At 62.1% G+C, this 52,441-nt stretch carries 70 protein-coding genes and 1 pseudogene (2 of these 71 cut by a window edge); 29 read left to right on the plus strand and 42 right to left on the minus strand.

The genetic code is table 11. From position 1 onward, the window contains the following. The 3 genes from eda to bchJ form a co-directional block, all read left to right on the plus strand. Window positions 1-72 carry the end of a bifunctional 4-hydroxy-2-oxoglutarate aldolase/2-dehydro-3-deoxy-phosphogluconate aldolase gene (gene eda / locus RA29_RS01160; protein WP_039682107.1) on the plus strand. The gene continues 573 nt to the left of window position 1, outside the view, so 72 of the gene's 645 nt are visible here — the last part of the coding sequence; its start codon lies off the left edge, out of view; its stop codon occupies window positions 70-72. A gap of 97 nt (window positions 73-169) precedes the next feature. Continuing rightward, on the plus strand, window positions 170-1,822 hold the full coding sequence (gene bchE, locus RA29_RS01165) for a magnesium-protoporphyrin IX monomethyl ester anaerobic oxidative cyclase (RefSeq protein WP_039682109.1): 1,653 nt from the start codon (window positions 170-172) through the stop codon (window positions 1,820-1,822). After that, window positions 1,815-2,423 (plus strand): bacteriochlorophyll 4-vinyl reductase, encoded by a 609-nt coding sequence (gene bchJ, locus RA29_RS01170; RefSeq protein ID WP_039682111.1) that lies wholly within the window; start codon window positions 1,815-1,817, stop codon window positions 2,421-2,423. Before bchE ends, bchJ begins: the two co-directional genes overlap by 8 nt. Before the next feature lie 329 nt (window positions 2,424-2,752). On the opposite strand, the gene RA29_RS01175 is transcribed toward bchJ, so the two are convergent. Together RA29_RS01175 and RA29_RS22240 are read right to left on the minus strand one after the other, a co-directional pair. Then, the gene (locus RA29_RS01175; RefSeq protein ID WP_152612885.1) at window positions 2,753-3,019 is read right to left on the minus strand and encodes a hypothetical protein; all 267 of its coding nucleotides are present in this window, start codon (window positions 3,017-3,019) and stop codon (window positions 2,753-2,755) included. A 110-nt stretch (window positions 3,020-3,129) separates the two neighbouring features. Then, window positions 3,130-3,725: pseudogene (locus RA29_RS22240) on the minus strand (transposase). Window positions 3,726-4,343: 618 nt separating this feature from the next. Between RA29_RS22240 and RA29_RS01180 the strand changes: the two are divergent. Further along, entirely contained in the window at window positions 4,344-5,246 is a 903-nt protein-coding gene (locus tag RA29_RS01180; RefSeq protein ID WP_039682114.1) for a hypothetical protein, read from the plus strand. A 324-nt stretch (window positions 5,247-5,570) separates the two neighbouring features. Here the strand turns inward: RA29_RS01180 and rpmE are convergent, their stop codons facing one another. The 18 genes from rpmE to RA29_RS01265 form a co-directional block, all read right to left on the minus strand. Then, entirely contained in the window at window positions 5,571-5,792 is a 222-nt protein-coding gene (gene rpmE / locus RA29_RS01185) for a 50S ribosomal protein L31 (RefSeq protein ID WP_039682115.1), read from the minus strand. After that, complete coding sequence (gene rplS, locus RA29_RS01190; protein ID WP_039682117.1) at window positions 5,789-6,178, minus strand: 50S ribosomal protein L19; 390 nt, start codon at window positions 6,176-6,178, stop codon at window positions 5,789-5,791. Before rplS ends, rpmE begins: the two co-directional genes overlap by 4 nt. A 254-nt stretch (window positions 6,179-6,432) precedes the next feature. Further along, entirely contained in the window at window positions 6,433-7,227 is a 795-nt protein-coding gene (trmD, locus tag RA29_RS01195) for a tRNA (guanosine(37)-N1)-methyltransferase TrmD (RefSeq protein ID WP_039682120.1), read from the minus strand. Window positions 7,228-7,231: 4 nt separating this feature from the next. Next, window positions 7,232-7,738, minus strand: coding sequence for a ribosome maturation factor RimM (gene rimM, locus RA29_RS01200; protein ID WP_039682122.1), 507 nt, complete (start codon window positions 7,736-7,738; stop codon window positions 7,232-7,234). Beyond that, window positions 7,731-7,868 carry a hypothetical protein gene (locus RA29_RS23105; protein ID WP_193743435.1) on the minus strand — a complete coding sequence of 46 codons (138 nt, stop codon included), beginning with the start codon at window positions 7,866-7,868 and terminating at the stop codon, window positions 7,731-7,733. The genes rimM and RA29_RS23105 overlap by 8 nt, the downstream gene beginning before the upstream one ends. 102 nt (window positions 7,869-7,970) lie before the next feature. Next, on the minus strand, window positions 7,971-8,597 hold the full coding sequence (gene bluB / locus RA29_RS01205) for a 5,6-dimethylbenzimidazole synthase (protein WP_039682124.1): 627 nt from the start codon (window positions 8,595-8,597) through the stop codon (window positions 7,971-7,973). 15 nt (window positions 8,598-8,612) lie between these two features. Then, window positions 8,613-9,002 (minus strand): 30S ribosomal protein S16, encoded by a 390-nt coding sequence (gene rpsP / locus RA29_RS01210; RefSeq protein ID WP_039682126.1) that lies wholly within the window; start codon window positions 9,000-9,002, stop codon window positions 8,613-8,615. Window positions 9,003-9,043: 41 nt separating this feature from the next. Continuing rightward, entirely contained in the window at window positions 9,044-9,340 is a 297-nt protein-coding gene (locus tag RA29_RS01215) for a chorismate mutase (RefSeq protein ID WP_039682127.1), read from the minus strand. A 108-nt stretch (window positions 9,341-9,448) separates the two neighbouring features. After that, window positions 9,449-10,051, minus strand: coding sequence for a GNAT family N-acetyltransferase (locus RA29_RS01220; protein WP_039682129.1), 603 nt, complete (start codon window positions 10,049-10,051; stop codon window positions 9,449-9,451). Next, window positions 10,051-10,614, minus strand: coding sequence for a GNAT family N-acetyltransferase (locus RA29_RS01225; RefSeq protein ID WP_039682131.1), 564 nt, complete (start codon window positions 10,612-10,614; stop codon window positions 10,051-10,053). The genes RA29_RS01220 and RA29_RS01225 overlap by 1 nt, the downstream gene beginning before the upstream one ends. A 139-nt stretch (window positions 10,615-10,753) precedes the next feature. Beyond that, complete coding sequence (locus tag RA29_RS01230; protein ID WP_039682133.1) at window positions 10,754-11,281, minus strand: GNAT family N-acetyltransferase; 528 nt, start codon at window positions 11,279-11,281, stop codon at window positions 10,754-10,756. After that, on the minus strand, window positions 11,278-11,799 hold the full coding sequence (locus tag RA29_RS01235) for a GNAT family N-acetyltransferase (protein ID WP_039682135.1): 522 nt from the start codon (window positions 11,797-11,799) through the stop codon (window positions 11,278-11,280). The genes RA29_RS01230 and RA29_RS01235 overlap by 4 nt, the downstream gene beginning before the upstream one ends. After that, complete coding sequence (locus RA29_RS01240) at window positions 11,796-12,308, minus strand: GNAT family N-acetyltransferase (RefSeq protein ID WP_039682137.1); 513 nt, start codon at window positions 12,306-12,308, stop codon at window positions 11,796-11,798. Before RA29_RS01240 ends, RA29_RS01235 begins: the two co-directional genes overlap by 4 nt. Continuing rightward, entirely contained in the window at window positions 12,305-12,637 is a 333-nt protein-coding gene (locus RA29_RS01245) for an NIPSNAP family protein (RefSeq protein WP_039682138.1), read from the minus strand. Before RA29_RS01245 ends, RA29_RS01240 begins: the two co-directional genes overlap by 4 nt. After that, a complete protein-coding gene (gene ffh, locus RA29_RS01250; protein ID WP_039682140.1) occupies window positions 12,634-14,130 on the minus strand; it encodes a signal recognition particle protein in 1,497 nt (498 codons plus the stop codon). Before ffh ends, RA29_RS01245 begins: the two co-directional genes overlap by 4 nt. Window positions 14,131-14,410: 280 nt before the next feature. Next, a complete protein-coding gene (locus RA29_RS01255) occupies window positions 14,411-15,538 on the minus strand; it encodes an aminodeoxychorismate synthase component I (RefSeq protein WP_039682142.1) in 1,128 nt (375 codons plus the stop codon). A gap of 2 nt (window positions 15,539-15,540) precedes the next feature. After that, window positions 15,541-15,834: a Dabb family protein gene (locus RA29_RS01260; RefSeq protein ID WP_039682144.1), complete on the minus strand. Its 294-nt coding sequence runs from the start codon at window positions 15,832-15,834 to the stop codon at window positions 15,541-15,543. A gap of 165 nt (window positions 15,835-15,999) precedes the next feature. Next, entirely contained in the window at window positions 16,000-16,359 is a 360-nt protein-coding gene (locus RA29_RS01265; RefSeq protein ID WP_152612892.1) for a cytochrome c, read from the minus strand. A gap of 154 nt (window positions 16,360-16,513) precedes the next feature. Between RA29_RS01265 and RA29_RS01270 the strand changes: the two genes are divergently transcribed. After that, a complete protein-coding gene (locus RA29_RS01270) occupies window positions 16,514-17,074 on the plus strand; it encodes a DinB family protein (protein ID WP_241462525.1) in 561 nt (186 codons plus the stop codon). On the opposite strand, the gene RA29_RS01275 is transcribed toward RA29_RS01270, so the two are convergent. Then, window positions 17,071-17,532, minus strand: a complete 462-nt coding sequence (locus RA29_RS01275) for a hypothetical protein (protein ID WP_039682150.1) — start codon at window positions 17,530-17,532, stop codon at window positions 17,071-17,073. The genes RA29_RS01270 and RA29_RS01275 overlap by 4 nt on opposite strands. Window positions 17,533-17,894: 362 nt before the next feature. Further along, a complete protein-coding gene (locus RA29_RS01280; RefSeq protein ID WP_039682152.1) occupies window positions 17,895-18,467 on the minus strand; it encodes an NAD(P)H-dependent oxidoreductase in 573 nt (190 codons plus the stop codon). Between the two features lie 120 nt (window positions 18,468-18,587). Between RA29_RS01280 and RA29_RS01285 the strand changes: the two genes are divergently transcribed. Then, window positions 18,588-19,469 carry a LysR family transcriptional regulator gene (locus tag RA29_RS01285; RefSeq protein ID WP_039682154.1) on the plus strand — a complete coding sequence of 294 codons (882 nt, stop codon included), beginning with the start codon at window positions 18,588-18,590 and terminating at the stop codon, window positions 19,467-19,469. Continuing rightward, window positions 19,466-20,356, plus strand: a complete 891-nt coding sequence (locus RA29_RS01290; protein ID WP_152612886.1) for a DMT family transporter — start codon at window positions 19,466-19,468, stop codon at window positions 20,354-20,356. The genes RA29_RS01285 and RA29_RS01290 overlap by 4 nt, the downstream gene beginning before the upstream one ends. Here the strand turns inward: RA29_RS01290 and RA29_RS01295 are convergent. After that, window positions 20,353-20,679 carry a metalloregulator ArsR/SmtB family transcription factor gene (locus tag RA29_RS01295; RefSeq protein ID WP_039682156.1) on the minus strand — a complete coding sequence of 109 codons (327 nt, stop codon included), beginning with the start codon at window positions 20,677-20,679 and terminating at the stop codon, window positions 20,353-20,355. The genes RA29_RS01290 and RA29_RS01295 overlap by 4 nt on opposite strands. Window positions 20,680-20,717: 38 nt before the next feature. Next, a complete protein-coding gene (locus RA29_RS01300; RefSeq protein ID WP_039682158.1) occupies window positions 20,718-20,927 on the minus strand; it encodes a hypothetical protein in 210 nt (69 codons plus the stop codon). Between the two features lie 107 nt (window positions 20,928-21,034). Between RA29_RS01300 and RA29_RS01305 the strand changes: the two genes are divergently transcribed. The 7 genes from RA29_RS01305 to RA29_RS01335 all read left to right on the plus strand — a co-directional run bounded on the left by RA29_RS01305 (window position 21,035) and on the right by RA29_RS01335 (window position 25,720). After that, window positions 21,035-21,937 (plus strand): LysR family transcriptional regulator, encoded by a 903-nt coding sequence (locus tag RA29_RS01305; protein WP_039682160.1) that lies wholly within the window; start codon window positions 21,035-21,037, stop codon window positions 21,935-21,937. A 186-nt stretch (window positions 21,938-22,123) separates the two neighbouring features. Then, the gene (locus RA29_RS01310; RefSeq protein WP_039682161.1) at window positions 22,124-22,459 is read left to right on the plus strand and encodes an AtpZ/AtpI family protein; all 336 of its coding nucleotides are present in this window, start codon (window positions 22,124-22,126) and stop codon (window positions 22,457-22,459) included. A gap of 15 nt (window positions 22,460-22,474) precedes the next feature. Continuing rightward, window positions 22,475-23,224, plus strand: coding sequence for a F0F1 ATP synthase subunit A (locus RA29_RS01315; RefSeq protein WP_039682163.1), 750 nt, complete (start codon window positions 22,475-22,477; stop codon window positions 23,222-23,224). A 58-nt stretch (window positions 23,225-23,282) separates the two neighbouring features. Beyond that, on the plus strand, window positions 23,283-23,507 hold the full coding sequence (locus RA29_RS01320) for a F0F1 ATP synthase subunit C (RefSeq protein ID WP_039682165.1): 225 nt from the start codon (window positions 23,283-23,285) through the stop codon (window positions 23,505-23,507). 112 nt (window positions 23,508-23,619) lie between these two features. Next, a complete protein-coding gene (locus RA29_RS01325) occupies window positions 23,620-24,156 on the plus strand; it encodes a F0F1 ATP synthase subunit B' (protein WP_039682167.1) in 537 nt (178 codons plus the stop codon). Between the two features lie 3 nt (window positions 24,157-24,159). Beyond that, entirely contained in the window at window positions 24,160-24,735 is a 576-nt protein-coding gene (locus RA29_RS01330; protein ID WP_039682169.1) for a F0F1 ATP synthase subunit B, read from the plus strand. A gap of 169 nt (window positions 24,736-24,904) precedes the next feature. Then, entirely contained in the window at window positions 24,905-25,720 is an 816-nt protein-coding gene (locus tag RA29_RS01335; RefSeq protein ID WP_152612887.1) for a phosphate ABC transporter ATP-binding protein, read from the plus strand. Here RA29_RS01335 and RA29_RS01340 read toward each other — a convergent pair whose 3' ends face one another. Next, window positions 25,721-26,488 carry an FCD domain-containing protein gene (locus RA29_RS01340; protein ID WP_039682171.1) on the minus strand — a complete coding sequence of 256 codons (768 nt, stop codon included), beginning with the start codon at window positions 26,486-26,488 and terminating at the stop codon, window positions 25,721-25,723. Window positions 26,489-26,740: 252 nt separating this feature from the next. On the opposite strand from RA29_RS01340, the gene RA29_RS01345 reads away from it, so the two are divergent. From RA29_RS01345 to RA29_RS01355, 3 genes are all read left to right on the plus strand, one after another. Continuing rightward, window positions 26,741-27,145 carry a hypothetical protein gene (locus RA29_RS01345; protein ID WP_082029394.1) on the plus strand — a complete coding sequence of 135 codons (405 nt, stop codon included), beginning with the start codon at window positions 26,741-26,743 and terminating at the stop codon, window positions 27,143-27,145. A 125-nt stretch (window positions 27,146-27,270) separates the two neighbouring features. Beyond that, a complete protein-coding gene (gene smc / locus RA29_RS01350; RefSeq protein ID WP_039682173.1) occupies window positions 27,271-30,726 on the plus strand; it encodes a chromosome segregation protein SMC in 3,456 nt (1,151 codons plus the stop codon). A gap of 55 nt (window positions 30,727-30,781) precedes the next feature. Beyond that, window positions 30,782-31,132, plus strand: a complete 351-nt coding sequence (locus tag RA29_RS01355) for a hypothetical protein (RefSeq protein WP_039682175.1) — start codon at window positions 30,782-30,784, stop codon at window positions 31,130-31,132. Window positions 31,133-31,430: 298 nt separating this feature from the next. Here the strand turns inward: RA29_RS01355 and RA29_RS01360 are convergent, their stop codons facing one another. The 3 genes from RA29_RS01360 to RA29_RS01370 are packed head-to-tail and all read right to left on the minus strand — an operon-like array spanning window position 31,431 to window position 34,479. Continuing rightward, a complete protein-coding gene (locus RA29_RS01360; RefSeq protein ID WP_052249399.1) occupies window positions 31,431-32,567 on the minus strand; it encodes a lytic murein transglycosylase in 1,137 nt (378 codons plus the stop codon). Window positions 32,568-32,590: 23 nt separating this feature from the next. Continuing rightward, entirely contained in the window at window positions 32,591-33,511 is a 921-nt protein-coding gene (gene cbiB, locus RA29_RS01365) for an adenosylcobinamide-phosphate synthase CbiB (protein ID WP_039682179.1), read from the minus strand. Then, the gene (locus tag RA29_RS01370) at window positions 33,508-34,479 is read right to left on the minus strand and encodes a threonine-phosphate decarboxylase (RefSeq protein ID WP_052249400.1); all 972 of its coding nucleotides are present in this window, start codon (window positions 34,477-34,479) and stop codon (window positions 33,508-33,510) included. Before RA29_RS01370 ends, cbiB begins: the two co-directional genes overlap by 4 nt. A 151-nt stretch (window positions 34,480-34,630) precedes the next feature. On the opposite strand from RA29_RS01370, the gene RA29_RS01375 reads away from it, so the two are divergent. Beyond that, complete coding sequence (locus RA29_RS01375) at window positions 34,631-34,990, plus strand: response regulator (RefSeq protein WP_039682181.1); 360 nt, start codon at window positions 34,631-34,633, stop codon at window positions 34,988-34,990. Here RA29_RS01375 and RA29_RS01380 read toward each other — a convergent pair. Beyond that, on the minus strand, window positions 34,987-35,970 hold the full coding sequence (locus RA29_RS01380; RefSeq protein WP_039682380.1) for a glutathione S-transferase family protein: 984 nt from the start codon (window positions 35,968-35,970) through the stop codon (window positions 34,987-34,989). The genes RA29_RS01375 and RA29_RS01380 overlap by 4 nt on opposite strands. A gap of 221 nt (window positions 35,971-36,191) precedes the next feature. Between RA29_RS01380 and RA29_RS01385 the strand changes: the two genes are divergently transcribed. After that, on the plus strand, window positions 36,192-36,548 hold the full coding sequence (locus RA29_RS01385) for a hypothetical protein (RefSeq protein ID WP_039682183.1): 357 nt from the start codon (window positions 36,192-36,194) through the stop codon (window positions 36,546-36,548). A gap of 273 nt (window positions 36,549-36,821) precedes the next feature. Here the strand turns inward: RA29_RS01385 and RA29_RS01390 are convergent, their stop codons facing one another. From RA29_RS01390 to RA29_RS01400, 3 genes are read right to left on the minus strand one after another with little or no spacing between them, the layout of a single operon-like run. Then, window positions 36,822-37,619, minus strand: coding sequence for a metal ABC transporter permease (locus tag RA29_RS01390; protein WP_039682185.1), 798 nt, complete (start codon window positions 37,617-37,619; stop codon window positions 36,822-36,824). A gap of 1 nt (window position 37,620) precedes the next feature. Beyond that, window positions 37,621-38,352 (minus strand): metal ABC transporter ATP-binding protein, encoded by a 732-nt coding sequence (locus RA29_RS01395; protein ID WP_039682187.1) that lies wholly within the window; start codon window positions 38,350-38,352, stop codon window positions 37,621-37,623. After that, complete coding sequence (locus tag RA29_RS01400) at window positions 38,349-38,867, minus strand: transcriptional repressor (protein ID WP_039682382.1); 519 nt, start codon at window positions 38,865-38,867, stop codon at window positions 38,349-38,351. The genes RA29_RS01395 and RA29_RS01400 overlap by 4 nt, the downstream gene beginning before the upstream one ends. Before the next feature lie 56 nt (window positions 38,868-38,923). Between RA29_RS01400 and RA29_RS01405 the strand changes: the two genes are divergently transcribed. The 4 genes from RA29_RS01405 to RA29_RS01420 all read left to right on the plus strand — a co-directional run bounded on the left by RA29_RS01405 (window position 38,924) and on the right by RA29_RS01420 (window position 42,472). Continuing rightward, window positions 38,924-40,114 carry a zinc ABC transporter substrate-binding protein gene (locus tag RA29_RS01405; RefSeq protein WP_039682189.1) on the plus strand — a complete coding sequence of 397 codons (1,191 nt, stop codon included), beginning with the start codon at window positions 38,924-38,926 and terminating at the stop codon, window positions 40,112-40,114. Window positions 40,115-40,359: 245 nt separating this feature from the next. Continuing rightward, window positions 40,360-41,574, plus strand: coding sequence for a GTP-binding protein (locus tag RA29_RS01410; protein ID WP_039682191.1), 1,215 nt, complete (start codon window positions 40,360-40,362; stop codon window positions 41,572-41,574). Next, on the plus strand, window positions 41,571-42,218 hold the full coding sequence (locus RA29_RS01415; RefSeq protein ID WP_342666370.1) for a DUF1826 domain-containing protein: 648 nt from the start codon (window positions 41,571-41,573) through the stop codon (window positions 42,216-42,218). The genes RA29_RS01410 and RA29_RS01415 overlap by 4 nt, the downstream gene beginning before the upstream one ends. Continuing rightward, entirely contained in the window at window positions 42,215-42,472 is a 258-nt protein-coding gene (locus tag RA29_RS01420) for a DUF6525 family protein (protein WP_039682193.1), read from the plus strand. The genes RA29_RS01415 and RA29_RS01420 overlap by 4 nt, the downstream gene beginning before the upstream one ends. 16 nt (window positions 42,473-42,488) lie before the next feature. On the opposite strand, the gene RA29_RS01425 is transcribed toward RA29_RS01420, so the two are convergent. Then, window positions 42,489-42,950: a phosphoribosyl-AMP cyclohydrolase gene (locus RA29_RS01425; protein ID WP_152612888.1), complete on the minus strand. Its 462-nt coding sequence runs from the start codon at window positions 42,948-42,950 to the stop codon at window positions 42,489-42,491. 179 nt (window positions 42,951-43,129) lie between these two features. On the opposite strand from RA29_RS01425, the gene RA29_RS01430 reads away from it, so the two are divergent. Beyond that, window positions 43,130-44,554 (plus strand): amidase, encoded by a 1,425-nt coding sequence (locus RA29_RS01430; RefSeq protein ID WP_039682195.1) that lies wholly within the window; start codon window positions 43,130-43,132, stop codon window positions 44,552-44,554. Window positions 44,555-44,607: 53 nt separating this feature from the next. On the opposite strand, the gene RA29_RS01435 is transcribed toward RA29_RS01430, so the two are convergent. Together RA29_RS01435 and RA29_RS01440 are read right to left on the minus strand one after the other, a co-directional pair. Continuing rightward, window positions 44,608-45,090: a hypothetical protein gene (locus tag RA29_RS01435; protein WP_193743436.1), complete on the minus strand. Its 483-nt coding sequence runs from the start codon at window positions 45,088-45,090 to the stop codon at window positions 44,608-44,610. Between the two features lie 256 nt (window positions 45,091-45,346). Beyond that, the gene (locus tag RA29_RS01440) at window positions 45,347-46,516 is read right to left on the minus strand and encodes a MalY/PatB family protein (protein WP_039682199.1); all 1,170 of its coding nucleotides are present in this window, start codon (window positions 46,514-46,516) and stop codon (window positions 45,347-45,349) included. Between the two features lie 96 nt (window positions 46,517-46,612). Here RA29_RS01440 and def (RA29_RS01445) point away from each other — a divergent pair, with 96 nt between their 5' ends. The 5 genes from def (RA29_RS01445) to RA29_RS01465 are packed head-to-tail and all read left to right on the plus strand — an operon-like array spanning window position 46,613 to window position 49,273. Beyond that, window positions 46,613-47,131, plus strand: coding sequence for a peptide deformylase (def, locus tag RA29_RS01445; RefSeq protein ID WP_039682388.1), 519 nt, complete (start codon window positions 46,613-46,615; stop codon window positions 47,129-47,131). Further along, entirely contained in the window at window positions 47,128-47,628 is a 501-nt protein-coding gene (def, locus tag RA29_RS01450; protein WP_039682201.1) for a peptide deformylase, read from the plus strand. Before def (RA29_RS01445) ends, def (RA29_RS01450) begins: the two co-directional genes overlap by 4 nt. Then, a complete protein-coding gene (gene def / locus RA29_RS01455) occupies window positions 47,625-48,119 on the plus strand; it encodes a peptide deformylase (protein WP_039682204.1) in 495 nt (164 codons plus the stop codon). Before def (RA29_RS01450) ends, def (RA29_RS01455) begins: the two co-directional genes overlap by 4 nt. Before the next feature lies 1 nt (window position 48,120). Then, window positions 48,121-49,026: a methionyl-tRNA formyltransferase gene (fmt, locus tag RA29_RS01460; protein WP_039682206.1), complete on the plus strand. Its 906-nt coding sequence runs from the start codon at window positions 48,121-48,123 to the stop codon at window positions 49,024-49,026. A gap of 10 nt (window positions 49,027-49,036) precedes the next feature. After that, window positions 49,037-49,273 (plus strand): hypothetical protein, encoded by a 237-nt coding sequence (locus RA29_RS01465; RefSeq protein WP_039682209.1) that lies wholly within the window; start codon window positions 49,037-49,039, stop codon window positions 49,271-49,273. 5 nt (window positions 49,274-49,278) lie between these two features. On the opposite strand, the gene RA29_RS01470 is transcribed toward RA29_RS01465, so the two are convergent. From RA29_RS01470 to RA29_RS01500, 7 genes are all read right to left on the minus strand, one after another. Next, window positions 49,279-49,536, minus strand: coding sequence for a hypothetical protein (locus tag RA29_RS01470; RefSeq protein WP_039682211.1), 258 nt, complete (start codon window positions 49,534-49,536; stop codon window positions 49,279-49,281). 71 nt (window positions 49,537-49,607) lie between these two features. Beyond that, window positions 49,608-49,961, minus strand: coding sequence for a hypothetical protein (locus RA29_RS01475; protein WP_039682213.1), 354 nt, complete (start codon window positions 49,959-49,961; stop codon window positions 49,608-49,610). A 233-nt stretch (window positions 49,962-50,194) separates the two neighbouring features. Then, window positions 50,195-50,650: a ribonuclease HI gene (gene rnhA, locus RA29_RS01480; RefSeq protein WP_039682215.1), complete on the minus strand. Its 456-nt coding sequence runs from the start codon at window positions 50,648-50,650 to the stop codon at window positions 50,195-50,197. After that, window positions 50,643-51,236, minus strand: a complete 594-nt coding sequence (locus tag RA29_RS01485; protein ID WP_039682217.1) for a class I SAM-dependent methyltransferase — start codon at window positions 51,234-51,236, stop codon at window positions 50,643-50,645. Before RA29_RS01485 ends, rnhA begins: the two co-directional genes overlap by 8 nt. Beyond that, window positions 51,236-51,685 carry a DUF3429 domain-containing protein gene (locus RA29_RS01490; RefSeq protein WP_039682219.1) on the minus strand — a complete coding sequence of 150 codons (450 nt, stop codon included), beginning with the start codon at window positions 51,683-51,685 and terminating at the stop codon, window positions 51,236-51,238. Before RA29_RS01490 ends, RA29_RS01485 begins: the two co-directional genes overlap by 1 nt. Further along, window positions 51,682-52,134: a YdeI/OmpD-associated family protein gene (locus RA29_RS01495; RefSeq protein WP_039682221.1), complete on the minus strand. Its 453-nt coding sequence runs from the start codon at window positions 52,132-52,134 to the stop codon at window positions 51,682-51,684. The genes RA29_RS01490 and RA29_RS01495 overlap by 4 nt, the downstream gene beginning before the upstream one ends. Further along, a protein-coding gene (locus tag RA29_RS01500; protein ID WP_039682223.1) for a LysE family translocator crosses the window boundary here: on the minus strand, window positions 52,131-52,441 show its 3' portion. The gene runs 304 nt beyond the window's last position; the window shows 311 of its 615 coding nt (coding positions 305-615); its start codon lies off the right edge, out of view — the gene reads right to left on this strand; its stop codon occupies window positions 52,131-52,133. The genes RA29_RS01495 and RA29_RS01500 overlap by 4 nt, the downstream gene beginning before the upstream one ends.

Genomic DNA, 52,441 nt, shown 5'->3' on the forward strand with positions numbered 1-52,441 from the left:
GACAAAGTTCTGGCAGGCGATTGGGCCGGGATTGAGGCTCTGGCGCGAGAAGCGGCGGCGCTGCCTCGGTAACAGCGCGTCGCGGAAACGCGCTGCATTCAGCCCATTTGATCCATGTCAATGAAGTTGGCGGCTTGACTGTCAACTTTAGTTTACATGGAGGGCTGACATGCGCATTCTGTTTGTACATCCGAATTATCGCTCCGGCGGGGCTGAGATTGCGGGCACATGGCCGCCTGCGTGGGTCGCTTATCTGACGGGGCATCTGCGACAAGCGGGCTTTGACGACATCCATTTCATTGACGCGATGACGGATGAGTTGACCGATGCTGATCTGGCGCAGCGGATGGAGGCCATCAAGCCCGACGTGGTTGGCGTCACGGCGATCACGCCGTCGATCTACCGGGCCGAGGATGTGCTGAAAATCGCGCAGGACGTGGTGCCCGACGCCGTGCGCGTCATGGGCGGGGTGCACGCGACCTTTATGTACAAGCAGGTGCTGTCCGAAGCCCCCTGGATCGACGTGATCGTACGGGGCGAGGGAGAGGAGATCTGCACCGAACTGATGCTGGCCATCGAAGATGGTCGCTTTCCCGCTGAACGGAAGAAGATACGCGGCCTCGCCTTTATGGATGGGGATAAGATTGTTGCCACCCAAGCCGCCAGTACAGTCAAGGATCTGAGCAAGATCAAGCCGGATTGGTCGGTTCTGGATTGGGCCAAATACATCTATATCCCGCTGAACACGCGCGTCGCCATTCCGAACCTTGCGCGTGGCTGTCCGTTCACCTGTTCTTTCTGCAGCCAGTGGAAGTTCTGGCGCGACTACCGGGTGCGTGATCCCAAGGACGTGGTGGACGAGATCGAAGATCTGGTTGAAAATCATGGCGTTGGGTTCTTTATCCTCGCCGACGAAGAACCCACGATCAACAAAAAGAAGTTTGTCGCTTTCTGTCAGGAACTGATCGACCGGGGCCTGCCGGACCGTGTGAAATGGGGCATCAACACGCGCGTCACCGACATTTACCGCGACAAGGATTTACTGAAATTCTACCGCAAGGCTGGCCTCGTCCACGTGTCGCTTGGCACCGAAGCGGCTGCGCAGATGAAACTGGACGTGTTCAACAAGGAGACCAAGGTCGAAGAGAACAAGACCGCCATCAAGCTATTGCGCGAGGCGGATATTCTGGTCGAGGCACAGTTTATCGTGGGGCTGGACAACGAGACGCCGGAGACGCTGGAAGAAACCTACAAGATGGCGTGGGACTGGCAGCCGGATTTGGCGAACTGGTCGATGTATACGCCCTGGCCGTTCACCCCGCTGTTTCAGGAGCTGAAGGATCAGGTCGAGATTTACGACTTCTCAAAATACAACTTCGTCACCCCGATCATGAAACCCGCCGCGATGGAGCGGGGCGAGCTGCTGGACGGGGTGATGAACAATTATCGCCGGTTTTACAGCCGCAAGGCGCTGTTTCATTACCCCTGGCGCGGCACCGGGTTCCGGCGGCGGTATCTGCTGGGCTGCCTCTATGCCTTCCTCAAGGCCGGGTTCCAGCGCACGTTCTATGATCTGGGCAAGGCTGGCTATTGGGGGCCGCAGACCAAGAAGACTGTGGATTTCCATTTCGATGAGACTCGGCAAGTGGCCGAAGCGCAGTTGGAGGATTGGGAGGCCAGCGCCGACCGGGCCGCACGGGCCAAGGAGCGGCGTGAGGCGGTGAAGGCGCAGACGATTGCGCGCAAGCAGGATCTGAAGATGCCGAACGGGGCGCAGGTCAAAGCCTGCGGTGGCGGCGATCAGCAGATGGAGGATGTCTGAGGATGCCCAGCGTCCTGCGGGGCTGATCGGGCCGAACGCGATCCTACAATTGTTGCCGTTGTTGGACCGGATCGGTGGGCCTGAGCGGCGCGCGCAGATGCTGGCGGCGGCAGGTATTTTTGATGTGCCGGATGGCAGTTGCATGATCCCCGAAGGCGACGCCGCGCGCCTGCACCAGCAATTGCGCAAAGAAGAGCCGGATCTGGCCCCCTGCCTGTCGTCCGCCGCGGGGTATGAGACTGCGAATTACATTCTGAGCCACCGCATTCCCCGCCCTGCGCAATGGGTGCTGCACACGCTGCCTCCGGCACCGTCGGCGCGGCTGTTGTCGCGCGCCATCGAAAAGCATGCCTGGACGTTTGTAGGGTCGGGGCGGCTGCGTGTGCCCAATGCGTGGACCTTCGAGATCAAGGACAATCCGCTGATTCGGGGAGAGAGCAGCGAGACCTGTTTGTGTCATTGGCATGCGGCGGTCTTTGCGCGGCTCTATCAGGCGCTGGTGTCGCCGCGTTGTACCTGTGAGGAGTGCCAGTGCTGCGCCCAAGGCGGGGGCGGGCCGTGCCGGTTTGAAGTGCGCTGTGCGGTATCGGGCGTTGGGTGATTGTGACGTGCAGCGTGTGACATGACCTGATGTCTTGCTTTCGCTTGAGTGGCGAGGGTCTTTTTTCAATTCATGCGCTTGGGTGACGCGCGTTTGGGCGGATTGATTGGAATTGTGATCGTTCCTCAAGTTTGCGGATGTCTTCGCTGTCGGGTGGACGCCAAGCGGGGCATTGCTGACAGTGCGGCGCTGATTTGGCGTCTCTTTACGCAACAAGTGTTGAAGCCATACGTATGACAGATGCCGGATTAATGGGCTGCATTCGAAACTGATCCGCAGGGTCAAAACGCGCGCTGGCTTTTCGGTGGAAACCTCTCGACCCAGGCGGCTTACCGCTCTGAAAACAGCCGATCCACGTCGATGCCCCACGTGCCGAGTGTCGTTCCCATCTTCTCGTCCAGATCTGAGACGGCATTCAAGTAGGCCAATTCGCTTTGCAGCAGGCTGTTTTCAGCCTGAAAGAGAGCATCGTTTATCAAGCCCAAGGCCAGCCCCAAAGCCTGTTCATGACGAATGTTCACCCAACCGGGGAACGGTTCCTCTTCCGCGAAGACGTTCGCATTGGTTTCGATATCAAGAAGCTGCAGCAGGGGCACATGCGCTTCCTTCAAGGTGAGCTGCGCTTGTTCAAATGAGAGGCGTTGTATAAAATCTGAATCTCCCCCTGTTTCAAGTCGAATTCAGATATTCGACCTAGTGTCAGGCCTCATAGCCACGAGATGACGAGTCCCGGCAGGGCGCTTGCTGATAGGAACACCTTGGGACATCTGTCGTATCGTGTTGCCACGCGCCGCCAGCCCTTCAGTCTGCCGAACATGATCTCAATGCGGTGCGTCGCCTGTAGCGACGCTTGTCGTACCGCACGACTGTCTTCCGTCGCTTTCGGCCAGGGATGCAGGCGCGTATCCCTTTGTCTTTCAACACTTCCCGGAACCAATCAGCGTCGTATCCGCGGTCCATTGCCCGGCAGGCGCATCACGCATGTGATGTCCCGAGAGGGGATCATCACCGTCTTCTCTTCGCCGTGCTCCGCGGCCAGACCGGCCATCATCCGGGCAAATATGCCCTGTTCATGGCTGCACTCGAACCGGTGGCGTTTGACATTCACCTCCACCGTTTCCAGCGGTTGTAGAGCGTCTTATGCGGACCGTAGGCCGCAGGGCCATCCCGCCACCGCAAGCCATTGCGATTGATGAAGACAATCCCACTCAACACGCGCCGATCATCAACACAAGGTTTGCCGTGGGACTTGCGGAAGAAGGGCTCAAGACGCGCCATCTGCGCATCCCCCTCTCGTGACATTGCTGCGCAATGCACTGCCGGGCAGTGGTCAGCCAGAAAAGGTCAGACAGGGTCACCGCTCTTTTTCGAACCGTGAATCACGCAGCCAAACCGAAACCAATGGGGCCTGACCCTAGCGTAGCAAATCTGCTAATACCCACCGCACCGTAACTACCAGGGCCGGTGCCGATGCCCGCCCTGTCGCCAGCAAAGGCGACCTTCGCCGTCCCTACGTAAGGCATAGTTACGTTGCCTCCGTCTGCTGTGACGTGCAAAGCCACTCCGGCCGACATGTCACTCCGCGCGCGCGCAAGTGTTTCGCGCAGCCGGGGGTGGCATCGTGTTGCAGCCAGCATTGATGACCACATCGGCTATTTGAATGTCCCTGGCGCGGGGGGGCTGCCGTGGGCCATGTCAAAGCGGCTTTCTGCCGTTTATCCGGTTTCGATGCGTCCGGGCCTTTCTTTCCAACCGCCTGTGCCGGGGCTAGTGTTTGCGCGTGCTGCATCGTGCTGACGAACGTGCCGTTCCACATGCGCGGTGCTTTCGGCGTGAAACCAAATGCGTTGGTCGACCGATCATTCCATCATGGGGGACAGACAGCTGAAACTTCCACATTTCCTAGCGCGACTGCCTCTCGTGCCGCTCCTCCTTGTGTCTTCGGGAACGCTCGTGCTGGCCGGTGAGCTGCATACGGAGACAGAGGTGCGCCAGAGCTACCTGCAACACGGTGCCATGGCGCAGCTGCATCGGTGGTATCAGTATTATGAAAATGACAGCGTCGGGATCGAAAACCAGTTGGATATACTCGCCGAAGATGTGGCGATCGTGTCCGCCAATGGAACGGCTGAGGGACATGAGGCATATGCCGCTGCCGTCTCACAACTCCCATCCACCTGGCAGAACAGCCACAGCCTCACATCCTCGTCCGTCGAGGTTCGCGATGACGGCACACTCGGTTTGTCTGCGACGATCACATACCAGAACGTCGGGATGCTGGAGGGCGGCGCGGTCCGTGCGCTTGGCATCTCTTACGAGGCGGACCTGGAGCAAACAGACACGCCGCTGCCCCTATTCACGCGGATCGAGATAGAAAGCGACGCGCCGGTAGATGCAGGCGAGTTCAGGGACCTTTATGCAGAGAACCGCCTTTTGAGCCTGGTGCACTACTGGATGGCGATGGTCGAACATCCGAACCGCGATGCGGCCCCCTTTCGCGAAGTGCTCGCGCCCGAGTTTGACATCGACTTCGGCAGCGGTCCGATCACGGATGTCGAGGGTTTTGCAGCCTGGGTCGCAGGTCCGGCATCTTCGGTGTCGGCCAGCCGCCATGACGTCCACAACTTCACCTATCGCAATCTGGCGGACAATCAGTACGAGTTGACCATTGATCTGGACTGGACCGGTATCCGACCGGACGACGTGTGGATGACGGCCAAGACCCGTCATACATGGGCTGTCATCGACGACCCGTCGGAGAGGTTCGCCCGCATCCAAAACATTCGGGTCGAGGTTTTGGAGCCCTTTGCCGTCGTTGAATAGACTGACTGTCGTTGGTCGTTTCGTTGTGAAAGGCCACGGTGTCCAAGTGTATGTGACGTGACCGCTTGCAGCAAAGCTACGTCGAAGGCGATTGCAAAAGCCGCTGTATGCGGCTTCGGCGCGTCTTCTGGTGTCGGTGTGACAACATTTTGTCAGTCGTAGGTAACGTATGAATCAATCTTGCGCTCCCGCTTGCTGCACCGGTTCAGTAAGCTGAACACACTCCGTCAACAGTGCGTGACGTTCCGCCCCTCCGGCTGCATTCCAAAGAAAAAGGCCGCCCCGGTTGGAGCGGCCTTTGGCAATTTTGTGCGGTGGCGTGCTTTAGAAGCCAAGGCCAGCGTACTTGTTCTTGAACTTCGACACGCGGCCGCCGGTGTCCATCAGGCGCGACGTGCCGCCGGTCCATGCGGGATGCACGGAGGGGTCGATGTCGAGCGCCAGTTGGTCGCCTTCCTTGCCCCAGGTCGATTTCATTTGAACCACGGTGCCGTCCGTCATCTTGACGTCGATGATGTGGTAGTCGGGATGCGTGTCGGCTTTCATGCTTCCGCTCCTTCGGACTTCTTGGGTTTGTAGTTGGTGACTTCCGCGATCCGGGCCGATTTGCCGCGGCGCGAGCGGAGGTAGTAGAGCTTGGCGCGACGCACGCGACCGCGGCGGACCACGGTGATGCTGTCGATGTTGGTGGAGTAAAGGGGGAACACACGCTCCACGCCTTCGCCAAAGGAAATCTTGCGAACGGTGAACGACCCGGCGATGCCGTTGCCGTTGTTGCGGGCGATGCAGACGCCTTCGTAGTTCTGCACGCGGGTGCGGGTGCCTTCGGTCACCTTGTAGCCGACGCGGATGGTGTCACCGGCTTTGAAGTCGGGGATGTCTTTCCCCAGGGCGGCGATTTGTTCCGCCTCTAACTGTGCGATCAGGTCCATGGGCCTGGTCTCCTATCTCATGCTCGTGGTTTGCCCACGAAGGTTTGTCGCGCCTCAGAGCTCTGTGTCTTCACCGGGTCCACCGCAGTGCCCGCCAGAGGTCAGGTCATCATTCCTTTTCTGTCCTATTAGTGCATGTGTATTTCACCGAAGAAGGTGCCACGCGCCAAAGGGTCCGGTCGGGCACGACCCGAGTCGGAATGGACGGTGTATAGGCGGGGTGACCGATTGGATCAAGCGGTTCGGGCGCGAAATTACTCTGATTTCGCCTGATGTTCGGCCCAGAGGTCGGGGCGCCTGGCCTGTGTGAGTTTCTCGGACTGCGTCTGCCGCCACTCCGCGACTTTGCCATGGTTGCCTGACATCAGCACATCGGGGATGTCGCGCCCCTTCCATGTTGCCGGGCGGGTGTATTGGGGGTGTTCGAGCAGGCCGTTCGAGTGGCTTTCGTCGACAGCGCTTTCTGCATTGCCGAGCACGCCGGGGAGCAAGCGGACGGTCGCGTCAAGCATAGCTTGCGCTGCGATCTCGCCGCCGGTTATCACGAAGTCGCCCAAGGATACTTCGGTGATGTTCCAGTGTTCCAGCACCCGTTCATCTACGCCTTCGAACCGGCCACACAGCATCGTGACGCCGTCGCAGCGTGCCAGGTCACGCGCCATGCTCTGGTCAAAGCGTTGTCCCCGCGGGGACAGGTACAGGATGGGCCAGCGTCCGCGGGCGTGGGATTGCGCCTCGGCAATGGCGTTGCTGACCACATCGGCACGCAAGACCATGCCCGCGCCGCCACCTGCAGGCGTGTCATCGACGTTGCGGTGCTTACCAATACCGTGGGCGCGCAGATCGTGGGTGTGGAGCTGCCATTTGCCGTCTTGCAACGCCTTGCCTGTGAGCGATGCGCCGAGGACGCCGGGAAATGTCTCCGGGAAAAGCGTGACTATACGTGCCTGCCAAACGCCGACCAGATCGGGGGCCTCGTCCATCAGTGACGAGGGTTTGAGCGTCGGGCGGATGACCTTGCGCCCATGGGATTTGGGGGGCTGTGTCATGCCCCTAGAACAACCCTTCGGGCGGGTCGGCGACAATGCGGCCTTTGGACAGGTCGACCGTCGGCACGGCGACTTTGGTGAAGGGTAACAACACGGTGGCCGTGCCGCCGGGTGCGTGGATTTCTAAAAGATCGCTCGCCCCGTGGTTTTGAACTGATTTGACCTTGCCCAGAGATGTGCCACCGGTGTCGAACACCTCAAGGCCGACAAGGTCGGTGTAGTAGAACTCGTCATCGGGCAGGTGGGGCAGCTGGTCGCGGCGGGCAAAAAGCTGGGTGCCTTTCAGCGCATCGGCATCCTCTTTCGTGGCCACTTCGGCGATGCGGGCGACGAAGCCGTTTTTCATGGGCCGAATAATGGCCAGCGAGAAGGACCGCGCGCCATCTTCGGTGGTGAGCGGGCTGTAGCTTTCGAGGTCCTCCGGATCTGCGCAGAAGGATTTGACGCGGACCTCGCCACGCACCCCGTATGCGCCGCTGATGGCGCCCACGCAGATCAGATCGTCACTCATTCCAGCACACTCCGTCGCGCATGACGCCACCCTGGGCCGCGCAAGCCTCGCTCGCCTGGCTGCGTTCGAACAGCAGACCGGCGACGAAAGCGATCAGGATCAGGATGGCAGTGCGGATCAATCCGAACATAAGGCGTGCCCTTTGCGGTGGTTGGTGCATTTGCGACACGTTGCAGGGCCTTGTCCAGTGTGTGCTGGCCGTGGTGTCTGTTTGCACCGCCCTGCCGCCGTCCTATCGCGTCTCGATCACCAGATCGTGCCGGTGTTCCCAGCCGGCGCGTTCGAGTTCGGGCGTATCGGCGTGCTCTTCGGGCCAGCCGACGCACATGTATGCGACGAGTGACCAGCCCTGGGGTATGTCGAGGTCGCGGCACAGTTGGTCGGGATCGAGGATAGAGACCCAGCCCATACCTAAGCCTTCGGCGCGGGCGGCGAGCCACATCAGGGTGATGGCACCCACCACGGAATAGCGGCGCATTTCGGGCATAGTGGCAGCGCCGAGGCCGCGCCCTTGGGTCGTGCTATCGTCGCAGAAAATCGCAAGATGTTCAGGGGCTTCGGCCATGCCGGACAGCTTGAGTTGGCTGTAGTTTGCAGCTTCGTCGCCATCGTAGCCTGCGAGGGCCTGCGCGTTGGCGGTCTTGTAATTTTCGAGCGCTGCGGCACGGGCCGTGTCGCTTTGCACGCGGAGGATCCGCCAAGGTTCGGACAGGCCCACGGAAGGGGCCAGCCGAAATGTGTCGAGGCAGCGCATCAGCACTGCCTCGGGCACTGGGTCGGTGCGAAAGCGGCGCACATCGCGCCGCCACGCCATCAGGTTCAAAAGTTGGCGGCGAAACTCATCCGGAAATGTGTCCACGCACCAAGCCCCTGTTTACTCTGCGGTTTCTTCTGCTGCAGCTTCTTCAGCTGGTGCTTCAGACGCTTCAGCAGCCTTGGCCGCTTTCTCTTCTGCGCGGTCCTTGGCTTTCTGGCCGGGCTCACCTTTTTTGGGGTTGTTGCGGTCTTTCTTTTCCACAACGCCAGCGGCTTCCAGCATGCGGCTGATCCGGTCGGTGGGCTGTGCGCCCTGACCCAGCCAGTATTGCACTCGCTCCATGTTCATTTTCACGCGCTCTTCGCTGTCTTTGGGCAGGAGCGGGTTATAGGTGCCCAGCTTTTCGATGTAGCGACCATCGCGGGGCATGCGGCTGTCGGCAGCCACGATGCGGTAGAAGGGACGCTTTTTCGAGCCACCACGGGCAAGACGGATTTTCATGGCCATTGTTTGTTTCTCCTTTAATGGCGGTGACGGGTAAATACCCGTTATTCTTGGTGTTTCTTGTGGTGCTGAATGACTTCAGCGATGATGAAGTTCAGGAACTTCTTGGCGAATTCCGGGTCCAGATCGGCCCGGTTTGCCAAATCTTCGAGCCGAGCGATCTGCGCGGCTTCGCGCGTGGGATCGGAGGGCGGAAGGTCGTGTGTGGCCTTGAGTTTTCCCACGGCCTGCGTGTGCTTGAACCGCTCGCCCAGGGTATAGACGAGGATCGCATCGAGCCTGTCGATGCTGGCGCGGTGGTCGGCCAGCACGTCTGCGGCGCGGGTGATGGCGTCGGTCATGGGCGACCCTTTCCGGGGCCGAAAAGGCTGGCAAACAGGGTGTCACCCCGCGTGCACCATCCGTGCACCCCTTGTGCACCCCCACCGTGCGGGTGGGGTAAGGTTTTGTTAATCAAGTGCCCATCCTTTCGGTTTGAACATCGGGTCGGCGTAGTGGCCGATTTCCATCTCGATCCCGTGCGCAAGTTGCGTGCCATCGAGCGCTTCGGGGGACGGGTGACGGTAGACTGCGTCGGAACCGTCGATGGTTTGCGCTGTCTTGTCCTTGACCGCGCCGAGCCGTTCGGCCAGCCGGATGCTGTCGAGGTTCATCGGGTCGAGATAGCTGACAGCACCCTCCCAACCATTCGCGTAGTAGTGCGCGCGCACCGCATGGGTCGCTTCGAGCGCGTAACCCTTGCCCGCTTTGTCGGGCCAGATGATCCAGGCAATCTCGCGTTCCGGCCAGCCTGCGGGCTGCCAGCCCCCGGCCATGCCATAGGTGTCATCCGTGTCCTTGTCGTGGATCATCCACATGCCGAAGCCGCGGATGTCCCAATGACCGATTTCAGCGGCGTAGAGCATCCACGCCTCGTAAGCGTTCAGCGGGCCGCCCATGAAACGGGAGCGGTAGGAGGCAAAGGTGGCCTTGAAGTTCGGATAGTCCTCCGGTTCCGGCCCGCGCAGGACGAGGCGCTGGGTTTCGATGACGGGGATGGCGGCGTGAGACATCACATCACCTCCCGGACGTAGCGGTAGATGAGGGTGGTTTCGCCATCTTGGGCGATCTCGCCATCTGGCAGGCCGCCGAGGCGTTGCGCCAGCTTGATCGAGCGCGCGTTGGCGTGGTCGATATAGGAGACGAGCGTGGACCAGCCGAGGGTTTGGAAAGCGTGGGTGAGGGCGGCTTGTGCCGCTTCGCGTGCGATACCTATCCCTTCGGCTTTCTCGGTCAGCATGAAGCCCAGTTCGGGTTCGGGGTCGCCGGGCTCAAAGCCCAGCACGACGAAGCCCGCGATGTCGCCCGCATGCCCGATAGTCCAGAGACCGTAGCCGTGCAGGAGCCAAGTTGAGGTCATCTGGGAAAAGTCGAGCCAAGCGTCTTCGCGCGTCATTGGTCCGCCCAGATGCTTGCCGCGGTCGGTGCAGGCGATTTGGGCGTAGGTGTCGAAATCGGTCACGCGCGGGGCGCGCAGGATCAGCCGGTCGGTTGCGAGGGTCGGCAGATGGCCTTGGAGCGCGATGGCGAAGAGGGAGGCCGCGCCGGTGCGGGGCGTTTCGCAAGGGAAGGTCATGGGCGCGCGCCTTTCCAAAAGGACGCGCTGCCGCGCGACTTCATACTGGCGGCGGTTGAAACGTGAGCCCGTTTGATCGGGTGCGCGGCCTGTGGCTGATCGGCCCTCCGGGGGGGATTTTTTTGAAACAGGGAAGGGGTCATGTCAGCGCCTCCGGTCCGGGGTGCCGCCAGAGTTGCATGGGGCCGAAGCGTTCGTGCGTGAAGTCGCTGTCGTAGGTGGCACCGAGGCGTTGTGCGACGCGGGCCGAGCCTTCGTTGTCCACTGCGATCAGGCTGATGAGGGTGGTCCAGCCGAGTGTGTCATAGGCATAGTTGCGGGCAGCGCGGCCTGCTTCGGTGGCGTAGCCTTTGCCCGTGGCGCCTTCGAAGAGGTCCCATCCAAGCTCGTTTTCGGGGAAGCCCTCGGGGTGCCAGAGGCCCACGATGCCGACGGGGTTCTGCGTGTCCTTTTCGATCAGCGTCCAGCGGCCAAAGCCGCGCAGGACCCAGTGGCCTGCTTCTTGTGCCAAGCTGCGCCAGCTGAGTTCACGGCTGAGCGGGCCGCCGACGAATGCCGCGCGCGGGGAGGCGTAGAAGTCGGCCAGCGCATCGAAATCCGTGAGCGCGGGGGGGCGCAGGATCAGGCGCTCGGTCTCGAGCGTGGGGGCGGTGAAGGTGACGGTCATGCTGCGGGCCTCGGGTGGCGGTAAACATAGGCCTCTTTGCCGGGGTCCTCGGCTTTTTCATCGCGGACCGCACCCAGCCGTTCTGCCAATGCGATAGAGCGGGTGTTCGGGTAGGCAATGTAGCTGACGATGGTGTCCCATTTCAGTGTGGTCCACGTGTAGTCGATGACGGCCTTGGCCGCCTCAAATGCGATGCCTTTGCCTTCGATGGCGGGGTCGAAAATCACCCAGCCGACTTCTTGTTCCGGCCATGTCTTCGGGTTCCAGTGGCCGACGATGCCGAGGGGCGTATCGTCGCCCTGATAGGTGACAACGAACATGCCGTAGCCGCGCATGACCCAATGGCCGATTTCGGTGCAGAAGAACTCCCACCCGCGTTTGTCGTCCTTCGGACCGCCCACATATTGCGCGCGGTCGGTTTTGTAGAATTCGATGAAGGTGGGCGCGTCCTGTGGTTTGGGGGCGCGCAGGGTGAGCCGTTCGGTTGTTATGGTTGGGGTGCCGGTGAGGGTGATCATGCGGCACATCCATGGCGGTAGACCGCTGTTTCGTCCGGTGTTTCGCCCGTTGGCAGTGGCGCTTCGGGATCGTGTGTGGCGCCCAAGCGGGTGGCCAGCGCTTCGGACCGGGTGTTGTCGGGTGTGATATAGCTGACGAGGGATTTGTCGCCGTGGTTCGTGGTGAACCAGTCGCGTGCGGCGACTGCGGCTTCGAATGCGATCCCTTTGCCTTCGGCGTCTTCCATGAGCGTCCAGCCGAGTTCGGGTTCGGGGAAGTGGGCGGGGTGTTGGAGGAGGACCTCGCCGCAATAGGTACCGGTCGCTCGATCTTCGATGGACCATGCGCCGAAACCCATGAGCGACCAGCTTCCGATGGCGGCCGCGAATTCGGCCCAGGCGCGGTCGGCGTCGATGTGGCCCCAGCTGAATGTGGCGCGGGGGGAGGCGCAATAGGCCGCGAAGGCCGGGAAGTCGGCGGTGCGCGATGCGCGCAGGATCAGCCGTTCGGTTTCGAGGGTGGGGATCACAGGCCCAACTCCTCGACTGAGGCACCGTCGAGTATCGGGCGGGTGAAGGTGCGGTCAAAGCTGAGGATGCAGCCGGTGTCTTGGGCGTGCTGGTATGCGCGTTGGCATTCCCCGTTCTGCACCATTTCGGTGCGGTACGCTTCGTAGGCTGCCAGCGAGGGAAACGAGAACATGCACCACGCTTTGTTGTTGGCGCCCTCGTGTGGAAGGAAATAGCCGTGATGCGTGCCGCCCATGCGGTTGACGAGGTGAATCCACGCGCGTGCGTAGACCTCGAACGCATCGACCTTGGTCGGGTCGATCACATATGTGACCAGGGCGGTTATCATTTCTTCTTGCCGAACCCCGAAAGGCCTGGGGGCAGGGGCATGCCGCCGCCCAAGCCGGGGAGGCCGCCGGGCATTTTGCCGCCGAGTTGTTTGGCTGCCGCTTCGAGCTGGGCCTGGTCCATGTTGCCCATGTCGGGCATGCCGCCCTTGCCCATCATGGCCTGCATGGCTTTCTTCATCATGCCGCCTTTGCCCTTGCCGAGCTTTTTCATCATGTCGGACATCTGGCGGTGCATTTTCAGCAGCTTATTGAGGTCGCTGACCTGCATGCCGGAGCCTGCGGCGATGCGTTTTTTGCGGCTGGCCTGCAGGATTTGGGGCGCGGCGCGCTCCTTCTTGGTCATGGACTGGATCATGGCGATCTGCTGCTTGAGGATCTTGTCGTCGAAGCCCGCGTCCTGCACCTGTTTAGCCATTTTGCCCATGCCGGGCATCATGCCCATCATGCCTTCCATCCCGCCCATCTTGATCATCTGTTCAAGCTGCATGCGCAGGTCGTTCATGTTGAACTGACCCTTGGCCATGCGCTTCATCATCTTTTCGGCCTGTTCGGCCTCGATGGTTTCCTGCGCTTTTTCGACGAGGCTGACGATGTCGCCCATGCCGAGGATGCGGCCTGCGATGCGCTCGGGCTCGAAGGTTTCGAGCGCGTCCATCTTTTCACCCAGACCCACGAACTTGATGGGCTTGCCAGTGACGGCGCGCATGGAGAGCGCCGCACCGCCGCGCCCGTCGCCGTCCATCCGGGTCAGGGCCACGCCCGTGATCCCGATGCGGTCGTCGAAGTTTTGTGCGGTGTTTACGGCGTCCTGACCGGTCAGGCCGTCAACCACGAGGATCGTCTCGCGCGGGTTGGCGATGTCGCGGACCTGTTCGACCTGCGTCATCAACTCTTCGTCGATGGAGAGGCGACCCGCGGTGTCGAGGATGTAGACGTCATAGCCGCCCATGCTGGCCTGGGTCTTCGCCCGTTTGGCGATCTGGACCGGGGTCTCGCCCTTGACGATGGGCAGGGTATCGACGCCGACTTGCGCGCCGAGGATGGCGAGTTGTTCCATGGCGGCGGGGCGGGTCACGTCGAGTGAGGCCATCAGCACGCGCTTGCCGTCACGCTCGGTCAGGCGTTTGCCGAGTTTGGCGGACATGGTGGTCTTACCACCGCCTTGCAGACCCACCATCAGGATTGGGGCGGGGGGGCTGTCGATCTTGAGCGCGTCGGGTTCACCTTCGCCCGTGAGGGTTGCGACGAGGGCGTCGTGCACGATCTTGACGACCTGTTGGCCGGGGGTGATCGACTTGGTGACGGCTTGGCCCGTGGCCTCTTCCTGCACGCGCTTGATGAAGTCGCGGGCGACGGGGAGGGAGACGTCCGCCTCAAGAAGCGCCACGCGAACCTCGCGTAGGGCGGTTTTGACGTCGTCTTCGCTCAGCGCGCCTTGCTTGGTCAGCCGGTCGAAGACACCGGAGAGGCGTTCGGAGAGATTTTCAAACATGGGCCTTCATCCTTTCGACCGTTGACGTTTGCCTGACACGTAAGTGCAAGCGGTGCAGACCCCAAGAAACAGACCCAAACGAAAAGCACCCCCGTGGGCGCAACGCGCTGACGGAGGGCGATCCCGGGCATATCCCAAGGGACCGGAAGTTTACGGACTTCCGGGTGTTGCGGGCGGGTTAAGTGAGGGTGACCTGTGAGTCAAGGGGTTTGGCGGGAGGCCTAGACCCTGAGACATGGTCTTGGTTCAGGCAGTTGAACCAGACGCCGGGCTTGTCCCATCAGACAGCGTATCGGGATTTGAGAAGCGCTTCGGCGTATTCTTCGTCTGCCTTGCTGTCATGCACAATCCCGCCGCCCACATTCAGCGTGGCAACCCCATCTTCTGTGCAGGTTACCGTCCGGATCGCGACGTTGAACTGCATCGATCCGTTGGGGGCGATCCAGCCGATTGCGCCGCAATAGGCACCACGCGCTTCGCTCTCAAGGGAGCGTATGACCTGCATGGCTCTGATTTTTGGCGCTCCGGTGATCGAGCCACAGGGAAACAGTGCCTCGAATACATCGTGCAGCGTGTTCTGTGGTGGCAACTGGGCCGTGATGCGGGATGTCATCTGGTGCAAGGTGGCGTAGGTCTCAACCTTGAAAAGGTCAGGCACTCTGACGCTGCCCAGTTCAGCCAACTTGCTGACATCGTTGCGCAGTAAGTCCACGATCATCAGGTTTTCCGCTTGGTTCTTCTCGGAGTTTTTCAGCCATGCGGTTTGTGCGGCGTCCTTTTCCGATGTCGCGCCGCGCGCAGCTGTCCCTTTCATCGGTCTGGTTTCAAACAGGCCATTTTCATCAATTGTAAAGAATAACTCTGGTGATCGGGACAGAAGCACCGGCCCGCCAAGATCAACAAAAGCACCATGTGGAACGGGTTGCCTGGCGCGGAGTGCGAGGTACAGCTCCAGCGGCTGTTCCGTATATTGCGCCCTTAATGGGAAGGTGAGGTTGGCTTGATAGATGTCCCCGGCCAGTATGAGCTGCTTCACCTCTGAAAAGGCGGAAGCGTACTGCGCCTTGTCCCATAAAGGCGTCAGAGGGCCGAGTTTGGCGGTGTGCGCTGGTTCCTCAAATTGAGCCGTTTGCGGCGCTTCGAAGACACCGAAACAGAGAAGCGGCACGGTCCTGCCCGTCGGAAGTAGGCTCTTCAGTTTGTGCGAAAACAGGTAGCCGAGTTCGTAGCTGGCATATCCGGCCAACCAATACCCCTCTGCCCGTGCGTCTTCGATGGCGGCGAAGGCTGCGGTGACGTCCTCGGGGGTGTCGGCGCGTATTGTGCGGACGGGATCAACAAATGCAGTCCCTCCCGAAAGGGGGCCGCAATCGAAGATGACCTGTCTTTGGTCGGAATGGTTTGCCAAGTCTAGAAATCGGCTGCGATGCGCAGATCACGCAACGGGCGCACCACCTCGATGGATTTGAGGTAGAGCGGGTGAGCCTTGTAGGCGGACAGCGCCTCTGCGCTCGCAAACTCAGCGTACACCACGACGTCTACCTCGTTTGAAAATGCGTCATCACGGGTGTTCTGACGCACCTCGAACACCTCGGAATGGGGAATATCCGCCAACAGCGACAACCCATCGATGATGCGAGGTAAATCCGCTTTGTTCTTGGCGCTGAAGAAGACGACATGTCTGATGTTTGGACGGGCTGTCATGGCACCTCTGCGGGTTTTTGTGTGTGCAGATCAATCGCCCGTCCATTAGCCACAACGCAGACGCGCGACCAGAGCAAAAAACCGGGAAGCAGACATGCGCTGAGCTTGCAGCATGTGGCGGAAGGGGGCTCGGAGCAGCCCTGGGCGTGTCCGAGCCTATTGCGCCTATTCCTGAATGCTTTCCAGATAGGCCATCAGGTCCACGATGGGTTTGCTGGTCAGGATCGGCTGGCCGGTTTCGGCCTTGAGCGCTGTGTCCTCGCCCTCGAAATACCAGCCATAGACCGGCATGGGCGAACCGTGGCTGACCAGCGGGTCGCGCCCGTCGATGCGTGAGACCACGCGGGCGATTGGAAAGGTGCCGTCGTTGCGCGCTGCCAGATCATTCAGGCTGGGCGGTTGCAGCAGAAGGGCCGGGCGCATAGGGCCGTTGCCGTCCGCATTTACACCGTGACAGGTGGCGCAGTGCCGTTGATAGAGTGTCGCGCCGATTGACACGTCCTGCGCCCAGGCGGTCAGGGGCATGCTGCCAAGCAAAGCTAAGGTGGCGATGAGCTGTTTCACGGGGCGTCTCCTGTCTGTTACGCTGTTCAGCGTAAGGAGCGCTGCGGGGGGCCGACCTGATCTTGATCAAATGTCGGTGGCTTTTCCGCGGGTGGGCAGGAAAAGGAAGATGGTCATGACGCAACTCTTCGTGCCGCAGGCCTACAACAATGCCTGGTCAAATCACCGACTGCATCGCGCCTGCGCTGGGCTGACGGACAAAGCGCTGGCAAAGGAGCGTCCGTCGTTTTTCGGGTCGATCATTGCCACGCTCAATCACATCCTGATTGTCGACTGGTTCTATGTTTCTGCGCTGGAGGGGGCCTGTATCGGTGCGGCGGCTTTCGAGCCCGAAGTGCCCCATCCGGAGCTGCCTGCCCTGCGTGCCGCGCAGCGCGAGGTAGATCGCCGTTTGATTGCCGTGACCGAGGATGCCACGCTGTCCGACCCGGAGCGCATCGTTCGGATGTTGCGCAGCAGTGGTGTGCAGGAGGAGCGGTTTGATCGTACCTTTCTGCATCTCATTCAGCATCAGATTCACCATCGCGGCCAGGTCCATGCGCTTTTGAGCATGACGTCTGTCACGCCGCCGCAGTTAGACGAGTTCTACATGGCGTGGGAGGCCGATGCGGCGTTGCGCGCCCGCGATCTGGGTGAAATGGGCATGACCGAGGATGATATCTGGCGCGGACGCTAGATGGAGCGTCGGTAGGCACGGAGCCAGTCATTGATCGCATCTGCCGTCTGTTTTGGGCCATTGCCGGACACATACGCCTCGACCAGCGGGTATGTTGGCCTGTCGTGAAAGGTCAGTGTTGGCCGGGCGGTGTCGGAGAATGCCTCGACCTCCGCGTGGCGGACATGGGCGAGAGGGTGCACAGCGTTGCGGTAGCGAAGGAGGGTGCGGCGCTGGATGGTGACTGTGCCAGCGCGGGCGTCGAAAATGACCTGATCACGCTGGATCGCCAGCGCAAAGATGCCAAGCGGCACGCCTGCGCCAAGCAGGACGGTCGGCAGCCCGGCGGTTTCCCCGGCGACCAGCAGGGCCAATCCCGCTGCTGCGCACGCCACGATGCACACGATCAGCCCTCCGCCGAGCAGCCAGGGGGCATGGGCCAGGATCAGTTGTGTCGGCAGGTTGCGGACGACGGTCATGGTGGAACGCTAGCGGCAACAGAAGCTCTCCCACAAGTCTTGGAACCCGTATGGCTCCCCGCGCGTTAACTATTTGTTAACGTATTTCGCGTTGCGCAAACCATGAAGAAGGATGCCTTTTGAAACCTGTATTTTTCGTTTTGACTATCACTGCCTTGTCTGTGCCTGCCGCCCTGTCGGCGCAAACCCAATCCACTCTGTCCGTATCTGATACGTCTGTCGTGTTTCATGGCGGCGGGTGCCGCAAGTCCTCGCCCCCCGGCCAATGCTGCCATGCCGGGTCGCAACCCTATCATTGTCATTGATCGCAAAAGCCTCCGCCAACACGACGGGGGCTTTTTATTTTCAAAGCAGCTGGCTGATCAGGCCGCCAGTTTCTCAATCTCCGCCTTGGCCTCGGCGATGGCCTCTTCGCCCTGAGCCATGACGCGGTCGGCTGCGATGACTTCGACCTCGTGAATGCCGATGAAGCCCATCACGTGCTTCAAGTAGTCGGTGGCAAAGTCGATGTCACTGCCCACGGGGGTGCCGCCGGTGGCAACCGCGATGATCGCACGCTTGCCGTTGAGCAGGCCGACGGGGCCGGTTTCGGTGTATTTGAAGGTCAGACCGGCACGCGCGACCAGATCAATCCACGCCTTCAAGGCGGCGGGGATGCCGAAATTGTAGACCGGTGCGCCGATGACGATGGTGTCTGCGGCCTTGAGCTCCTCGACCAGTGTATCGGACAGGGCAAGGGTGTCGCGCTGGGCCGGGTCGCGGTCGTCGGCGGGGGTGAAGTTGGCGTTGACCCAGGCCTCGTTGATCTGGGGCAGCGCCTCGCTCAGGTCACGGCGGATGACATCGCTGCCAAGCTTGGCAACGATCTGGGCGCTCAGGTCGCGGGTCACGGAACCTTGGGTGCGGGCGGAGCTGTCGATGTGCAGGATGGTCATGGTCGGGTCCTCTCTGGGATGGATGTGTCGTCTGCCCTCAGAATTGGACCTTGCAAATTTGAACGCAATTCCTGAAACTCAACAGCATCTGTTAGCATTTGCACAAAGAGCTTTGGACCGATGGACAATTGGGACGAGATCAAGACCGCCTATCAGGTGGCGCGTATGGGCACTGTCAGTGGCGCGGCAGACGTGCTGGGTGTTCACCACGCGACGGTCATCCGCCATATCGACGCGCTTGAGGGGCGATTGGGCGTGAAACTGTTCCAGCGGCATGCCCGCGGCTACACCCCGACCGAGGCGGGCGATGATCTGTTTCGCGTTGCCCAAGCCACCGATGACCAGTTCAGCCAGCTTGTTGGTCGTATCAAGGGGCGCGGTACGGAAGTGTCGGGCGAATTGGTCGTAACCTCACTGGTGAACATGGCGCCGCGCATGGCCCCGGTGCTGACGGAGTTTCAGCAACAGCATCCCGATGTGGTGGTCCGCTATCTGACGGGCGAGCGCCTGTTTCGCCTGGAATATGGCGAGGCGCATGTGGCGATCCGCGCGGGCAACGCGCCGGATCAGCCCGACAACGTGGTGCAGCCTTTTGTTCGCCAGTCCATGGGGCTGTACGCGACCAAGCAATATGTCGAGGCGTATGGGCACCCGGAGGATCTGAAAACAGCCACGGGCCACCGTTTTGTCAGCCACGATTCCGCGGATAACCGCGCACCGTTTCATCAGTGGCTTCGTAGCCAGGTGGCTGAGGATGACATCACATTCCGCTCGACGGATGTGCGCGCGCTGGAACAGGCTGTGCTGGCGGGTGCTGGTATCGGCTTCCTGTCTGTGCTTGAGGCGCGGGCCAATCCAAACCTGGTGGAGGTCATGACCCCGCGCGAGGACTGGTCCTCGCCCCTGTGGCTGGTGACCCATGTGGACCTGCATCGCACCAACAAAGTGCAGGCATTTCTGAGCTTTCTGAAAGAAAAATCCAAGAGCTGGCACGTTCTGTGACGCCAGCCCTGCGCGGACATGCGGCGATGCTGTTGTTCTCTGCCCTTGTGGCGGGGTCGTTTTCGCTTGGGGCGATGGCGGCGAACGAGATTGCGCCTGCGGCCCTGAATGCTGCCCGCTTCTGGATCGCGGCGCTGGTCATTGGGGTTGCCGTCGTGGCGCGGGGCGGTGTGCCAGGCCAAGCGCTGCGGGCACCGTGGCGCTACGCGGTGCTGGGCGGGCTGTTTGCCATCTATTTCGTGCTGATGTTCGAGGGGTTGAAGACCGCGGCACCTGTAAGTGCGGCGGCGGTCTTTACCCTCACCCCCGTGATGTCGGGGGTGTTTGGCTACATTCTCTTGCGTCAGATCACGACCCCGCGCATGGCATTCGCTCTGTCCGTCGGTGCCGCAGGTGCCTTGTGGGTGATCTTTCGTGCTGATCTGTCCGCTTTTCTTGCGTTCGAGGTGGGGCGCGGTGAAGTCATCTATTTCTTCGGATGCGTGAGCCATGCGATCTACACGCCGATGGTGCGCAAGCTGAACCGGGGTGAACCGGCGGTCGTCTTTACCTTCGGCATGCTGGTTGCGGGGGCGTTGTTGCTGACCCTGTGGGGCTGGCGGGATCTGGTCGCGACGCCCTGGGCAGCGTTGCCTGGCATCGTGTGGGTCACGCTGATCTACGTGGCCCTTTTCGCCTCTGCCGCCACATTCGTGCTGTTGCAGTTTGCGACGCTGCGCCTGCCGTCGGCCAAGGTGATGGCCTACACCTACCTGACCCCAAGCTGGGTAATCCTGTGGGAAGTGGCGCTGGGCAATGGTGTACCGTCTGGCATCGTCTGGGTTGGCGTTGGTCTGACGGTGATCGCCCTGTCGCTGCTGTTGCGGGACGAAGAGCGGCTGGCCTAGCTGCCAGGCAGCTCATTTTCGAGAAACCTTTCGAATGCATCGAGGTTCACTGGCTCGAACTGCCCAAACCCCTGCATCCAGACAGAGGCCCCGCGCATCGCGTCCGGGTCAAGCTTGCACCATTTCACGCGACCGCGCTTTTCCTGCTGGATCAATCCTGCGCGGGTCAGGATCGTCAGGTGTTTGGAGATCGCGGCCAGCGACATCTCGAACGGTTCGGCCACGTCGGTGACGGCCATGTCATCCTCAAGCAGCATCGTCAGGATCGCCCGCCGGGTCGGGTCGGCGAGGGCGGAAAAGACGGTGTCGAGCGGATCGGCCATGGCCTGTCATACCGGGGCTGCGGGCCAAGGGGAAGCGATCAGAGATAGGGGTGCCTGTTCTCTTCCGATGGCCAGCGGTGTTTCATTTGTGCGCGTTGCGACGGGGTGAGACCGATGTCTTGCGCAATGTGGTCTGTCATTGGGGGTAGGGCGGTGCCCTCCGTTTGTTGCGCTTTGCGGTGAAAGCGCAGGAATTTTGCACAGGTCGAGAGGGCGCGCAAAAGCGCGTTCTTGTGGGTGATCTGCATGAGAAGCCCCGTTTTCAGGAGGTGTAGGCTGAATATGACCCGCAGTCCGTCGTGGGGCAAACAGAGTTCCTTGACATGACTTGTGCGTTTTTTGCACGCTTGTGCTTATGTCGCGTACCCTGCCACCCCTTAACGCCCTGCGCGCATTCGAGGCTGCGGCCCGGCACGAGAGCTTTACGCGCGCCGCGGAAGAGTTGGGCGTCAGCCACTCTGCCATCAGTCGCCATGTGCGTGGGTTGGAGGCGCGGCTGGGTGTGCATCTGTTCCGCGACGCATCGCGCGGTGTGGCGCTGACGGCGGAGGGCGGGCACTACCTGCAGCGGATTACGCCCGCCTTTGATGTTATCAGTGACGCGACCGAAGGGCTTTCGGATACACCGGCAGGTCGCGTGGTGGTGAATAGTGAATCGCTCTTTGCCAACAAGGTGATCGCGCCGTTGCTGCGCAAATTCCAGCAGGACCTGCCCGACATCGAGTTGCGTCTGATCGCGTCTGATCAACTTGCTGATCTGGACCGGTTCGAGGCCGATATGGCGATCCGTTTTGCCCATAAGGGTGCGCTTGATGTCCCGTCCGATCTGGTGAGTGACGCCAAGCTTTATCCTTTTGCCGCGCCTGACCTTGTACCCGGCAACCGCATCCGGGCCGAGCATCTGAGCCAATACCATCTGTATCGGGATCGGCACGAACTGGTTTGGACGAAGTGGTGTGCGCTTGCGGGGCATGATCCGGCGCTGGTGAATGAAGGAGAGTGGCGGGCGCGTGTGCCACTGGCTTTTGAGGCGGCTGTACATGGTGCTGGTCTGTACCTCGGCTCAGCCGATTGCGTCGCCGTTGAAGTGGGGGGCGGGCGGCTGGTTCAATTGTCGGATGTTGGCTTTCGCATGGGATCCTTTCATCTGCTGACGAGCGGGCAGGCGGCACGCCGCAAGGCGGTTCGGAGGGTGCGGACCTGGCTGCTGGATCATACCCGGAACTTTCGTAGTGGCGAAAATCAACCAAGTGGTTGAACATGCAGATCGGTCTGAAAGTGGCGTTCGGGGCGGGTGCGGCGCATTGGCGCCTGTCTCCGTTGTTTCAAAAATATACTATAAAACAGTTGGTTAGCTGCCCGTTCAGCAAGCGCTTGAGCGCGTTGACTCACACCGCACCCCGACATATCCAACCCTCAATCCAAATGACGGGATGAAAGGCGCGTGACTGACCCCGAAGACGCAGATCGACTAAAGGCCCTGAGTGCCCGCATCGAAGCCGTCAAGGAAGAGCACGCCCCGAAACCCCGCACGCCGGATCCTCACTCTCAGGCACAGCTGGCCTGGCGCATGGTGATCGAACTGGTGGCCGGTCTTGGGATCGGGTTTGGCATGGGATACGGACTGGACGCGCTGTTCGGTACTTCACCGTTTCTCATGATCATTTTTATCTTCCTGGGCCTCGCGGCCGGCATCCAGACGATGATGCGCAGCGCGAAAGAGGTCCAGAGACAGCGAGACGCGGCAGATGCCGCAGATGACGACGCCCGGCAGGGCTAGGACGGAGAGAGCCGGATGGCAGACGAAGCAAAGAGTGGCGGTGGGCTGTCCTTCAAGCCCATGGATCAGTTCGAAGTCAAATCGCTGTTCGGTGGCGAAGTTGGCATGTTCACGATCACCAACGTGACGCTTTGGCTGGCGCTGGCCGTTCTTGCCGTCATCGGCCTGTTGGTCCTGACCACATCCAAGCGTGAGACCGTGCCGGGTCGCGGCCAGTCCATCGCCGAGCTGATGTACGGCTTTGTCTACAAGATGGTCGAGGATGTCACCGGCAAGGACGGGATCAAGTACTTCCCGTACATCATGACGCTATTTATGTTTATTCTCTGCGCCAATTTCCTGGGTCTGATCCCGATGTCGTTTACCACGACGTCGCACATCGCAGTCACCGCCGTGCTTGGCTTCGGCGTGTTCATTGCTGTGACTGTGCTGGGCTTTGCGTTGAACGGCGCAGCCTTTCTCGGCCTGTTCTGGCCGACGAGCGCGCCGCTGCCCCTGCGCCCGGTGCTCGCTGTCATCGAACTGATTTCCTACTTCGTGCGTCCGGTCAGCCACTCCATTCGTCTGGCAGGCAACATGATGGCCGGTCACGCGGTCCTGAAAGTGTTCGCTGGCTTTGCCCAGGTGGCAGCCATCGCACCGGTCGCTATCGTTGGCGTTATGGCGATCTACGGGCTTGAAGTGCTGGTGTCGGCCATCCAGGCCTACGTCTTCACGATCCTCACATGCGTGTACCTCAAGGACGCGCTGCACCCGCATCACTAATGCACCGCGAGGGCGGACCCCTCGCAGCATCCAACTTCCAATCGTAAGGAGAATTAAAATGGAAGGTGAACTCGCACACATCGGCGCTGGTCTCGCAGGTCTTGGCACGGGCCTCGCGGCTCTGGGCGTGGGCAACGTGGCTGGCAACTTCCTTGCCGGCGCTCTGCGCAACCCTTCGGCCGCTGCTGGCCAAACAGCTACTCTGTTCATCGGCATCGCCTTTGCAGAAGCCCTGGGGATCTTCTCGTTCCTCGTCGCTCTGCTGCTGATGTTCGCCGTCTAAGCTTCTCTGGCGACATTCCTTACGGTCGGGCGGCGTGATACAGTCGCGCTGCCCGATGTAACGGCTCGCAATTCGGCCCTGCATGCAGGGTCCACTCAGGGGAACGACCGATATGGCGGAAAACACAAACGCTGCAGGTGAAGTCGCAGCTGGCGCGCCTCCGGGCATGCCGCAGCTGAACACGGACTACTTTGCCAACCAGATTTTCTGGCTGATCATTACGCTTGTGGTGATCTATTTTGTGCTGTCGCGCGTGGCCCTGCCGCGGATCGCAGCCATCCTTGCCGAACGGCAGGGGACCATCACGAATGACATCGCCGCGGCCGAGGATCTGAAGGCCAAGGCGGAGGCGGCCGAGGCTGCCTATGAAAAGGCACTGGCGGACGCCCGCGCCGAAGCACAGCGCATCGCGGGTGAGACCAAGGCGGCTATTCAGGCTGACCTCGACGTCGCCATCGAAAAGGCGGATGCCGAGATTGCGGCCAAGGCCGCCGAGAGCGAAAAGGCCATCGCCGAAATCCGCGCCGGTGCTCAGGACGCCGTCAAAGAGGTGGCCAAGGACGCCGCGCAGGACATCGTTGCGCTGATGGGTGGCAAGGCTGACGCAAAGGCGATCACCGCTGCCGTCAACGACCGGATGAAAGGATAAGTCATGCGTTTTCTGACCCTTACGTCCATGTCCGTTCTGGCAGCCGGTCCCGCGCTTGCGGCATCCAAGAACCCGTTTTCGGCGGAGTTCTGGAAGCTGAGCAACACGGACCTGATCGTTCTGATCGCGTTCATCCTGTTCATCGGGGTCCTGTTCTACTTCAAGGTTCCTGGCATGATCGGGAAGATGCTGGACGACCGCGCGAGCGGCATCCAGTCAGAGATCGACGAAGCCCGTGCTCTACGGGAGGAAGCCCAGACCTTGCTGGCCTCTTACGAGCGCAAGCAGAAGGAAGTTCAGGCGCAGGCGGACAAGATCGTCGAACAGGCCAAGAAGGACGCGGAAGCCGCTGCCGATCAGGCCCGTGCCGATCTGAAGACGTCGATCGAGCGTCGTATGGCCGCCGCCACAGACCAGATCGCGTCGGCTGAAGCGAGCGCTGTGAAAGAGGTGCGTGACACCGCCGCAGCGGTTGCTGTGCAAGCTGCACGCGACGTGATTGCCAAGCAGATGACGGCTACCGACGGCAACAAGCTGATCGATGACGCCATCGCCGAGGTGGACGCGCGACTGCACTAAGCCTTTGCTTCCTAGCGGAAATCATTGAACCCCGGCCGCTGCGCCGGGGTTTTTCGTGTGTGAACCTTTTGTGAAGTTTTGCTTGGGCTTGGCATGGATCAAATGAGGCGCGCACGGCCGTCGCTAGGCGTTGGGAAAGGCCCTGTTTCCCAGCCCAGCGAGGTTCTCAATGTTCGACACCCAGACGACCAAAGACACGCCCACCTTTGCACATCGCCGCAACAGCCCACCCATCATGACGGTGCGCAACCTGTCGCTGCACTACGGTGAAAAGCTGGCGTTGGACGACGTCAGTTTCGACCTTTATGCCAACGAAATCCTCGCCTTTATTGGTCCGTCCGGGTGCGGGAAATCCACGGCTCTGAAATGCCTGAATCGCATGCATGACGGGGCCCGTGATGTGCGGATCGAGGGCGAGATCCTGATGCATGGAGAGGACATTCACGGCCCGGATATCGACCCGCCGTTGCACCGGCGGCGCTTTGGTTGGGTGGCACAAAAGCCGAACCCGTTTCCGACGACGATCTTTGACAATGTCGCCTATCCTGCGCGGCTGCATGGGCTGACCCGAAACCGGAAGGCGTTGAAAGCGCATGTAGAACAATGCCTTAGGCGGGCGTGGCTGTGGGATGAGGTGGCGGGCCACCTGATGGTCAAAATCGGGACAGACCTGTCCGGGGGGCAGCAGCAACGGCTTTGCATTGCGAGGGCGCTGTCGACAAAGCCGGAGGTGTTGTTGATGGACGAACCCACCGGTTCCATCGACCCGATTGCGACGCAGCGGATCGAGGATTTGCTGGTGGAGTTGAAGGCAGAACAGGCGATCGTCATCATCACGCATTCTATGGCGCAGGCGCGGCGGATTGCGGACAGGGTCGCCTATTTCCACCTTGGCAAATTGCTGGAAGTGCAGCCGACCGAAGCGATGTTCGCAGCCCCCCAAACTGCGGAGGCGCGGGCCTTTATAGCGGGCAAGATGGGGTGATCAGGTGGTGGTCTCGTGGTCGAGCCGCTGGCGCGCGATCTCTTCGTTGTGCTCGGCCTTTTGCTGGTCGCGCAGGGCGCGTTCGACATAGTCGAGATGGGCGTGGACGGCGGTGCGGGCGGTGTCGGGGTCGCGGGCTTGCAGGGCCTCGTTGATCTGGCGGTGTTGGTCCAGAAGCGCCTGCCGTGTGGTGCGTTGCTTGAACATGACCTGACGGTTGTAGAACACACCATCTCGTAACAGTTGGTACATCGACCGCATCATGTGGAGCATGATGACGTTGTGGCTGGCTTCGATGATCGCCATGTGGAATTGCGCGTCAAGCTGGGCTTCTTCCTCGCCATTGCGCTTGGGATGGGCGGCTTCCATCTTCTCAAACACCTTTTGCACGACCGCCAGATCAGTGTCCGACCCTAGCCGTGCGGCACGCTCGGCGGCCAGTCCCTCCATGTCGCGGCGAAAGCTGAGATAGTCGAAGACGGCCTCGTCATGGCGGGCGAAAAGTTCCGTTAAAGCAGGGGCGAAGGCAGAGCCAAGGACGTCGGCGACGTAGACACCCGCGCCGGGTTTGGCGACCAGCAGGCCCGTCTCTTGCAGGGTGCCGATGGCGTCGCGCAGGGAGGGGCGGGAGACGCCCATGCGTTCGGCGAGATCCCGTTCGGGGGGCAGCCGTTCACCCGGGCGCAGGATGCCGCGCAGGATCAATTGTTCGATCTGGCGGATCACGGCGGCGGATAGTTTGTCGGGCTGGACGGGGCGAAAGGGCATGGTCTCTCCTGTCGGATTGGTAAAATCATATGACCAATGTTGCGGGGGTGCAATCGGAGAGCGGTCGGGGTGAGTCGCGGGCCGCGTTTACCTTGTTTTCATAGAGATTGACGCCGAAAACAGGGTGTCACCCCCTGTGCACCCTGCGTGCACCCCCTGTGCACCCCCAACGGGCGCTTGGACGGTGGTTAACGCAACGCGCGGTGGGTTCTGTTCACCGGATGTTAACCAAGTGTCGGCTTTGCTGCGCTCATGCGTTTCCTTCTGTTTGCCTGCCTTACCCTCGCCGCCTGCAACACGCCTGGCCCGCATTTTCGCGGTTTGCCCGCCACCACGGTCACGGTTGACGGCTCCACCTTTGACGTACGCGTCAACGGGCGGCTGGCGGAGGCGCTGCGGACGAACATGCAGTATGCGCCGCGCTTTGGTCCCATCAGACAACGCGCGGCCAAGGCGATGGAGATCGTGAGCGGCTGCGAGGTCAAGGAGGTGCGGGGGGATCAAGCTCTGGCCACTGGCATTCTGGATTGTGGCAAGGGCGGTCCGTCCGTCGACCGGCAGGTGCCGCAGGACGAGCTAAGCTGTTACACGCTCGACAGCTATGTCAGCCCGGCCACGGATGAACTTGTGCTGGCCGTGGATTGCGACGTGATCTGACGCCGCTGCCCGCAATATCTTGTGGATAAACCCGCCCAAATCGCAGTTTGTGGGGGCGTGGCGTTGACAGCTTTGCCCATGGCCGTCCACCATGCCAGCCCAACCAGACTCACTTTGGGGGCCGCGTGCGCTTTTCCAAACTCCGACTGACAGGCTTCAAATCCTTTGTCGATCCGACAGATCTGATCATCGCGGACGGGTTGACCGGCGTGGTCGGCCCCAATGGCTGCGGCAAGTCGAACCTGCTGGAAGCGCTGCGCTGGGTGATGGGTGAGAACCGCCCCACGGCGATGCGCGGCGGGGGGATGGAGGATGTGATCTTTGCCGGCGCGTCGACCCGGCCCGCGCGCAACTTTGCCGAGGTCAGCCTGCACATCGACAACTCGGAGCGTTTGGCCCCCGCCGGGTTCAACGATCAGGACGCGCTGGAGATCGTGCGCCGGATCACGCGGGATGTGGGCAGCGCCTACAAGACCAATGGCAAGGACGTGCGTGCGCGTGATGTGCAGATGCTGTTTGCCGATGCGTCCACGGGCGCGCATTCGCCCGCGCTGGTGCGGCAGGGACAGATTGCGGAGCTGATTAACGCCAAGCCGAAGAACCGGCGCCGCATTCTTGAGGAAGCGGCTGGGATTTCGGGCCTGTATCAGCGGCGGCATGAGGCCGAGTTGAAGCTGAAAGGGGCCGAGCAGAACCTGGCCCGCGTCGATGATGTGATCGAGCAGTTGGCGGCGCAGTTGAACCAATTGGCGCGGCAGGCGAGGCAGGCCGCGCGGTATCGCGAGATTGGCGATTCCCTGCGCAAGGCCGAGGGGCAGTTGCTGTATCGCCGCTGGCGCGAGGCGGATGATGCGCGGGCGGCGGCGGATGAGGAGTTGCGCGCGCGGACCACGGCGGCGGCGCAGGCAGAAGGCGCTGTGCAGGTGTCGGCCAAGGCGCGGGTTGCTGCGGAGGATGCCTTGCCCCCATTGCGCGAGGAGGATGCGATTGCGGCGGCTGTCTTGCAGCGTCTTGCGGTGCAGCGCGATACGCTGGCGGATCAGGAAGCGCAGGCGGAGCAGGCGATTGAGCGGCTAACCGGGCGGATTGCGCAGTTGGCCCGCGACATTGAGCGCGAGGGCGGGCTGAACAAGGACGCGGGCGAAACGATTGAGCGTCTGGAATGGGAAGCGGCCGAGATTGCCAAGGCGAGCGAGGGGCATGAGACGCTGCTGGCAGAGGCAGCCGAGGCGGCGCGCGAGGCGGGTCAGGTCTTGCAGGCCCGCGAGGGCGATCAGTCGGACAAGACCGAGGATGTGGCGCGGCTGGCAGCGCGGCATGGGTCGGCGCAGCGGCTTCTGGAAGACAGCCGTAAGGTTGAGGCGAAGTCGGAGGCTGAGGCGGAGAAGGCGCGGGCGGCTGTGGCGACGAGCCGTGCGGCTTTGGACAAGGCGGGCGTGGATTTTGAAGCTGCCGAGGCGGCGTCGGCCGAGGCAGAGGCGACGGCCAAGCGCGCCGACGCGGCGCTGATCGCGGCGGAGGAGGCGCGGGCCGAGACCCAGTCGCGTGAGGCGGATGCCCGTGCGGAGCGGTCGGAGGCAGAGGGCGAGATGAACGCCTTGCGCGCTGAGGCCGGGGCGCTTGCCAAGCTGGTGGAGCGGGATACGGCTGAGGGTGGTCAGATCCTCGACCGGTTGCAGGTGCAGCAAGGGTTTGAAAAGGCGCTTGGTGCGGCTTTGGCCGATGATTTGCGCGCCCCGCAAGTTGAGGCGGATGGGCCGTCTGGTTGGGCGGTGTTGCCTGCCTATGACGTGGATCAGCCTTTGCCGGAGGGGGTGACGGCGCTGACGGAACACGTGTCGGTGCCGGAGGTGTTGCAGCGCCGGATGTCGCAGATCGGGCTTGTTGACGCGGATGATGCGGCGCGGTTGCAGCCGCTCTTGAAGCCCGGCCAGCGGTTGGTGTCGCAGGAAGGTGACGTTTGGCGTTGGGATGGTTTCCGTGCTTGGGCCGAGGATGCGCCGAGTGCGGCAGCTTTGCGCTTGCAGCAGTTGAACCGGTTGGAGGAGTTGAAGCAGTCGTTGGAGCGGGCCACGTCCCGTGCGGATGGTGCGCGGCAGGCGCATGAAGCTTTGACGGCGCGGATGGCGGAGTTGGCTGAGGCTGATAAGTTGGCCCGCAATACCCGTCGTGAGGCGGACCGGATGGTCGCAGATGCCGCACGGGCTTTGAGCCGGGCGGAGGCGGATCGCAATCTGGCCGAGGGGCGGCTGGAGTCTCTGGGCCTCGCCGTGACCCGGCATGAAGAGGATGCGATGGCGGCGCGGGCGCGTGTGTCGGAGGCTGAGACGGCGCTGGCTGATTTGCCCGATCTGGAGGCCGCGCGGGCGGAGGTTGAGGACCTGCGCATGACCGTTGAGGCGGCGCGTATCACGATGATGTCGCGCCGGTCGGCCCATGATGATTTGCGCCGCACGGGCGAGGCTCGCGTGAAGCGCGCGCAGGAGATCACCAAGGAGATCAGTGGCTGGAAGCACCGGCTTGAGACCGCAGAACGGCGCACGGCGGAACTGGTGGACCGCAAGGTGACGTCCGAGGCCGAGTTGAAAGAGGCGCAGGCGGCGCCCGGTGAGTTGGCGGCCAAGCGTGAGGCTTTGAGTGACGAGATTGCGCGGGCTGAGAGCCGCAAGGCCGAGGCGGCCAATGCGCTGTCCGAGGACGAGGGCAAGTTGCGCGATGCGACGCTCGCCGAGCGTGAGGCGGAGCGCTTGGCCTCCGAGGCGCGCGAGGCGCGGGCCCGGTCTGAGGCGCGGTCGGAGGCGGCGCGGGAGACCGTGGCATATGCCGCGGAGAGGATTGCCGAAGAACAGCAGATGACGCCGAACCAGTTGCTGACGGCTTTGGATGTCGTGCCGGATCAGATGCCGGGGGCGGAGGCGTTGGAGACTGAAGTGGGCCGGTTGAAGCGCCAGCGGGATGCGCTTGGTGCTGTCAACCTGCGGGCCGAGGAAGACGCCAAGGAGGTGCAGGAAGAGCATGACACGCTGGTGGGGGAGAAGGCCGATCTGGAAGAGGCCATCAAGACCCTGCGCAGCGGCATTGCCAGCCTGAACCGTGAGGGGCGGGAGCGGTTGTTGACCGCGTTCGAGCAGGTCAATTCGAACTTCTCTCTGCTCTTTACCCACTTGTTTGGTGGGGGCGAGGCGAACCTGGTGATGGTCGAAAGTGAGGACCCGCTGGAGGCGGGGCTTGAGATCATGTGCCAGCCGCCTGGCAAGAAGCTCTCGACGCTGAGCCTGTTGTCAGGCGGGGAGCAGACCTTGACCGCGATGGCGCTGATCTTTGCCGTGTTCCTGGCGAACCCGGCGCCGATCTGTGTGCTGGACGAGGTGGACGCGCCGCTCGATGATGCCAACGTGACCCGCTTTTGCGATCTTCTGGATGAGATGTGCCGCCGGACGGACACGCGGTTCCTGATCATCACGCACCACGCGGTGACGATGGCGCGCATGGATCGGCTGTTTGGTGTGACCATGGCGGAGCAAGGGGTGAGCCAGTTGGTGTCGGTGGACCTGAAGAAGGCTGAGACGATGGTGGCCTGAGGTCATCACCGTGACGTGACGGGACCGTATGTGCCAAGCATGCTATAGACACAGCATGCGACTTTCTTTGATTTTCCTTCTGCTTACTGGTCCAGCCTTTGCCCAGGATTGGGCGTTGCGCAGCACTGATGCACCTCTTGACGGTCCTGCCGTCGTGGCGCTGGTCGAGGGGAACACTCTGACGTTCTTTGATGACGGACAGTCCAAGTTTTCGGCGGGTGGCGCGTATTCCTACACCTATGCCAATGGCGGCGGGACGGCGTTTGGTCGGTATGTGGTTGGTGATGACGGCACTGTCTGCATTGCTTTTCGCAACGGGTTTGGACGATGTGATCGGTATGTCGAAAGCAACGGCCGCGTGGTCATGCTGACGGAAAAGGGCGAGCGGTTTCCGATCCGGCCTTAACGCGCAGTTTTAACCAAATCTTCTACACTTTCTCAGCATCTTGCCTGCGCGGCCCAACCCGGGCTGTGAAAGGGGGTGATTGAACTGTCGGAGAGACACTTCCGAAGATGGATGGTCGCGATCGCAGTCATGACATTGTGTGTCGCGGTCATCCGGCTCTTGATCGGGCTGTAGCCTGAAAAAGAGTGACCCGGCAGAGGTGCAACTCTGCCGGGTCTTTTGTTCGGTGATTGAACTGAACAAAACTTCCGATGGATTGAATATAATCCAATTCTTACCAAAACTCAAACGCGCGCTGTCAAAGTTGGTTAAGCAACGCAGGCGTAGGCCACGCATCAGCGGGCAAGCCCAGTCGCTTTTGTTCGGCCTGAACAGCCGCCCGTGTTCCAGCCCCCAGGATGCCGTCAATCTTGCCCACATTGTGCCCGCGCGCCTGTAGTTTGGTCTGCAAACGCTTCATCTGATCTGGGCCAAGCCCTGCGTCCGGGTTGCCCGCATCATAAACCTGCGCGCCACCCAGACGGGTCGCGAAATAGGCCGCGGTGAGCACGTAGGTGAAGGACTGGTTCCACTCGAAATAGACATCGAAATTCGGATAGGCGAGGAAGGCGGGGCCCTTGTGCCCTTGCGGTAGGATCAGGGAGGCAGGCAGGTTGGCAAGCTGGCCATTGCGCGCCTCAATGCCCGTGGCTTGCCAGTCGGCAACGTTGCGTGGTTTGCTCACGCCGCTCAGGCTCCAGTCCATCTGCGCGGGCACTGTGACCTCTTGCAGCCAGGGTTCGCCCGCGCGCCAGCCGAAATGCTGGAGCATCTTGCCACCGGACATGAGCGCATCGGGGGCAGAGGTCTTGAGGCGCACTGCCCCGTCGCCATCGCCGTCCACACCGTTTTCGATGATGTCGCCGGGCAGCATCTGGACCATACCGATCTCGCCCGCCCATGCCCCAGTGGTGCGCGCCGGGTCGAAATCTCCGGCGGCGAAGAGCTGCATGGCGGCAAAGACCTGTGGACGGAACAGATCGGGGCGGCGGCAGTCATGGGCCAGTGTGACGAGTGCGTTTGCGGTATTGAAGTCGCCCTGAAACGATCCGTAATCCGTCTCGAATGCCCAGAAGGCCAAAAGCACGTTACGGTCGACGCCGTAGTCGCGCTCGACCCGGTCAAACACGCTGTCCCATTGCCGCGCCTTGGCCCGGCCCGTGTCGATGCGGTTTTGCGAGATCAGGCGTCGGGAAAAGTCGATGAAAGGGCGTTGGAACACGCCTTGGGCGCGGTCGGCGCGCAGAACTTTGGGGTCTTGTCGCACGGAGGCGAGGAAACGCTCTGCGGTTGCGGTTGCAATGCCGCGCGATGCTGCTTCGGATTTCAGGCCGTCTTTGAAGGCGGAGAAGCCGCCGCCGCATTGTGCCAGTGCGAGGCCCGGCAGACATGTCATGACCGCCGCGCAGGCGATTTTTCTCAGAATATCCAAATCAAAACTCCAACAAAAAGAATAGCGGTTAGGGCCAAGCCCCAGCTTTTCCACACGATCCGAACTGCGGCGTCAATGTCCGCAGGCCCGATGACCTGCCGCCCGTCTGGATTGACCCAGGCGAGCTCCTCCATTTGCCCGTGATAGCTGCGCGGACCGGCGAGGGCGATGTGCATGGCGCGCGCCATCGCCGCCTCGGGCCAGCCTGCGTTGGGCGAGCGGTGCAGGGCGGCGTCGGTGCGGATGGCGGGCCACTGGGCGGTGACCCCGCCCGCGAGAGCGATCAGACCGCCAGTTAGTCTGGCGGGCACCCAGTTCAGGAGGTCATCAAGCCGTGCTGCCGCCCAGCCGAATTCCGCGTGGCGGGGCGTGAGGTAGCCGATCATGCTGTCCGCTGTATTGACGACTTTGTAGATCAGGATACCCGGCAGGCCGCCGATCAGGAACCAGAAGGCGGGCGCGATGACCCCGTCGCTGAAGTTCTCCGACAGGCTTTCGATCCCCGCGCGGGCGACCTGATCCGGCGTGGCGGTGCTGACGTCGCGGCCCACGATCATGGCGACGGCGCGTCGCCCTTCGCCCGTTGACTGGCGCAGACCTTGGGCGACGGCGGCGACATGGTCGATGAGCGAGCGGTGCGCCAGCAGGATCGCGGCGATGATCACCTCAATGACCCAACCAAGCTGGGCGAGGGCCAGGCCGATCATGCCTGCTCCGATCACAAGGAGCACGATGGCTGCCAGGCCCTTGGTGCGCGCGCCCGGTTCGGTGTTCAACCGCGTGTCGAGCGCGCCGACGGCGCGGCCCATCAGGACAGCCGGATGTGGCAGGCGCGACCAGAGCCATTTCGGCTCTCCGGCCACTGCATCCAGCATCATGGCGAGTGCAAGGGTCAGCGCGGTTGTCACAGGGCGCTTTCGAGTTGCGACCAGCGATCTGCCGGGGGCAGGCCAAGGCGGAGCCAGTTTTTGCTGTAGGGGAAGATACGGCTCCAGACATGGGATCGCGCGAGGCGGGTTTGCCAAGCAGCCGCGTCGCCGACGTTATAGAGGCGGAAGAGTGTGGTGCCCCCGACTGTCTGAGCACCATGGCTTTGCAACAGTGTGTCGAGCCGTGTTGCGTCTTGGGTCAGGGTGACGCGCATTTGATCTGCCCATGCGTGGTCTTCAAGCGCCGCGGCACCGATGGTCAGGGCGATGCCCGACACCGGCCAGGGCCCCAGCATTTCAGCCAGTCGCACCACCAGAGCTGGATCGCCGATGACAAAGCCGAGGCGCACGCCAGCGAGGCCCCAGAACTTGCCGAAGCTTTTCAGGATCAGGGTGCCGGGCTGGTTGGCCGTTTCGATCAGGCTGGCCTCGGGCGAGACGTCGCAGAAGCTTTCGTCAATGATCTTCAGCGGTGCGCACAGATCGCTTTTGGCCCAGTGCCGCCCGTCCGGATTGTTGGGATGTACGAGGACCTGTGCATCCGCGGTTTGGCCATCGTCGCGCACGGTCCATCCTGCATTTGCGAAGCTGGCAGCGTGTTCGTTATAGGTTGGTTGCGGGATCTGAACTGTGCCCGCAGGCGCCAGCCGCGGGATTTGCGCGATGGCGGCAGAGGCGCCGGGCGTGGCGAGGATGGCGGCGCTGTCTGGCACGTTCCATGCCACGCGGGCGGCTTTTACCAACCGGTCTGCGGCTGCCTTGTCCGGCAAGGCGGTCCAATCTGTTTGCGACAAATCGGGTAAGGAATAGGGGGTTGGGTTAATACCTGTGGAGAGGTCGATCCACACAGGCCGATGCCCGCCATATTGCGCAATCGCTGCGTCCAGGCCGCCACCGTGGTCCCTTGTTTGCGCCAAAATACAAGGCTCCTGTGTGTGACGTGCCATTTTCGGCGATATCCGGCCCGGTGAAAGCGGAAAGTCGCGCAATTTTCAAGTCTATGTGACCGCGTTAACTGACTACATCATCTGTTAACCGTTTGTTAAGACAATCTTGTCCAGAAGCAGTTGCGGCCCTTTGGGCTGGCTCGGAGTGACCATGAACGTGTTGATCGTAGAAAGCAGGCCTGAGCTTGGGGTTTTGTGGCAGCGGCATTTGGTGCGGCTGGGGGCGGATGTGGCGCTGGTGCATGGGCAGGACGAGGCGGTTGCGCATCTTTCGGAGCATGACGCCGACATCATTGTCATGGATCTGGTGCTGGACGAGGGCAGTGCGCTGGCCGTGGCGGACTTTGCCAGCTACCGCCACCCGAATGCGCGGGTGATCTTTGTCACCGACACGACCTTTTTCTCGGACGGGTCGATCTTCAATCACGCGAGCAACGCTTGCGCTTTTGTCCCAGCAGGCACGCCGCCAGAGGATCTGGCGGCGATGGTGGAGCATTACGGGGTCAGCTAGCTGACCGCCGCGCGCCCGTGGGGTGCGTCAAAATCGAGAACCGGATTGATCGGCAAGATGCGGTGCGGATTGATGCTTTCGTGGCTGTAGTGATAGTGCCGCACGATGTGGTCCATGTTCACCGTCTCGGCCACGCCGGGGACCTGATACAGCTCGCGGGTGTAGGCCCAGAGGTTGGGGTAATCCACCAGCCGCTTGCGGTTGCACTTGAAATGTAGGTGATAGACCGCGTCGAAACGCACAAGCGTCGTCCAGAGCCGCCAGTCGGCTTCGGTGATGCGGTCGCCCATCAAGTAGCGTGATCCGGACAGCCGATCCTCCAGCCAATCGAGCGTGTCGAAGAGGGGATGCACCGCTTCGTCATAGGCCGCTTGCGTGGTGGCGAAGCCGGATTTGTAGACGCCGTTGTTGAGCGTGTCGTAGATGCGGTCATTCACGGGTGCGATGGCGTCGCGCAGCTCTTCGGGCCAGTAGTCATCGGTGCTTCCGGTGATCCCGTCGAAGGCGGAATTGAACATGCGGATGATCTCGGAGCTTTCGTTGCTCACGATGGTTTCGCGCTGTTTGTCCCAGAGAATTGGCACGGTCACGCGGCCCGAAAACTGCGGATCGGCCCTTGTATATATGTCTCTGGCGAAGGGCAGGGCGTAAAGCGTGTCGCCGGTGGCACCTTTGTCATCTACCTCGAATGTCCAGCCTTCGGTCAGCATGTCGGGATGGACGGCGGAGATGCTGATGTGATTGGTGAGCCCTTTGAGCGTGCGGAAGATCAGAGCGCGGTGCGCCCACGGGCAGGCATAAGAGACATAGAGGTGATAGCGCCCGCTGGCGGCTTCGAACCCGCCTATCCCGGAGGGGCCCGCGCTGCCATCGGCGGTGATCCAGTTGCGGAACTTGGCCTGGCTGCGCTGGAACTTTCCGCCGCTCGATTTCGTGTCGTACCACCGGTCGTGCCAGACGCCGTCCACCAAAAGGCCCATGTTCATTCTCCTGTCTGCGTTGGGGGAGATGTAGAGGCAGCGGAATTGCGCGCAAACCGAAGCCCGCGCGCACGACGCCTGCGCCTGCGCACATCCGCATGTTAGGGGAGAGTCACAGGAATGCCACAACCCGAAAGAGTTGCGCCATGTCATTGGATTTTAACTGAAACGACTCAGTGATGTGGTCATCTTGTGCCGTGGGAGCGAGAGGAAAGACTGCCATGTCGACATTCGTACCGAAGGAAGTGCAAGCGGGCCTGGACAGCGCGCGGTTGCAGTCGCTGAAGGAAGCCTCGCGTTTGCGTCTGGCTGTGGACGGCGTGACATATCCGGTGCTGCGCATGTGGAAGACCGGCTTTTCCATGCAGGCCGAGACGGCGCCGTATCTGCGCGGCTATGTGGACCTGTATGATGGCGCGATCCACCTGTTCCAATGCCTGATCGTCGCCGCCGATGAGGAGGCGGGCGAGATGCGCTACGAGTTCAAGCGCCTGACCGCTGTGTCGGAAAAACCGGCCCTTGATTTCGCCCGGTCAGAGGACGCGCCGGTGGCGCTGCTGACCCGTCAAACCGACTGAGTGCGCGCGGCTTAACGTACCGTGCGGTGCCTGTTTAGACGCGAAACTGCAGGTTTTCGTGCTGAAACTGCGTGTTTTGGGGCCGCTCATTTCGCGCTAAAAACGCCCGATTTTGGCAAAGTGCACATTTTGGCGTTCAAACTGCGCGTTTTTGAGGGGCGTTTGCGAGCAACGTCCTGTTAACACACGGTCGGCGTTAACTATTTTGCGTTAACCTTTGAGGGGTCGGATTAACTTTTAGGACCACCGATCGGTGCAGGAGCGGGGTGTATATCAGGCGCGTTCCTGATCCCGCCACCGGGCGAGGTTCATCACGAGAAAGATTAGGGCCGCGACGCAGACGATGGAGGGACCGGCGGGGGTGTCGAAGATGTAGGCCCCGCGCAGGCCCGCGACGGTCGAGAGGATGCCGATGCCCGCCGCGATGGCGGCCATCGCCTCGGGTGTGCGGGCGGCGACCCTGGCTGCGGCGGCTGGAATGATCAGGAGGGCCGCGATCAGCAGGACGCCCACGACCTTGATCGCCACGGCCACGGTGATGGCGAGGCACAGGGTCAGGATTAGCCGTTCGCGTTTGGGATCGAAGCCGCTGGCGTGGGCCAGATCCTCATTCAAGGTAGAGGCGAGAAGGGCCGACCATCGCCATGTGATGAGGGCGATGACCAGCGCCGCGCCGCCCCAGATCACCAGCAGGTCGGTGCGTGAGACGGCCAGGATGTCGCCGAAGAGGTAGGCCATCAGGTCGATCCGGATGCCCGACAGGAAGGACACGGCCACCAGCCCGAAGGCGAGTGAGGAATGCGCCATGACCCCCAGAAGCGTGTCCATGGCGTAGCCGCGACCGGCAAGCTGTGTGACTGTCAGCGCCATGATCAGCGCGACGGCCAATGTGCCGGGAAAGATCGACATTTCGAACGCCAGTGACAGGGCAACCCCCAGGATCGCGGCATGGGCCGTGGCATCGCCGAAATAGGCCATCCGCCGCCAGACCACGAAACAGCCAAGGGGGGCCGCGGCGCCTGCCACCCCGATCCCTGCGAGGGTGGCGCGGGTCATGAAATCGTCGAGCATTCTATTCGGCGGCCTCGTGGCTATGGTCATGGTGGTGATCGTGTTCGTGCCGGTAGAGCGCCAGCGCCCCGCCGGTTCCGGCCCCGAAAAGTGCGCGGTATTCCGGGGCAGAGGCCACAACGGCGGGTGTGCCCTGGCAGCAGACGTGGCCGTTGAGGCAGATCACCCTGTCCGATGCGCTCATCACCACGTGCAGGTCGTGGCTGATCATCAGGATGGAGCAGCCGGTTTGTTCCCGCACCGCTTCGATCTGGCGGTAGAAGGCGGCGGAGCCGGGTTGGTCCAGCCCTTGTGTCGCTTCGTCCAGCAGCAGCACGTCCGGCGCGTTGATCAGCGCCCGTGCCAGCAGCACCCGCTGGAACTGCCCGCCGGACAGCCCCGTCATCTGCCGTTTGAGCAGGTCCGGGACCCCGGCGGCGTCGAGCGCCTGTTTGCACGTTTTTTCGGGCACCCGGTCGGTCAGCCGCAGGAACCGTTCCACCGTGATCGGCAGGGTCTGGTCGATATGCAGCCGTTGCGGGACGTAGCCGATTTTCAGGCCGGGTTTCGTCTCGACCTGGCCCGTGGTGGGCTGTGCGGCACCGATGATGGCCCGCAGGAGGCTTGTTTTGCCTGATCCGTTGGGCCCGACGATCGTGACGATTTCACCGGATGCCAATGTGAAGTCTACATTCCGCAATACGGTGTTGGCGCCGTAAGCGACGCTGAGGTTCGTGACGGTGATCAGGGTCATGCCGGTGCCTTGTCCACGCAGTCCGGGCAGATGCCCTCGGCCTCGACCACGGTGCGTTCGACTTTGAACCCTACGGCTTTGGCGGCGTCGTTGATCATCGACTTGGCGGGTATGGCGTGTGCTTCGGCCACGGCGTCGCAGAGGCGGCAGACCATGAAGGCGGGTGAGTGATGTTCGTCGGGGTGGCTGCAGGCGACAAAGGCGTTCAGCCGTTCGATTTTGTGCGCGAAGCCGTGTTCTGTCAGGAAGTCGAGCGCGCGGTAGGCCACGGGCGGTTGGGATCCGAAGCCTGCGTCCTTGAGCAGATCGAGCAGGGCGTAGGCGCCGAGCGCCCGGTGTTCCTGCAACAGCAATTCCAGCACCTTCTTGCGGACGGGTGTGAGCCGGAGCCCGTCGCGCGCGCACCGCGCCTCTGCCGCGGCCACGGCCGTGCTGACGCATTGGGTGTGGTCGTGCTTGGCGAACCCCAGTGGCTTTCCGGCATCCGCAGATTGGGACGGTTGATTGCTTGTCATGGAATTGGTGATCATGTAAGGGCGGTGTAACGTTATAAAATCACAGGGTCGTTCGAATGTCCAGAAAGCTTCTTCCCGTGTCGGTCACTGCGGCGCTTCTTGCCGGGACAGCCATGGCGGATGTGCCGCGGGTTGCCGTCGATATTGCGCCGGTGCATGCGCTGGTGGCGCGTGTGATGGAGGGGGTCGGGACGCCTGATCTGATTGTTCCTTCGGGTGAGTCGCCCCATGGATTCAGCATGCGCCCGTCGTCGGCGCAAGCCCTGCAGGATGCTGACGTTGTGTTCTGGGTCGGGCATGGCCTGACGCCGCAGCTGGAAGATGCCATCGAGACGCTGGCCGAGGATGCCGCTGTGACCGAGCTGTTGGAAGCCCCCGGCACCACGCGGCTGGAGTTCCGTGAGGACGCGCTCTTTGAAGCGCATGACCATGATCATGGGGATCACGATGACCATGGGCATGACGACCATGATCAGGAGGCGCATGGCGAGAAAGACGAGCACGGGCACGATGACCACGACCACGCGCATGACGACCATGGCCATGATGACCACGCGCATGACGACAATGGCCATGATGACCACGCCCATGACGACCATGGACACGACGATCACGGTCATGAAGAGGTCAAGGCTGATGCGCATGATCACGACCATGATCATGACCACGGGCACGACCATGCAGAACATGATCACGGCCATGACGACCACGACGACCATGCCGGTCATGACCATGGTGCCTTTGACCCGCACGCCTGGCTGTCGCTTGAGAATGCCGATCAGTGGCTGAACCTGATTGCGGCTGAGCTGTCCGCTGCCGATCCGGACAACGCGGGCGCGTATTTCACCAATGCGGGCGATGCGCGGGCCGAGATTGCGGCACTGCGCGAAGAGGTGGCGGCCATCCTTGACCCGGTGCGCGGGGGCAACTTCATCGTGTTCCACGACGCCTACCAGTATTTCGAGGCCGAGTTCGATTTCCCGGCGGCCGGAGCCATTTCCATCGGTGACGCATCTGACCCGAGCCCGGCGCGCATTGCCGAGATTCAAGGGCGGATCCGCGACGAGGGCGTCGATTGCGTGCTGTCCGAGCCGCAGTTCAACCCCGGTCTGGTTGCGACCGTGCTGGAAGGGACAGAGGCGCAGACAAGCGTGATTGACCCGCTGGGTGCTGATCTTGAACCCGGTCCCGCGCTCTACCCGCAACTGATCCGGAACATGGCGAACGCACTGGCGGACTGCCTGTAGGTCGAACGGCTTTCACCTCGGTCGCCGTGGCTGGTCCATGGCGACCGACATCCAAGACTGCGGTGAGGATTTTTTGGTTTACTCTCGATTTGTAATGTTATTACATTTTGCAGATGAGACCGCACCTTCCCATTCGATGCGACCTGTCAATCGGAGCATCAATCCCGGGGCCGCAGCCCCAATGGCACTGAACTGGCTGTCGCGATGCGCGGACAGCGCAAGGCACCACAAGGAGAACATTCGGCATGACTGACACCCGACTTCCCGTAACCGTCCTGTCCGGCTTTCTTGGCGCGGGTAAGACCACGCTGCTGAACCGGGTCCTGAACAACCGTGAGGGGCGCCGTGTCGCCGTGATCGTCAACGACATGTCCGAGGTGAATATCGACGCGGACCTCGTGCGCGCTGACACCGAGTTGTCGCGGACGAATGAAACACTGGTCGAGATGTCGAATGGCTGCATCTGCTGCACGCTGCGCGATGACCTGCTGGACGAGGTGCGCCGCCTGGCCGGTGAGGGGCGGTTTGACTATCTGCTGATCGAATCGACCGGGATTTCGGAGCCGCTGCCGGTGGCGGCGACCTTTGATTTCCGGGACGAGGACGGGGACAGCCTGTCGGATGTGTCGCGTCTGGACACGATGGTAACAGTCGTCGATGCCGTGAACCTGCTGGCCGACTATTCCAGCCATGACTTCCTGAAAGACCGCGGTGAGACGTTGGGCGAAGAGGACGACCGGACCCTCGTCAACCTGCTGGTCGAGCAGATCGAGTTTGCCGATGTGGTCATTCTGAACAAGGTGGGCGATGCGGGGCCGCAGCGCACCGATGCCGCCCGCAAGATCATTCGCAGCCTGAATGCCGATGCGAAGATCATCGAGACGGATCATTCGGATGTCGCGGCCAAGGAGATTCTGGACACCGGCCTGTTTGATTTTGAAAAGGCGCATGAGCATCCGATGTGGGCCAAGGAGCTTTATGGCTTTGCCGATCACGTGCCGGAGACCGAGGAATACGGCGTTGCCAGCTTTGTCTATCGGGCGCGGCAGCCGTTTGAGCCGGAAAAGATCATGGCGGCGTTGAACGGCGATCTGCCCGGTGTGATACGGGCGAAGGGGCATTTCTGGCTGGCCACGCGCCCCAATTGGGTGGCCGAGTTTTCGCTGGCGGGTGCCTTGTCGTCGGTCAAGCCGCTGGGCACGTGGTGGGCATCGGTGCCCAAGGACCGGTGGCCGGATCACGAGAGCGCCCGCGCCTATATGGAGGCCCACTGGTCCGAGCCGTGGGGCGACCGGCGGCAGGAGATCGTGTTCATCGGCACGGGCATCGACTGGCCCGCGTTGAAGGCGAAGCTGGATGCCTGTCTGGTGCCCGAGCATGTGGCTGCGGGACCGGATGTGCTGCCCCTTGATCTGCCCGACCCGTTCCCCGGTTGGCGTCGTGCCGAGGAGGCCGCGTGATCACCGTGCAGACGGAGGTACAGGACGCGGCCATTGGCGTGGGCATCGCGGACCGGGCGGAGGACCTGTCGGTGCTCCGCAAGCCGGGCTGTGCGGCGGCGATCTGGCGGCGGCCGCTGCCGGTCGGGTTTCAAGAGTGGGTCGACGCGCTTGACCCTGACGCGCTGCCATCGGCGCGGCTGGTCCTGCAACCTGATGCGGTGGCACCGACGGTGGCCCACCTGTGTGATCTGGCCGGTCTGCCGGCATCCGAGCATCGCGATTGGTTGATCGAAGATGTCGCTGGATTGGCGGCGCGGTTCGCCGAGACCATGAAGACGCCCTATCTGCGCTTGCGTCTGGATGTGATCACGACGAATGCCTGCCGCCGCTTTCATGTGGACGCCATCACCGCCCGCCTGATCTGTACCTATCGCGGGACGGGCACGCAGTACGGCATATCCACCGATGGGGACGCGCCCAAACGGGTGTTCACCGTGGCCACCGGGTCGCCGATGATCATGCGCGGTACGGTGTGGCCCGAGACGCCGAAGACCGGGTTGCTGCACCGGTCCCCGCCCATCGAGGGGACGGGTGAGACGCGGCTGGTTCTGGTTCTTGATCCGGTGGCGGATGCCCATGACGCGCAGGACGGGCACGGATGACCCGGAACCTTGGCCAGACACGGCTGCGCAAGCGGCGGCGGGCACAGGACCCCATGCGGGACTATGACCGGCTGCCGCCGATGTTGCGCGCGTGGCTTGCCAATGCCGCACTGCCGTGGCGTCCGCAATCGGTGCAGACCGTCTATGCCCGCGCGCTGTCGCGCACGGGCGATCCGGAGGCGGCCTTGCAGGAGCTTGATCGCTTGCAGGCGCGGCAGCTTGCGCGGGACGGCGTGCAGGTGGTGTTGCCGTAGCGCGGTTCCGCGCCTGTTATTCGTCGACCGGCGGGAACCATGTCAGGGATGAGTGGTGCAGCGAGATCAGCACCCGCCCGTCGAGCTTGTGGTACGCAAAGGTGTAGTCGGCCCGCGTGGCGTTGCCGCTGCCATCGACAAAGGTGTAGTGTCCCATGTCCTTGTAGCCGAGGCCACCGGCCTTGAGGATCGGGCCGACGGCGCTTTGGAACTCGACCGTTTTCCAGCCGCGTTTCAGAAAGCCGCTGTCTTGGGGATAGTCGGCGTCGCCGCCCACGAAGTAGGCCCGCGCCCCTTTTTCATCCAGTCGGATCACGTCGGCCAGCGTTGGCTTGAAGAGCACCGGTTCGTCCGGGTCGCCGAAATCGTAGAGCGCTAGCAGCCCCTCCACGTCCTGTTCGGTGACAGATTTGGCCCAGGCGCGCTGTGCGGCGACGACTTCGGCTTTGGTCATGGGTTCGAAATTGCGATCGGACATGGGTCTTCTTTGGCTTTCCGTGTTGAGTGGCGCTTGTGCATGGCACGGCAGGTCGAAGCGCTGCAACCCTGTTAACGCTAGAGGGGCGCGGAACAGGGCCAATTGGCACATGGCGAGGCTGCATTGGTCCGGTGCCCCTGCTATGCTTAGGGAATGGCCCATGGATAAGGAAAAGCGTGATGGCGGATGCGGCACCTCTTTGGCAGTGGAGTGCTTCGGATATTGCGGGGGCGGCGCGGGACGGGACCGTGACGGCGTCCGAGGTCACGGAGGCGGCCCTTGCGCGGATGGAAGCGGTCAATCCCGGCCTGAATGCGGTGGTCGAGAGCCTCGCCGACGCGGCGCGGGCACAGGCGGCGGCGCTGGATGCCAGCGATGCACCCAAGGGCCCGCTGCATGGTGTGCCCGTCACCATCAAGATCAACGTGGATCAGGAGGGGCATGCGACGTCGAACGGGGTTGTGGCGTTCAAGGACATCATCGCGCCGGGGGATGCGCCCTTGGTCCGCAATCTGAAGGCGGCGGGGGCGGTGGTGATCGGGCGTACCAATACGCCGGAGTTTTCGTTTCGCGCTGACACCGACAATCCGCTTTTTGGCCGGACCTACAACCCGTGGGGGCGGCACCTGTCGGCGGGCGGATCGTCGGGCGGGGCTGGCGCTGCTGTGATGGCGGGGATCGGGGCGCTGGCCCATGGCAATGACATCGGCGGCTCGTTGCGCTTTCCGGCGTCGGCCAATGGCGCGGTTACGGTCAAGCCGGGGCTGGGTCGGGTGCCTGCGTGGAACCCCAGCCAGACGGCGGAACGGGGGCTGTTGGCGCAGTCGATGTCGGTGCAGGGCCTGATCACCCGCAACGCGCGCGACCTGCATCTGTCGATGCCTGCGCTGATCGCGCCGGATGCGCATGATCCGTTTCATGTGCCGTTGCCGTGGCGCGGCCCGCCGTTTGATGGCCCGGTTCGGGTGGCCGTCACGCGGGACGATTTCGGGTTTGGCCTGCATCCGGATGTTGCCACAGCGCTCGATAAGGCCGCAGGTGCCTTGTCCGATGCGGGATATGCGGTGGAAGAGGTTGAGCCGCCGCTTGCCCGGGAAACGGGGGAGGTTGCCTATCGCACGCTGATGGGCGAGGTGCATGCGCTGCTTTGGGATGACATTCGGACTTATGGGTCCGAGGGGTTGAACGCCATCTTTGACGAGTATTTCCGGCAGTTTCCGCCCTATGAGGGCAAAGAGTTGCTGCAGATGCTGGCCAAGCGCACCCATTACACGCGGCTGTGGTCGCTGTTTCTGGAAGATTATCCGCTGGTGCTGACGCCGTTCATGCTGAAGCCGTTCTTTACCGCCAACCGTGATGCCGAAGGGGCGGAGGGGGTCCGCGACGCGCTGGGCTGTGCGCATTGGTCGTTCATCATGAACTTCACCGGCCTGCCTGCGGGCAACCTGTCGACACATGTGGCCGAGCTGACGACGGGGCCGCAGCCCATTGGCGTGCAGATTGCCGGGCGGCGGTGGCGCGAGGATCTGATCGTGGACGCGATGCAGGCCATCGAGGCGCGTATTCCGCCGGTCTGTGACAGGTTGTGGGGGATGATGGGGTGAGGCAGGCTGCCCGACAACAAAAAGCGCCGCGGCGGACCGCGGCGCTTTCGCTTTTAGAAGAAGTCGAATTCAGGGCCTATCGGCTGCGGAATGCGTCCTTCGAGATCGGAGAACGTGGAATCGTCCGGTATCATTTGAAACGTGAACGCGCTGTTCGGTCCGTAGCTATAGACGTCCGTTATCCCGGTATACGGGTCATAGACCGAATAGCTCGCCGAGTCTGTGTCAGCATCGTAGCTAATCTCGGCATCCTTTGGTGGGTCTTGGATTATGAATTCGTCCCAAGGATCATGCGGCGTACCCGCCGCATCGTCCAATGCCGCTGAAATGAAATCTCCTGTTGTATAGCCCGGCAATTGCAGCGTTTGGCCAATGCCAAAACCAACGCTTGAGAAGAAGTTGGACCCACCGGATCCGGTAAAACCTGCTGGGCCAGCTGAGAAGAGAGACAGGAAACCACCTCCGCCTCCGCCCCCGCTGACCAATGACACTTCTGACTGAATGACAGCACCAATCGGCATAGAAGAAACCTCCATGTAAAATCTTGGGAATTTGCCTGCGACAGGAATTGTCGCCGACGGTAATGCCTGTGAGCGTCATTAGGCTCTGCTATGAATGCAACTGACCGTTTTGTGTGGTGCCCGCGCAGGCAAAAACCTGCTGCGCGGGGCGGAGACTTGCCGATCTTCCGCTTTCGGAATGGGCAAGAATAGGAGTGGCGGACAGGCGTTACCGGTATGTGCGGATACACCGGTGGCTGTTTTGTTGAGCGTGAGGTTGTGACCTGCGCGCCTATTGCAGGTCGCCGAATGCCTTGTCCAGCCGCTCCACCGCTTCTTGCACCCGTGCGCGTGGCGTGGCGATGTTGAACCGCAGCCAGCTGTCGCCGCCCTTGCCAAAGGTGGGGCCGTGGTTGACGGCGATGCAGGCGTCTTGTTCGACGCGCTTGGTGAATTCATCGCGCGTCATGCCGGTGCCGTCGAAGTCGACCCATGACAGGTACGTGGCTTCGAGCGGCATTGAGTAGAGGCCGGGGATGGCGTTGACCGCCTCGTCAAAGAGTTTGCGGTTGCCGTCGAGATAGCTGACCAACTCGTCCGTCCATGCTGCACCTTCGGGCGAGTAGGCGGCGGTCGCCATGAACAGGCCGAAGGAGTTTGGCGAGAGGCCAAGGCCCGCCATGCGCTGGGCGAATTTGGCGCGCAGGTCCGGGTCGGCGATGATCACATTGCCGGAGTGGGACCCGGCGATATTGAACGTCTTGGTCGTGGCCGTCATCATGATCAGCCGGTCCTCGACCCCCGGAATGTGCGACATAGGGATGTGCGTGTGGCCGGGCATGACGAGGTCGTGGTGAATCTCATCCGACACAAGGATCAGCTTGTGCCGTTTGGCGAAGGCGGCGACGCCCAGCAGCTCGTCCCGCGTCCAGACCCGCCCGCCGGGATTGTGGGGCGAGCAGAGGATGAGCATGGTTTCCGAGCCGTCGAGTTGTTCGTCCCAGGTGTCGAAGTCCATCTCGTACCGCCCGTCCGACATGGGCATTTCGCATTCGACCACGCGCCGGTTGTTGGCTTTTATGACCTTGGCAAAGGCGTGGTAGACGGGCGTGAACAGCACGACGCCGTCGCCCGGTTCGGTGAAGGTGTCCACGCACATGGCGGTGCCGTTGACGAGCCCGTGGGTGGTAAAGATGTGGTCGGCCTGGACCGTCCAGTTGTGCCGTTCCTTCATCCACCACTGGATCGCCTCGCGGTATTCGGTGTCGTCCCCGAAATAGCCGATGATCCCGTGGTCCAGCTGTGTGCGTACCGCATCCAGCACGCATTGCGGCGGGCGGAAATCCATGTCGGCCACCCACATGGCGAGCCCCTTGTCGCCATCGACGCCATAGATCTCCTCCATCATGTCCCATTTCACGCAATGGCTGCCGCGGCGGTCGATGATGGTGTCGAAACTCATGGGGGGTACTCCGTTGGTCTTGGCGCAGGCTAGCGTGCATCGGAGCAGGTGCAAGGGGACATTGCGGTGGCCGGGGCGTTGGCTTACATGAACGCCATGAAACGCCCCATTCTTCTGCACCCTGATCCGCGTCTGAAAAAGACGGCTGAGGCTGTGCCCGACCTGACGGACGAGTTGCGTCGTCTGGCCGATGATATGCTTGAGACGATGTATGATGCGCCGGGTATTGGGTTGGCGGCTCCTCAGGTGGGGGTGTTGACCCGGTTGGTGGTGCTGGACTGCGTGAAGGAGGATGGCGAGGCGCCCCGTCCGCTGGTCATGTTCAATCCGGAGATTGTGGCGTCGTCCGATACGATGAACACCTATGAGGAAGGATGTCTGTCGATCCCCGAGCAGTTTGCCGATGTGACCCGCCCGGCGGAGGTTGAGGTGCGTTGGATCGACCGCGATGGGAATGAGCAGACGCAGGCCATGGATGGCTTGTGGGCGACGTGTGTGCAGCACGAGATTGATCACCTCGATGGCAAGCTGTTCATTGACTACCTCAAGCCCCTGAAGCGCCAGTTGATCACTCGCAAGATGCAGAAGTTGAAACGGGAACGCGCGCGCGCATGAGCGTGCGGCCGATTTTGACCTGGCCGGATGCGCGGCTGGAGGCTGTTTGTGCGCCGGTGGAGGCGATCACGCCGGAAGTGCGTGCGCTGGCCGAGGATATGCTGGAGACGATGTATGCCGCCCCCGGTCGCGGGTTGGCCGCGCCGCAGGTGGGCGAGTTGGTGCGTCTGTTCGTGATGGATGTGACGTGGAAAGAGGGCGCGCGCAGCCCGGTTGTTTGCATCAACCCCGATGCGATTGAGCGCGGGGTTGAGGTGGCCAGCGCGGACGAGGGCTGCCTGTCGATCCCCGGTGTGACCGCCCATGTGACGCGGCCCACGTCGGTGCGCATGGTCTGGACCGATTTGGACGGTGTCGTCCACGACGAATGGTTGACCGGCTTTGCCGCCCTTTGCGCGCAGCATGAGCTGGATCATTTGGATGGCGTGGTGACGCTGGACCGGGTCGACGATGCGCAGCGGGATGCCATTCTTGCGGTCTATGAGGGGGATCAATGACCGTTCGCCCCTTTGTTCCCTGGCCCGACAAACGGTTGCGTACGCCTGCTGAGGATGTGCCCGAGATCACGGACGAGATCCGCACGCTGTGGGCTGATATGGTCGAGACGATGGATGCGATGCCGGGTGTCGGGCTGGCGGCACCGCAGATCGGGGTGATGCTGCGGGTTGCCGTTGTTGATGCGACGCCGGACCGGTCGCGCCGTATCCTGCTGGCGAACCCGGAGGTGCTGGAGGCGTCCTCGGACATCGAGAAGGGGACGGAGGCGAGCCCGAACCTGCCGGGTGTATCGGCTGAAGTGTCGCGCCCCAAGGCCGTCACCGTGCGGTTTTTGAATGAGCAGGGCATGATTGACCGCCGTGATTTCGAAGGGTTGGAGGCGCGGAGTGTGCAGCACCAGATCGACCATCTGGCGGGGCGGATGTATTTCGACAATCTGGGCCGGGTAAAGCGCGACATGCTGCTGCGCAAGGCGAAGAAGGGGCGGTGAGATGCGTGTGATCTTCATGGGGACCCCGGAGTTTTCTGTTTCGGCGCTTGATGCGTTGCACGCGGCGGGGCACGAGATCGTCTGCGTCTATACCCAGCCGCCGCGGCCTGCGGGGCGGGGCAAGAAAGACCGACCCAGCCCTGTGCAGGCGCGGGCTGAGGCCTTGGGGCTGGAGGTGCGCCATCCGGTGTCGTTGCGCAACGAGGTGGCGCAGGCGGAGTTTGCGGCTTTGAACGCGGATGTGGCTGTCGTTGTGGCTTATGGTTTGATCCTGCCGCAGCCGATCTTGGATGCGCCGACCCATGGTTGTCTGAACATCCATGCGAGCCTGCTGCCGCGCTGGCGCGGGGCCGCGCCGATCCATCGCGCCATTATGGCGGGGGACGCGGAGACAGGCGTGTGCATCATGCAGATGGAGGCCGGGTTGGATACCGGCCCTGTGCTGTTGCGGGGCACTACGCCGATTGGGGCGACCCAGACCACGGCGGACCTGCATGACCGCTTGGCCGGGATGGGCGCTGGGCTGATTGTCGAGGCGCTGGCCGGTTTGGCTGATCTGGTGCCTGAGCCGCAGCCCGAGGCGGGCGTGACCTATGCCGCGAAGATCGACAAGGCGGAGGCGGCGATTGACTGGTCCCGTGATGCGGTCGAGGTGGATCGACTGATCCGGGGGCTGTCGCCATTTCCCGGGGCGTGGTTCGAGCATGAGGGCACGCGGATCAAGGTGCTGGGCTCGGTGTTGGCAGACGGTGCGGGGGCTGCTGGTGCGGTCCTGGACGATGCGCTGACCGTTGCCTGCGGCAGTGGTGCTGTGGGCCTGACCCGCTTGCAACGGGCGGGCAAAGGGGCGCAGGATGCGGAGGTGTTCCTGCGCGGTCTTCCACTGTCCAAGGGCACGCAATTGTAGGAGAGCGGGCATGTTTCCCACCCTGATCGGCACCGTCGTGATTGCGGGTATCGTTGGCTATCTGTCTGAAAAGACGCGCTTTACCCATAACGGGATCGTGCAGTCGATTATCATCTGCATCGGCGGCGCGTTCCTGTTCTACTTTGTCCGGCTGATGTTCGGCTTTGGCTTTTCAAGTCCGGGGCTGAACGCCATCGTGTCGTCAATCGGGGCGCTGATCATCGTGCCCACGCACTGGCGGAAGTAACGGCGCTAGTCGCGATCTTTGACCTCGGGTGTCTGCACGTTTGGGCTGAGGTGGCTTGACGGTTTGGCTTCGCGAAAGCCGGGGCCGAGATGGACAGAGGGTTTGGCCGCGCGGACCCCGCTGGCGAGCGGGGTTGGTTTGGGGACAAGCCGTTGTGTCGGGTCTGTCTGGTTGACCAGAGGCGGCATTTCCGGCGTTTGAGCCGCAAGGCTGGAAGTGAGCGCCCCTGCGATCAGCGCAATGCAGAGCAGATTTCGTGTCATTTCTTCTGCTCCTCTTGCTGGTGCCCGCCACACTTATATGGCGGGCCGCCGGTGCGATTTTGAGGATGGGATCAGAAGAATTTCTTGATCAGCACTCTCTTTTTGAACTTCGTTCTGGGGGAGACGTATTTCTTTTTCACGCTGTGGTGCTTGGGGCCATGGAACTTGTGGCCGTGATGTTTATGGCCATGAAATCTGTGGCCGTGGTGTTTGTGCGCGTGGAATTTATGGCCGCGATGAGATTTGTAGCCGTGATGTTTCTTGACCTTGATCTTGAAGTTCGCGTCGATGACTTCGGCGTTTTCGGTATTGGCTGTGGCGCTGACCCAATAGGGTTGAGCGTTGACAGGCGACAGGCTGGTGATGGTGACAGCGGTGGCGATGGCGGCGATCAGAAGCGGGGTTTTGGTGGCTTGCAGGTTCATGTCTGTTCTCCTTTTCGTTGGCGGTCGGGGCCGTGTGTCTTGGGAGAAAGATAGCGCTTTGGGGTTGTAACAATAAGGGACCGATCGGTCACAGGCTGTCATGGAAATGGCAGTGAGATGTGACTGACTTGGCGTGAATAAACAAACTTCTCTTTCAAGATCAGATGTTTGCGTCGGTTGAAACGTGTAACGAACCGCGTGATAAGCGCCGCGGAGTGCAGAGTTTGCGCGTGCTATTTGCCCTTGAACGGGGCCATGCCCGCCCGCGCGAGTTCATCTGCGCGTTCGTTTTCAGGGTGTCCTGCGTGCCCCTTGACCCATTCCCATGTCACCTGATGCCGGGCTTGGGCGGCGTCGAGCCGTTGCCAGAGATCGGCATTGGCGACCGGCTTTTTAGAGGCGTTTTTCCAGCCGTTCCGCTTCCAGCCGTGGATCCAGCTTGTGATCCCGTTTTTGACGTAGTTGCTGTCGGTGACGACCGTGATGGTGCTGGCGCGGTCGAGTGCTTCGAGCGCCGAGATGGCGGCCATCAGCTCCATCTTGTTGTTCGTTGTCTGCGCTTCGCCGCCCTTGAGTTCGCGTTCCTTCACGACCGTCTCGCCGTCCATGGCGCGCAGCAGCGCACCCCAACCGCCGGGGCCGGGATTGCCCGAGCAGGCGCCGTCGGTGTAGGCGAAGAGCTCAGCCACGGTGGGCCTGCAGCACGATGAAGGGGGCGATGTCGCCCGAGAGGCCTGCTTCCTCGCCCTTGCGGGTGTAGGTGAGGGTGAAGCCGGTTTGGGCGAGCAGGTCGTTCAGTGCGTCTTCGGTCATGTAGGAGTAGAGCCGCCCGATGCTGTCGCGCGCCTCGCCCGTTCCCAGCTTGGTGCCGAAGTGGAGGAGGCCGCCCGGCTTCAGGGCGCGGTGGATGGCGGTGAAGTGGGCGGGCCATTCGGCAAGGGGCGTGTGCAGCATGGAGAAGTTGGACCAGATGCCGTCGTAGGTGGCGGTTTCGGTTAGGTCAGCGTAGGTGGCCTGCCGCGCGGTAACGCTGGGGTGGGATTTGGCGAGCGCCAGCATTTCGGGCACCGGGTCCCAGGCGTGGGCGTCGAGACCGGCCTGCGCCATGGCCGCTGCGGCAAAGCCGGGGCCGCAGCCGATGTCGAGGACTGTGCCGCCTTCGGGGACATGCGCGATGAATTTCTGCACCATCGGGTCGGCGCCCGTGTTCTGGACGAGGTCCGCGTACTCGCCCGCTTTGGTGGCGTAGACTTGAAGCGTTTCGCGGTCGCTCATCAGATCACCGTGACGGCGAGGCAGGCCACGACGATGGCCGTCAGCAGCACGCGCAGTTGCATCCACCAGCGCGGGGTCAGGCCCCAGCGTGAGAAGGCGAAGTCGAGCATCAGCAGGCCGATGAAGCCGAAGATGAGGTTTGTTGCGGCACTTGTGGGTCCGCCGCCCGTCATGAAGAAGGCCCAGAGCGCGGGGATGACCGAGAGGACGTAGCCGGTGGCGGCTTGGGAGCCGCTGGCCTTGGTCGCAAAGCCCCAGAGCACGCCGGACATGAACGACAGGATGACCGAGCCGTAGAAGAGTTGCACATAGGGTCCGACAAAGCGCGGCCCGATATTTTCGAGGCCCCATGCGGCGAGCGCGGGGCTGAGCACGGTGAAGGCGCCCCAGATGAAGGGGATCAGGCCGGCGAGGCCGAGGATCAGGGGCGCGCGGGGGATGGAGGTCATAGCTCGGAGATCAGTTTGGCGATGCGTTTGGCCCGGGTGTCGGCCCTTTTGGCCGTGTTGACAAGGTGCAATTTGGCGCGCTGTTGGCCGGGGGTCAAACTGGTCCAGTCTGCGCTGCGTCCCGCCCCTCGGATGGCGGCCATGACATCTTCGGGCACCTCGACAAGTGTGGGATCGACGGGGCGGATGCGTGCATCGAACGGCAGGCCGACGTCGAGCCCGCTGTCGCGCAAGAAGGTCTTGCCCGCGTAGACAAAGGTGCCGTCGAGGACTGGCGCTTTGGTCAGGGCGAGGTTGATGGGGACGTCGCCGAATTCGCCCTCGATCCGCTTGGTTTTCGGGGGTAGGGCGGCGATCACATCATCTGGCAGGCGCAGGATGGTGTAGGTGTTCTTGCCCCATTCGAGCGGTTCGATGACCCCCTCGAACCAGATCCAATTGTTGCTCATGCACGCTCTAGCGCGAGGCGGCCTGCGAGGGCGGCGAAGATCGCGGCAAAGCTGCGGGAGAGCCAGCGCATTACGACTTCGGAGCCGAGAATCCACTGGCGCGCGGCGGCGGCGAAGGTGCCGTAGAGGACGAAGACGGCGAAGGTCATTGCCATGAAGACGAGTCCGAGTGTTGTCATCTCCAGTGTCGCGGTTGCTGCGTTGCCGGAGAGGAAGGGCGGCAGGAGGGCGAGGAAGAAGATCGACAGTTTGGGATTCAGGATGTTGATCAGGGCTCCGCGTCGGGCGATCCGCCAGCCTGCGTCAG

This window comes from Tateyamaria sp. ANG-S1 (genome assembly GCF_000814025.1).
Classification (GTDB): Bacteria; Pseudomonadota; Alphaproteobacteria; order Rhodobacterales; family Rhodobacteraceae; genus Tateyamaria.

Coding starts and splice junctions, on each gene's coding strand:
- rpmE (WP_039682115.1), bottom strand. CDS start 5,792: ATGAAAGCCGACACGCATCCCGACTACCACATCATCGACGTCAAGATG.
- RA29_RS01265 (WP_152612892.1), bottom strand. CDS start 16,359: ATGCCCCTGACCGCCTGGGCGCAGGACGTGTCAATCGGCGCGACACTC.
- RA29_RS01235 (WP_039682135.1), bottom strand. CDS start 11,799: ATGATCACCCTCACCGGCACCCCAACCATAACAACCGAACGGCTCACC.
- trmD (WP_039682120.1), bottom strand. CDS start 7,227: ATGACACAGCCCCCCAAATCCCATGGGCGCAAGGTCATCCGCCCGACG.
- rpsP (WP_039682126.1), bottom strand. CDS start 9,002: ATGGCCATGAAAATCCGTCTTGCCCGTGGTGGCTCGAAAAAGCGTCCC.
- RA29_RS01395 (WP_039682187.1), bottom strand. CDS start 38,352: ATGACCCTGATCACCGTCACGAACCTCAGCGTCGCTTACGGCGCCAAC.
- RA29_RS01280 (WP_039682152.1), bottom strand. CDS start 18,467: ATGACCATCCTGCACATCGACAGCTCCGCCCGCACCCAAGGTTCCGTG.
- RA29_RS01405 (WP_039682189.1), top strand. CDS start 38,924: ATGTCCAGAAAGCTTCTTCCCGTGTCGGTCACTGCGGCGCTTCTTGCC.
- RA29_RS01410 (WP_039682191.1), top strand. CDS start 40,360: ATGACTGACACCCGACTTCCCGTAACCGTCCTGTCCGGCTTTCTTGGC.
- RA29_RS01215 (WP_039682127.1), bottom strand. CDS start 9,340: ATGACCGACGCCATCACCCGCGCCGCAGACGTGCTGGCCGACCACCGC.
- rplS (WP_039682117.1), bottom strand. CDS start 6,178: ATGGACCTGATCGCACAGTTAGAGGCGGAACAAATCGCCGCCCTGGGG.
- RA29_RS01225 (WP_039682131.1), bottom strand. CDS start 10,614: ATGACCTTCCCTTGCGAAACGCCCCGCACCGGCGCGGCCTCCCTCTTC.
- def (WP_039682388.1), top strand. CDS start 46,613: ATGAAACGCCCCATTCTTCTGCACCCTGATCCGCGTCTGAAAAAGACG.
- RA29_RS01330 (WP_039682169.1), top strand. CDS start 24,160: ATGCGTTTTCTGACCCTTACGTCCATGTCCGTTCTGGCAGCCGGTCCC.
- RA29_RS01375 (WP_039682181.1), top strand. CDS start 34,631: ATGAACGTGTTGATCGTAGAAAGCAGGCCTGAGCTTGGGGTTTTGTGG.
- RA29_RS01335 (WP_152612887.1), top strand. CDS start 24,905: ATGTTCGACACCCAGACGACCAAAGACACGCCCACCTTTGCACATCGC.
- RA29_RS01390 (WP_039682185.1), bottom strand. CDS start 37,619: ATGCTCGACGATTTCATGACCCGCGCCACCCTCGCAGGGATCGGGGTG.
- RA29_RS01385 (WP_039682183.1), top strand. CDS start 36,192: ATGTCGACATTCGTACCGAAGGAAGTGCAAGCGGGCCTGGACAGCGCG.
- RA29_RS01470 (WP_039682211.1), bottom strand. CDS start 49,536: ATGACACGAAATCTGCTCTGCATTGCGCTGATCGCAGGGGCGCTCACT.
- RA29_RS01300 (WP_039682158.1), bottom strand. CDS start 20,927: ATGCAGATCACCCACAAGAACGCGCTTTTGCGCGCCCTCTCGACCTGT.
- bchJ (WP_039682111.1), top strand. CDS start 1,815: ATGTCTGAGGATGCCCAGCGTCCTGCGGGGCTGATCGGGCCGAACGCG.
- fmt (WP_039682206.1), top strand. CDS start 48,121: ATGCGTGTGATCTTCATGGGGACCCCGGAGTTTTCTGTTTCGGCGCTT.
- RA29_RS01305 (WP_039682160.1), top strand. CDS start 21,035: ATGTCGCGTACCCTGCCACCCCTTAACGCCCTGCGCGCATTCGAGGCT.
- ffh (WP_039682140.1), bottom strand. CDS start 14,130: ATGTTTGAAAATCTCTCCGAACGCCTCTCCGGTGTCTTCGACCGGCTG.
- RA29_RS01420 (WP_039682193.1), top strand. CDS start 42,215: ATGACCCGGAACCTTGGCCAGACACGGCTGCGCAAGCGGCGGCGGGCA.
- RA29_RS01475 (WP_039682213.1), bottom strand. CDS start 49,961: ATGAACCTGCAAGCCACCAAAACCCCGCTTCTGATCGCCGCCATCGCC.
- RA29_RS01490 (WP_039682219.1), bottom strand. CDS start 51,685: ATGACCTCCATCCCCCGCGCGCCCCTGATCCTCGGCCTCGCCGGCCTG.
- RA29_RS01325 (WP_039682167.1), top strand. CDS start 23,620: ATGGCGGAAAACACAAACGCTGCAGGTGAAGTCGCAGCTGGCGCGCCT.
- RA29_RS01440 (WP_039682199.1), bottom strand. CDS start 46,516: ATGAGTTTCGACACCATCATCGACCGCCGCGGCAGCCATTGCGTGAAA.
- RA29_RS01230 (WP_039682133.1), bottom strand. CDS start 11,281: ATGACCGTCACCTTCACCGCCCCCACGCTCGAGACCGAGCGCCTGATC.
- RA29_RS01245 (WP_039682138.1), bottom strand. CDS start 12,637: ATGATAACCGCCCTGGTCACATATGTGATCGACCCGACCAAGGTCGAT.
- def (WP_039682201.1), top strand. CDS start 47,128: ATGAGCGTGCGGCCGATTTTGACCTGGCCGGATGCGCGGCTGGAGGCT.
- rimM (WP_039682122.1), bottom strand. CDS start 7,738: ATGAGTGACGATCTGATCTGCGTGGGCGCCATCAGCGGCGCATACGGG.
- RA29_RS01400 (WP_039682382.1), bottom strand. CDS start 38,867: ATGACAAGCAATCAACCGTCCCAATCTGCGGATGCCGGAAAGCCACTG.
- RA29_RS01340 (WP_039682171.1), bottom strand. CDS start 26,488: ATGCCCTTTCGCCCCGTCCAGCCCGACAAACTATCCGCCGCCGTGATC.
- RA29_RS01345 (WP_082029394.1), top strand. CDS start 26,741: ATGCGTTTCCTTCTGTTTGCCTGCCTTACCCTCGCCGCCTGCAACACG.
- bchE (WP_039682109.1), top strand. CDS start 170: ATGCGCATTCTGTTTGTACATCCGAATTATCGCTCCGGCGGGGCTGAG.
- RA29_RS01495 (WP_039682221.1), bottom strand. CDS start 52,134: ATGAGCAACAATTGGATCTGGTTCGAGGGGGTCATCGAACCGCTCGAA.
- RA29_RS01315 (WP_039682163.1), top strand. CDS start 22,475: ATGGCAGACGAAGCAAAGAGTGGCGGTGGGCTGTCCTTCAAGCCCATG.
- RA29_RS01370 (WP_052249400.1), bottom strand. CDS start 34,479: ATGGCACGTCACACACAGGAGCCTTGTATTTTGGCGCAAACAAGGGAC.
- RA29_RS01275 (WP_039682150.1), bottom strand. CDS start 17,532: ATGACCGTCGTCCGCAACCTGCCGACACAACTGATCCTGGCCCATGCC.
- RA29_RS01380 (WP_039682380.1), bottom strand. CDS start 35,970: ATGGGCCTTTTGGTGGACGGCGTCTGGCACGACCGGTGGTACGACACG.
- RA29_RS01295 (WP_039682156.1), bottom strand. CDS start 20,679: ATGGCCGATCCGCTCGACACCGTCTTTTCCGCCCTCGCCGACCCGACC.
- RA29_RS01355 (WP_039682175.1), top strand. CDS start 30,782: ATGCGACTTTCTTTGATTTTCCTTCTGCTTACTGGTCCAGCCTTTGCC.
- RA29_RS01465 (WP_039682209.1), top strand. CDS start 49,037: ATGTTTCCCACCCTGATCGGCACCGTCGTGATTGCGGGTATCGTTGGC.
- RA29_RS01220 (WP_039682129.1), bottom strand. CDS start 10,051: ATGTCTCACGCCGCCATCCCCGTCATCGAAACCCAGCGCCTCGTCCTG.
- RA29_RS01260 (WP_039682144.1), bottom strand. CDS start 15,834: ATGACAGCCCGTCCAAACATCAGACATGTCGTCTTCTTCAGCGCCAAG.
- RA29_RS01435 (WP_193743436.1), bottom strand. CDS start 45,090: ATGGAGGTTTCTTCTATGCCGATTGGTGCTGTCATTCAGTCAGAAGTG.
- RA29_RS01485 (WP_039682217.1), bottom strand. CDS start 51,236: ATGAGCGACCGCGAAACGCTTCAAGTCTACGCCACCAAAGCGGGCGAG.
- RA29_RS01285 (WP_039682154.1), top strand. CDS start 18,588: ATGGACAATTGGGACGAGATCAAGACCGCCTATCAGGTGGCGCGTATG.
- RA29_RS01430 (WP_039682195.1), top strand. CDS start 43,130: ATGGCGGATGCGGCACCTCTTTGGCAGTGGAGTGCTTCGGATATTGCG.
- def (WP_039682204.1), top strand. CDS start 47,625: ATGACCGTTCGCCCCTTTGTTCCCTGGCCCGACAAACGGTTGCGTACG.
- RA29_RS01360 (WP_052249399.1), bottom strand. CDS start 32,567: ATGACATGTCTGCCGGGCCTCGCACTGGCACAATGCGGCGGCGGCTTC.
- RA29_RS23105 (WP_193743435.1), bottom strand. CDS start 7,868: ATGTTCGGATTGATCCGCACTGCCATCCTGATCCTGATCGCTTTCGTC.
- RA29_RS01425 (WP_152612888.1), bottom strand. CDS start 42,950: ATGTCCGATCGCAATTTCGAACCCATGACCAAAGCCGAAGTCGTCGCC.
- RA29_RS01320 (WP_039682165.1), top strand. CDS start 23,283: ATGGAAGGTGAACTCGCACACATCGGCGCTGGTCTCGCAGGTCTTGGC.
- RA29_RS01270 (WP_241462525.1), top strand. CDS start 16,514: ATGACGCAACTCTTCGTGCCGCAGGCCTACAACAATGCCTGGTCAAAT.